Annotated in this window: 47 protein-coding genes and 1 riboswitch (1 of these 48 running past the window's edge); of the genes, 14 read left to right on the top strand and 33 right to left on the bottom strand. The window is 72.8% G+C overall.

Features of this window, described 5'->3' with window-relative positions:
* Both ABZX65_RS30535 and ABZX65_RS30530 read right to left on the bottom strand, forming a co-directional pair.
* Positions 1-959 carry the 5' portion of a GNAT family N-acetyltransferase gene (locus tag ABZX65_RS30535; RefSeq protein ID WP_355347165.1) on the bottom strand. 58 nt of this gene lie to the left of the window's left edge, so only the first 959 of its 1,017 coding nucleotides appear in the window; the start codon lies at positions 957-959; its stop codon lies off the left edge, out of view.
* A 97-nt stretch (positions 960-1,056) separates the two neighbouring features.
* Complete coding sequence (locus ABZX65_RS30530; RefSeq protein WP_355347162.1) at positions 1,057-1,701, bottom strand: uridine kinase; 645 nt, start codon at positions 1,699-1,701, stop codon at positions 1,057-1,059.
* 246 nt (positions 1,702-1,947) lie between these two features.
* On the opposite strand from ABZX65_RS30530, the gene ABZX65_RS30525 reads away from it, so the two are divergent.
* Together ABZX65_RS30525 and ABZX65_RS30520 are read left to right on the top strand one after the other, a co-directional pair.
* The gene (locus tag ABZX65_RS30525; protein WP_188279792.1) at positions 1,948-2,142 is read left to right on the top strand and encodes a hypothetical protein; all 195 of its coding nucleotides are present in this window, start codon (positions 1,948-1,950) and stop codon (positions 2,140-2,142) included.
* 193 nt (positions 2,143-2,335) lie between these two features.
* Positions 2,336-3,970, top strand: coding sequence for a hypothetical protein (locus ABZX65_RS30520; RefSeq protein ID WP_355347158.1), 1,635 nt, complete (start codon positions 2,336-2,338; stop codon positions 3,968-3,970).
* A gap of 264 nt (positions 3,971-4,234) precedes the next feature.
* Here ABZX65_RS30520 and ABZX65_RS30515 read toward each other — a convergent pair whose 3' ends face one another.
* Positions 4,235-5,746, bottom strand: coding sequence for a PLP-dependent aminotransferase family protein (locus ABZX65_RS30515; RefSeq protein WP_355347155.1), 1,512 nt, complete (start codon positions 5,744-5,746; stop codon positions 4,235-4,237).
* Positions 5,747-5,945: 199 nt separating this feature from the next.
* On the opposite strand from ABZX65_RS30515, the gene ABZX65_RS30510 reads away from it, so the two are divergent.
* Together ABZX65_RS30510 and ABZX65_RS30505 are read left to right on the top strand one after the other, a co-directional pair.
* Entirely contained in the window at positions 5,946-6,641 is a 696-nt protein-coding gene (locus ABZX65_RS30510) for a hypothetical protein (RefSeq protein WP_355347219.1), read from the top strand.
* A gap of 256 nt (positions 6,642-6,897) precedes the next feature.
* On the top strand, positions 6,898-7,272 hold the full coding sequence (locus ABZX65_RS30505; RefSeq protein WP_093713023.1) for an RNA polymerase-binding protein RbpA: 375 nt from the start codon (positions 6,898-6,900) through the stop codon (positions 7,270-7,272).
* 173 nt (positions 7,273-7,445) lie between these two features.
* Here ABZX65_RS30505 and fxsA read toward each other — a convergent pair whose 3' ends face one another.
* The 6 genes from fxsA to ABZX65_RS30475 form a co-directional block, all read right to left on the bottom strand.
* Positions 7,446-8,048, bottom strand: coding sequence for an FxsA family membrane protein (fxsA, locus tag ABZX65_RS30500; RefSeq protein WP_355347151.1), 603 nt, complete (start codon positions 8,046-8,048; stop codon positions 7,446-7,448).
* 152 nt (positions 8,049-8,200) lie between these two features.
* Positions 8,201-8,965 (bottom strand): polyprenol monophosphomannose synthase, encoded by a 765-nt coding sequence (locus ABZX65_RS30495; RefSeq protein WP_355347148.1) that lies wholly within the window; start codon positions 8,963-8,965, stop codon positions 8,201-8,203.
* Positions 8,965-10,578, bottom strand: coding sequence for an apolipoprotein N-acyltransferase (lnt, locus tag ABZX65_RS30490; protein ID WP_355347145.1), 1,614 nt, complete (start codon positions 10,576-10,578; stop codon positions 8,965-8,967). The genes ABZX65_RS30495 and lnt overlap by 1 nt, the downstream gene beginning before the upstream one ends.
* Positions 10,579-11,322: 744 nt before the next feature.
* Complete coding sequence (locus ABZX65_RS30485) at positions 11,323-12,978, bottom strand: amidohydrolase family protein (RefSeq protein ID WP_355347142.1); 1,656 nt, start codon at positions 12,976-12,978, stop codon at positions 11,323-11,325.
* 106 nt (positions 12,979-13,084) lie between these two features.
* Complete coding sequence (locus ABZX65_RS30480; RefSeq protein WP_355347139.1) at positions 13,085-13,525, bottom strand: Lrp/AsnC family transcriptional regulator; 441 nt, start codon at positions 13,523-13,525, stop codon at positions 13,085-13,087.
* Positions 13,526-13,615: 90 nt separating this feature from the next.
* Positions 13,616-14,857, bottom strand: coding sequence for an FAD-binding protein (locus tag ABZX65_RS30475; protein ID WP_355347136.1), 1,242 nt, complete (start codon positions 14,855-14,857; stop codon positions 13,616-13,618).
* A 347-nt stretch (positions 14,858-15,204) separates the two neighbouring features.
* Between ABZX65_RS30475 and ABZX65_RS30470 the strand changes: the two genes are divergently transcribed.
* The gene (locus ABZX65_RS30470) at positions 15,205-15,657 is read left to right on the top strand and encodes a hypothetical protein (RefSeq protein WP_355347133.1); all 453 of its coding nucleotides are present in this window, start codon (positions 15,205-15,207) and stop codon (positions 15,655-15,657) included.
* A gap of 51 nt (positions 15,658-15,708) precedes the next feature.
* On the opposite strand, the gene ABZX65_RS30465 is transcribed toward ABZX65_RS30470, so the two are convergent.
* Positions 15,709-16,920, bottom strand: coding sequence for an acyl-CoA dehydrogenase family protein (locus ABZX65_RS30465; RefSeq protein WP_355347130.1), 1,212 nt, complete (start codon positions 16,918-16,920; stop codon positions 15,709-15,711).
* Between the two features lie 1,097 nt (positions 16,921-18,017).
* Between ABZX65_RS30465 and ABZX65_RS30460 the strand changes: the two genes are divergently transcribed.
* The gene (locus tag ABZX65_RS30460; protein ID WP_355347127.1) at positions 18,018-19,691 is read left to right on the top strand and encodes a protein kinase; all 1,674 of its coding nucleotides are present in this window, start codon (positions 18,018-18,020) and stop codon (positions 19,689-19,691) included.
* A 15-nt stretch (positions 19,692-19,706) separates the two neighbouring features.
* On the opposite strand, the gene ABZX65_RS30455 is transcribed toward ABZX65_RS30460, so the two are convergent.
* The 6 genes from ABZX65_RS30455 to ABZX65_RS30430 form a co-directional block, all read right to left on the bottom strand.
* On the bottom strand, positions 19,707-20,963 hold the full coding sequence (locus ABZX65_RS30455; RefSeq protein WP_355347213.1) for an SLC13 family permease: 1,257 nt from the start codon (positions 20,961-20,963) through the stop codon (positions 19,707-19,709).
* A gap of 152 nt (positions 20,964-21,115) precedes the next feature.
* Positions 21,116-23,305, bottom strand: a complete 2,190-nt coding sequence (locus ABZX65_RS30450; RefSeq protein ID WP_355347124.1) for an EAL domain-containing protein — start codon at positions 23,303-23,305, stop codon at positions 21,116-21,118.
* Positions 23,302-24,117 carry an SAM-dependent methyltransferase gene (locus ABZX65_RS30445; protein ID WP_355347121.1) on the bottom strand — a complete coding sequence of 272 codons (816 nt, stop codon included), beginning with the start codon at positions 24,115-24,117 and terminating at the stop codon, positions 23,302-23,304. Before ABZX65_RS30445 ends, ABZX65_RS30450 begins: the two co-directional genes overlap by 4 nt.
* A 353-nt stretch (positions 24,118-24,470) precedes the next feature.
* Positions 24,471-25,721, bottom strand: a complete 1,251-nt coding sequence (locus tag ABZX65_RS30440) for a carbohydrate-binding protein (protein ID WP_355347117.1) — start codon at positions 25,719-25,721, stop codon at positions 24,471-24,473.
* A gap of 261 nt (positions 25,722-25,982) precedes the next feature.
* Positions 25,983-27,392 (bottom strand): C39 family peptidase, encoded by a 1,410-nt coding sequence (locus tag ABZX65_RS30435; RefSeq protein WP_355347114.1) that lies wholly within the window; start codon positions 27,390-27,392, stop codon positions 25,983-25,985.
* Between the two features lie 147 nt (positions 27,393-27,539).
* Positions 27,540-28,682 carry a Xaa-Pro peptidase family protein gene (locus ABZX65_RS30430; RefSeq protein ID WP_355347111.1) on the bottom strand — a complete coding sequence of 381 codons (1,143 nt, stop codon included), beginning with the start codon at positions 28,680-28,682 and terminating at the stop codon, positions 27,540-27,542.
* A gap of 121 nt (positions 28,683-28,803) precedes the next feature.
* On the opposite strand from ABZX65_RS30430, the gene ABZX65_RS30425 reads away from it, so the two are divergent.
* Entirely contained in the window at positions 28,804-29,403 is a 600-nt protein-coding gene (locus tag ABZX65_RS30425) for a hypothetical protein (protein ID WP_355347108.1), read from the top strand.
* Positions 29,404-29,850: 447 nt separating this feature from the next.
* The gene (locus ABZX65_RS30420; RefSeq protein WP_355347105.1) at positions 29,851-31,743 is read left to right on the top strand and encodes an AAA family ATPase; all 1,893 of its coding nucleotides are present in this window, start codon (positions 29,851-29,853) and stop codon (positions 31,741-31,743) included.
* Between the two features lie 81 nt (positions 31,744-31,824).
* Here ABZX65_RS30420 and ABZX65_RS30415 read toward each other — a convergent pair whose 3' ends face one another.
* The 11 genes from ABZX65_RS30415 to ABZX65_RS30365 all read right to left on the bottom strand — a co-directional run bounded on the left by ABZX65_RS30415 (position 31,825) and on the right by ABZX65_RS30365 (position 42,395).
* Positions 31,825-32,916, bottom strand: a complete 1,092-nt coding sequence (locus ABZX65_RS30415; protein ID WP_355347102.1) for a hemolysin family protein — start codon at positions 32,914-32,916, stop codon at positions 31,825-31,827.
* Entirely contained in the window at positions 32,916-34,247 is a 1,332-nt protein-coding gene (locus ABZX65_RS30410; RefSeq protein ID WP_355347099.1) for a hemolysin family protein, read from the bottom strand. Before ABZX65_RS30410 ends, ABZX65_RS30415 begins: the two co-directional genes overlap by 1 nt.
* A 384-nt stretch (positions 34,248-34,631) precedes the next feature.
* Complete coding sequence (locus ABZX65_RS30405) at positions 34,632-35,129, bottom strand: PH domain-containing protein (RefSeq protein ID WP_355347096.1); 498 nt, start codon at positions 35,127-35,129, stop codon at positions 34,632-34,634.
* Positions 35,126-35,974 carry an ATP phosphoribosyltransferase gene (gene hisG, locus ABZX65_RS30400; RefSeq protein WP_355347093.1) on the bottom strand — a complete coding sequence of 283 codons (849 nt, stop codon included), beginning with the start codon at positions 35,972-35,974 and terminating at the stop codon, positions 35,126-35,128. The genes ABZX65_RS30405 and hisG overlap by 4 nt, the downstream gene beginning before the upstream one ends.
* Positions 35,975-36,104: 130 nt before the next feature.
* Positions 36,105-36,377 (bottom strand): phosphoribosyl-ATP diphosphatase, encoded by a 273-nt coding sequence (locus tag ABZX65_RS30395; protein WP_188279811.1) that lies wholly within the window; start codon positions 36,375-36,377, stop codon positions 36,105-36,107.
* Positions 36,378-36,411: 34 nt separating this feature from the next.
* Complete coding sequence (ribH, locus tag ABZX65_RS30390; protein WP_188279812.1) at positions 36,412-36,897, bottom strand: 6,7-dimethyl-8-ribityllumazine synthase; 486 nt, start codon at positions 36,895-36,897, stop codon at positions 36,412-36,414.
* Positions 36,898-37,100: 203 nt separating this feature from the next.
* Entirely contained in the window at positions 37,101-38,393 is a 1,293-nt protein-coding gene (locus tag ABZX65_RS30385; protein WP_355347088.1) for a bifunctional 3,4-dihydroxy-2-butanone-4-phosphate synthase/GTP cyclohydrolase II, read from the bottom strand.
* The gene (locus tag ABZX65_RS30380; protein WP_188279813.1) at positions 38,390-39,082 is read right to left on the bottom strand and encodes a nicotinamide mononucleotide transporter family protein; all 693 of its coding nucleotides are present in this window, start codon (positions 39,080-39,082) and stop codon (positions 38,390-38,392) included. The genes ABZX65_RS30385 and ABZX65_RS30380 overlap by 4 nt, the downstream gene beginning before the upstream one ends.
* Positions 39,079-39,711, bottom strand: a complete 633-nt coding sequence (locus tag ABZX65_RS30375; RefSeq protein WP_355347085.1) for a riboflavin synthase — start codon at positions 39,709-39,711, stop codon at positions 39,079-39,081. Before ABZX65_RS30375 ends, ABZX65_RS30380 begins: the two co-directional genes overlap by 4 nt.
* Before the next feature lies 1 nt (position 39,712).
* On the bottom strand, positions 39,713-40,840 hold the full coding sequence (gene ribD, locus ABZX65_RS30370; RefSeq protein ID WP_355347082.1) for a bifunctional diaminohydroxyphosphoribosylaminopyrimidine deaminase/5-amino-6-(5-phosphoribosylamino)uracil reductase RibD: 1,128 nt from the start codon (positions 40,838-40,840) through the stop codon (positions 39,713-39,715).
* A 149-nt stretch (positions 40,841-40,989) separates the two neighbouring features.
* Positions 40,990-41,120, bottom strand: a riboswitch (FMN riboswitch).
* Positions 41,121-41,189: 69 nt separating this feature from the next.
* Complete coding sequence (locus ABZX65_RS30365; RefSeq protein ID WP_355347079.1) at positions 41,190-42,395, bottom strand: ROK family transcriptional regulator; 1,206 nt, start codon at positions 42,393-42,395, stop codon at positions 41,190-41,192.
* Positions 42,396-42,579: 184 nt separating this feature from the next.
* On the opposite strand from ABZX65_RS30365, the gene ABZX65_RS30360 reads away from it, so the two are divergent.
* A complete protein-coding gene (locus tag ABZX65_RS30360) occupies positions 42,580-43,809 on the top strand; it encodes an MFS transporter (RefSeq protein WP_355347076.1) in 1,230 nt (409 codons plus the stop codon).
* 378 nt (positions 43,810-44,187) lie between these two features.
* Here the strand turns inward: ABZX65_RS30360 and ABZX65_RS30355 are convergent, their stop codons facing one another.
* Positions 44,188-45,030 carry a helix-turn-helix transcriptional regulator gene (locus ABZX65_RS30355; RefSeq protein ID WP_355347073.1) on the bottom strand — a complete coding sequence of 281 codons (843 nt, stop codon included), beginning with the start codon at positions 45,028-45,030 and terminating at the stop codon, positions 44,188-44,190.
* Between the two features lie 153 nt (positions 45,031-45,183).
* On the opposite strand from ABZX65_RS30355, the gene ABZX65_RS30350 reads away from it, so the two are divergent.
* Positions 45,184-46,047 (top strand): NAD-dependent epimerase/dehydratase family protein, encoded by an 864-nt coding sequence (locus tag ABZX65_RS30350; protein ID WP_355347070.1) that lies wholly within the window; start codon positions 45,184-45,186, stop codon positions 46,045-46,047.
* A gap of 128 nt (positions 46,048-46,175) precedes the next feature.
* Complete coding sequence (locus ABZX65_RS30345; protein ID WP_355347067.1) at positions 46,176-46,850, top strand: DUF5995 family protein; 675 nt, start codon at positions 46,176-46,178, stop codon at positions 46,848-46,850.
* 16 nt (positions 46,851-46,866) lie between these two features.
* Here ABZX65_RS30345 and ABZX65_RS30340 read toward each other — a convergent pair whose 3' ends face one another.
* From ABZX65_RS30340 to ABZX65_RS30320, 5 genes are all read right to left on the bottom strand, one after another.
* Positions 46,867-48,579 (bottom strand): NAD(P)/FAD-dependent oxidoreductase, encoded by a 1,713-nt coding sequence (locus tag ABZX65_RS30340; protein WP_355347064.1) that lies wholly within the window; start codon positions 48,577-48,579, stop codon positions 46,867-46,869.
* 78 nt (positions 48,580-48,657) lie between these two features.
* Positions 48,658-49,458 (bottom strand): carbon-nitrogen hydrolase family protein, encoded by an 801-nt coding sequence (locus ABZX65_RS30335; protein WP_355347061.1) that lies wholly within the window; start codon positions 49,456-49,458, stop codon positions 48,658-48,660.
* 284 nt (positions 49,459-49,742) lie between these two features.
* Complete coding sequence (locus ABZX65_RS30330; RefSeq protein ID WP_355347058.1) at positions 49,743-50,759, bottom strand: PRC and DUF2382 domain-containing protein; 1,017 nt, start codon at positions 50,757-50,759, stop codon at positions 49,743-49,745.
* 132 nt (positions 50,760-50,891) lie between these two features.
* Positions 50,892-51,350, bottom strand: coding sequence for an Lrp/AsnC family transcriptional regulator (locus ABZX65_RS30325; protein ID WP_355347055.1), 459 nt, complete (start codon positions 51,348-51,350; stop codon positions 50,892-50,894).
* Between the two features lie 151 nt (positions 51,351-51,501).
* Positions 51,502-52,941, bottom strand: coding sequence for a GuaB1 family IMP dehydrogenase-related protein (locus ABZX65_RS30320; RefSeq protein ID WP_355347052.1), 1,440 nt, complete (start codon positions 52,939-52,941; stop codon positions 51,502-51,504).
* A 362-nt stretch (positions 52,942-53,303) separates the two neighbouring features.
* Here ABZX65_RS30320 and ABZX65_RS30315 point away from each other — a divergent pair, with 362 nt between their 5' ends.
* The 3 genes from ABZX65_RS30315 to ABZX65_RS30305 all read left to right on the top strand — a co-directional run bounded on the left by ABZX65_RS30315 (position 53,304) and on the right by ABZX65_RS30305 (position 57,225).
* Entirely contained in the window at positions 53,304-54,215 is a 912-nt protein-coding gene (locus ABZX65_RS30315; RefSeq protein ID WP_355347049.1) for a MurR/RpiR family transcriptional regulator, read from the top strand.
* A 255-nt stretch (positions 54,216-54,470) separates the two neighbouring features.
* Complete coding sequence (locus tag ABZX65_RS30310) at positions 54,471-55,925, top strand: hypothetical protein (RefSeq protein ID WP_355347046.1); 1,455 nt, start codon at positions 54,471-54,473, stop codon at positions 55,923-55,925.
* 394 nt (positions 55,926-56,319) lie between these two features.
* Positions 56,320-57,225, top strand: coding sequence for a neutral zinc metallopeptidase (locus tag ABZX65_RS30305; protein WP_355347043.1), 906 nt, complete (start codon positions 56,320-56,322; stop codon positions 57,223-57,225).
* Positions 57,226-57,671: the final 446 nt, after the last annotated feature.

Genomic DNA, 57,671 nt, shown 5'->3' with positions numbered 1-57,671 from the left:
GCGACCGGCCGGAAGCCGACCGCGGGCCAGTGCCCCGCCGCCAGCGGTGAGGCGGAGTGCCAGCGGGCCGACATGTAGCGGTGGCCGTGGTCGTATGCCCAGGCCAGCGCGGTGGCGAGCAGGACGCGGCTGACGCCCTCACCGCGCGCGGAGGGTTCGACGTACGCCTCGGCCAGCTCCACGCAGGACTCGGGGATCACCGGGTCGGGCGTGGCGGGGACCAGCAGCACCATGCCGATCTCCTCGCCCCTGCGGGAGGCGATCCAGGCGGCGCTGCGCGGGTCGCCGAGTGCGTCGGCGTAGTAGACCCGCAGGGCGGCGAGCGCGCGTTCCGGCTGGGGCTGGAACACCGCGGACTCGCGCTGCCTGCGCGAGGACTCGGCGGCCATCCGGCCGATCTGCGGCAGGTCGCCGACGCCCGCGCGCCGGATGCCGAGCCCTTCGACGCCGCGCGGCTGGCGCCCGCGCGCCTTGACCGCCATCAGACCGTGCACCAATTCGCGGCCGAAGCCGAGGTCCGCCCAGGGCAGGGTGGCGGTCTCCCCCGCGGGCACGTCGACGTAGTGGACCAGCCGTCGCTCCGCGACGAGCCGGGCCGCGACGCGGGCGTACAGCGCGCGCAGCACCTCCGACTCGCGTCCGCCGGGCAGCGCGTGACCGCCGTGCGGGACCAGCGCGGAGTGCGGGTGGCTGCGCAGCCCCGCCGGGTCGTCCTGGGTGAGGTCCACCGGGACGGCGGCGAGGTGTCCGATCAGGCCGCCGTCGCCGTCGAGCGCGCGGGCGGCCTCGAGACCCGGAACGCCGATCAGCTTGCCCAGCAGTTCCTCACCGCGCACGGGGCCGTCGGCGAGCCACGAGCGTTGCGACGGCGGGCGGCGGGCGCGCGCGAACCAGCGGTCGTAGCGCTGCACGGCCTGGGGTATGTGCTCGGTGGTCAGCGGCGCGATGGCGACAGTCATGGTGGATGGGGACGCTAGCGGGGTGCGCGGTCCCACGGCAAGGCGAGGCCGGACCGGCGGCGGCCGGGAGGTCAACGGGCTTACGCGCGAGGGTCGTTCAGCCTGTCCAGGCGGGGTGTCGCGGGTCGTCGGCACGTACCAGGACATCGGCGGTCTGTTCCGGCATCGCCTCCCGGTCGTAACGGTCGAATGCGGGCAGCGTCCACCGGTCGGCCTGCGCCGTGCGCCGCTCCAGCGCGGCCGGGGACAGCCGCAGATGGACCGTCAGATCGAACGGCAGCCCCTGCCCGAGGAGCAGCGGCCCGTCGAGTACGAGGACGCCGCCGGGCGGCAGGCGCACGTAGTCGGCGCGCGTGGCGCGGTCGGTGGCGGCGTCCCACAGCGTCGGCAGGACGCGGCCCGAGCCGCCGGTGCCGAGCGGGTCGAGCACTTCGCGGCGCAGCGCGCCGGTGTCCAGCCAGAGCTGGTAGTACGCGTCGGCGTCCTGGTGGCCGTACTCGTAGCGCAGGGACGCGGGCCGCAGGAAGTCGGCGGCGCGCACCCGGAGCGCGCGGCGGCCGAGAGCGGGCAGCGCGGCGGCGACGGCGTCCGCCAGATCGCCGGGGCGGGCGGCGTCCGCGCCGTCCACGGCCACCCGCCACCAGGGCCCCGGCCCGTCCGCGCTCACCCCCGCGGTCGCGTCCGCGATCCGCTCGGCGAGGGTGTCGGCCAGCCGTGACCAGGTGATCGGGGTGAGCTGCACACCGGCCATCCTGCACCGCCGTCACCCGTTCGGGCGACTTCGCTGCGCCAGGAGCGGGGCGGGGGGCGCGGTGGGCACATGCACCGGTCCTGGCGGGCAATGCTCGCGCCGGGCACCGTTCGCCGCCTCCCCCACATGGTGGAAATTCGCTACAAATCACTCATTTGCCACCGTGCGTGATCTATTACTTTTTGTGAGCCTGGAAGAACTCATGGTGACCGTCCCCATCACCCAGGAGAAAGCCCAATGATCCTGTCGATCTCCGGCGTCGTCCTTCTCGGCGTCATCTGCTTCCTGTTCTTCCGCAAGGACGGGCTGAAGGTGTCCCACGGCCTCGTCTGCGCCCTCTTCGGCTTCTACCTCGCGGGCACGGCCATCGCCCCGAGCATCAAGGCGGGCGGCGCGAGCCTGGCCAGCCTGCTGGGCGGGATCAAGGTCTAGGGCCCCGGCCCGGGACCTGGCCGTCGCCGGCGGGCGGCCACTCCAGTACGGGCCCGGCGCGGTCGTCCGCTCCGGGCCCGTGTCCATTCCGGCCGCCGCCCGTCCCCCCCGCCGCACCCTCAGGGCGCCGCCCTTCCCCACGCGGCCCTTCCCGCACCCGAAGCCCGAACCCGAACCACCCATGGAGCACCCCGTGGCCAGGCGTCCCCTTCCCAGCATTCTGACCAGCCGACCCGCGCTCGTCCGCGGGCGCGATCTGGCGCGCAGCGCGGCAGACAGCGCCACCGACGTGCTCCATCCGGTCATCACCATCGCCCGCGGCATGCGCAAGCAGGTGCTGTGGGCGGGCGGCTGGTGGGGCCGCACCCCCAAGGACCGCCGCGGCCCCGCGCTGCTGCTGGCCGCCGCGGGCGTGGTCGTCGTCGTGATGATGCCGTACGGCCCGCTGCTGGCGATCGGCGCGATCATGGCGTCCGCCGCCTGGATGGGCCGCGACCGCACCCCCGCCGCCCCGGCGGGCCCGAGCGAGGCCGAGACCGGCCGGCTCCAGGCGCTGTACGAGGCGCTGGTGCCGTACCTGTCGGACGCCGGGGACCCCGCGCCGCTGTACGCGCACGAGGGAAGCTGGGAGAAGGTGTTCAGCGAGTACGAGTTCCAGGGCGGTCGGCTGGCCCGGCTGCACCTGCGCTACCCGGCGTACTTCACCGACGGCGAGGCCGAGTCGCGCGCCCGGGTGGAGCAGCTTCTGCACGCCAAGGCGGGCCGGGGCCGGGAGTACCGCTTCGACTGGAACGAGGAGGAGAACCACCTCACCCTCACCGCGCTGGCACCGCTGCCGACCGACATCGTCGCGCAGCGCTTCATCACCTCGCCCGGCGAGACGGTCCTCGGCTTCACCGACGCCGGGGCCGTCCAGCGGACGGTGCCGGTGACCGGCGGCGAGGGCACCAGGGACGCCCCGCCGGTCGTCTGGCGCACCGGCCCCCGCTCCACCGAGCCGCACCTGCTGGCGCTCGGCCAGCCCGGCACCGGCACCACCAGCCTGCTGCGGTCCATCGCGCTCCAGGCGCTGGTCCACGGTGACGTGGTGGTCGTGGACGGCAGCGGCACCGGTGAGTACGCGTCGCTGATCGGGCGGCCCGGCGTCCTCGCCGTGGAGGGCGGCCTGTCCGGCGCCTCCGCCACCCTCGAGTGGGCCGCGCACGAGACGGAACGGCGGCTCATCGCCGTCAACCGGGCGCGGCAGAACGGCGATCCGGTCTCCGAGGACGTACGCCGTCCGCTGTGGATCCTGGTGGACCGGCCCACCGCGCTGACCCAGCTCGCCCTCGCCGAGGGGCGGCCCGACCCGCAGACCCTCCTCGACGTCCCGCTGCGGCACGGGCGCGCGGCCAATGTCGCCGTCGCCGTCGCCGACCAGCTCGACGCCACGGAAGCGCTGGCGCCCGTCGTGATCGCCCAGACCCGGGCCCGGGTCGTCCTCGGGCCGCTCGCCCCCGAGCACGTCGAGGCCGTTCTCGGCGCCCCGCAGCGCACCACCCCGGCCGCCGACGTTCCCCCCGGCCGCGGGTACGCCCGGCTCGGCACCGGGCCCGTCCTGCGCCTCCAGGTGCCCTCCACTCCCGACCCCTACGACGACGAGTGCGCCCAGTCGCACCGCGACGCCGTCCTCGGCCTCCTCCCCACCACCTCCGAGGCCGAGGCCGACTCCGACTCCGTCGAGGTCCCCGAGCCCGAGGAGTCCTCTCCCGCCGTCCTCGAACCGGCCCCCGTCGCCCTCCGCAAGGACGCCGTCGTCCGCACCGTCGCCGACCTGGAACTCGGCTAGCCCCCTCTACGCCCCGCCGCGCGAGACGGTGAGCCGCTCTTCTTGGCCGCGCGGCGGCCCGCTGTCCGTACGTCGGGACGTGCCCCGTAGGGGCGCGGGGAACTGCGCGACCAGCCGTCGCGGCGGCGAGCTGTGAGAACCGGCCCCGGCGGGGCAGTCGCTGTCGTGTCCGGGCTGACAGCCCGTCGTGGCTGGGCGCGCAGTTCCCCGCGCCCCTGAAAGAGCGGCGCGCCGCCCCGGCGCAAAGGGGGCCGCAGAGGGGCCCTAGGCCACGAAGAGGCCGGTGGTTTCGCCGTCGGCGGCGCCGCCGGAGCGGACGACGTGGGCGGCTTGGGCAAGCCGGGCGGCAGCCTCAACGGCGGCGGCCCCGCTGACGGTGAAGGGAAGCCGGATGTACGGCTCAAAGGCGCCGTCGACGCCGAAGCGCGGCCCGGACGGCACGCGGACACCGAGCCGTTCACCGGCGACGGCCAGCCGCGAGCCGGACACGTCACCGGTGTGGACCCACATGGTCATACCGCCGCGGGGCACCGCGAAGTCCCAGTCGGGAGTGTGCTCACGCAAGGCGGCGACGAGGTCGTCGCGGCACTCGCGGGCCCGCTCGCGGCGAGCCGCGAGGGCCAGGTCCCAGCCGCCGCCGCGCAGCAGCCAGGCGACGGCGAGCTGGTCGACGACGGGCGAGCCGATGTCGAGGTAGGCGCGGGCCGAGACCAGGCGGCGTACGACGTCCGGGGTGGTGCGGACCCAGCCGATCCGCAGCCCCGCCCAGACCGCCTTGCTGGCGGAGCCCACGGTCATGACGGTGCCGCCGCGGTCGAAGGCGGCCATCGGCCGCACCCCCGACTCCTCACCGTCCAGCACGAGTTCGGCCATCGTCTCGTCGGCCACGACGACGGTGCCCGCCGCGCGCGCGGCCTCGACCAGGTCGCGCCGCTGGTCCTCCCCGATGAGACTGCCGGTCGGGTTGTGGAAGTCCGGCATGACGTACGCCATGCGCGGCGCGGCGTCCCGCAGCACGCGCCGCCAGGCGTCCATGTCCCAGCCGCCGAGCCCCTCGCGCAGCGTGACCGGCACGAGCCGGGAGCCGGTCTCGCGGAAGAGCTCCAGCACATTGGCGTAACTGGGCGACTCGACGGCGACCCGTTCCCCAAAGCCGACCAGCCGCCGGGCCGCCGCCGCGATGGCGCCCATCGCCCCGGTGGTCACCATGATCTGCTCCGGCATGGTGGGCACACCGCGCGCGGTGTAGCGGTCGGCGATGGCCTCGCGCAGCACCGGCAGCCCCGCGGGGAAGTCGCCGTGTGTGGCGGCGTAGGCGGGCAGTTCGGCGAGCGCGCCCTCCATCGCGCGGGTCAGCCACGGCTCGGGCGCGGGCAGCGAGGCGCAGCCGAGGTCGATCACGGACCCGGCGGCGTCCGGCGGCAGCGGCTCCAGGCTGCGCGAGGGCAGCACATGGCCGTCGGGGATCGCCGTCCAGCTTCCGGCGCCGCGCCGCGAGCGGGCGAATCCCTCGGCGCGCAGCGCCTCGTAGGCGGCGGCGACGGTGGTCCGGCTGACGCCGAGCGCGAGAGCCAGTTCCCGTTCCGCGGGCAGCCGCGCGGCGACCTGTACCCGGCCTTCGAGCACCAGCAGCCTGATCCCGTCGGCCAGCCCCCGGTAGGCGGGCAGTTTCCGCCCGTGGCCCGCCGCCGCTCCGGCGCCGCGGCCGCTTCGCGGGCGCGGTTCGAGAAGCCGGGCGAGGTGCGCGGCGCCGACCGTCGCAGTCCACTGGGACACAGAAATCAGTCCACCTTCCACAGATTGGCCGTGGATCCGAAGCACTTACAGGCCACAGAGTGGCATGTGCGCCAACACGTCCGCCAGGGGGGTTCCGTTGTTCTCGTCGTTCCCGCACCCGTCGCTCTCGCCGGTCCCGTACCGCCGCCTCGTCCGTCTCTACGTCGGGCTGGTCCTGTACGGGGCCAGCTCAGCGCTGATGATCCGCGCCGCGCTCGGCCTGGACCCGTGGGACGTCTTCCATCAGGGGCTGTCCCGGCTGACCGGACTGAGCATCGGCGTCGTCTCCATTGTCGTCGGCGCGGCCGTTCTCCTCCTGTGGTGGCCGATCCGGCAGCGCCCCGGCCTCGGCACGGTCTCCAACGTCTTCGTCGTGGGCCTGGCGATGGACGGGACCTGCCGCCTGGTGCCGCACGTGGAGGCCCTGGCCGTACGCGTCCCGCTGCTGGTGGCCGGGGTGGCGCTCAACGGCCTGGCGACCGGCCTCTACATCACCGCCCGTTTCGGCCCCGGTCCGCGCGACGGCCTGATGACCGGCCTGCACCGCAGGACCGGCCGTTCCGTACGGCTGGTGCGTACCGGCATCGAGGTGACCGTGCTGGCCGCCGGTTTCGCGCTGGGCGGCGGCGTGGGGGTCGGTACGGTGCTCTACGCGCTGGCCATCGGCCCGCTCGCACAGTTCTTCCTGCGGGTCTTCGCGGAACCGGAGGGAGCGCCGGGTCCGAGCGTGACCAAGGACGCGAACAGGGACGGGGCCACGGACGCGACCAGCGACGGGGAGGTGAATTCGGATACGAATTCGGGTGCTGACGCGGGCTCGACCCCGGACGTAATGCCCGCTTCTGCGGTGATTCGTCGGGACGCGCCCGAACGCGCTGCGGTCGATCCGATTTAGCCGGAGGCGGTGCGGACCGGTAGTGTACGCGGTTGGCCCAGCAGCTTGACCGTTACTGCACGCAAAAGATATGACGACACCGGGTGACATCTCCGCTCAGATGTGACAAACCGGGCACCGGTGGGTACAAACAGGGGCGACACGACGGGCGACGCATCTCCCTAAACGGGAATCTTCACCGCCGACCGGACGTTGACCGGATGACGACGACAGCGACACCTGTCCTGTGGGCGACCAAGCCCGGGAGGCACGATTCATGAGTGAGCGAGCTCTCCGCGGCACGCGACTCGGGGCCACCAGCTACGAGACCGACCGCGGTATCGATCTGGCCCCGCGCCAGACCGTTGAGTACGCATGCCGGAACGGACATCGATTTGAGATGCCGTTCTCGGTTGAGGCCGAGATTCCGCCGGAGTGGGAGTGCCGCGCCTGCGGCCAGACCGCCCTGCTGGTGGACGGAGAGGGCCCGGAGGAGAAGACGACCAAGCCCGCGCGCACGCACTGGGACATGCTGATGGAGCGGCGCACGCTCGAGGAGCTGGAGGAGGTGCTGGCCGAACGGCTGGCCGTCCTGCGCTCCGGAGCGATGAACATCGCCGTGCATCCGCGCGACAACCGCAAGAGCGCCTGACAGCGCGGGCTCACCCATGGGGGCGCCCCAGGGATCACCTCCCCGGGGACCAAGGCCCCCCGACACTTCCCCGCCGGGGGCGGAGCACCTGCTCCGCCCCCGGCGGGTTTTTGAGTGGCGCGGCGCTGATCCCGAGATCCGCGGGGCGCGGACCGCCGGACCCGCGCGCGTGATCAGTCCCGGTGGTCGACGACCTCGCCCTGGATGACCTTGCCGTCGGGCTTGTGGATCCGGATCTGCTCGTTGGCGTCCCGCGCCTGCTGGAAGAGGTCGCCGACGGAGCCGGGCTCCCCGGCGGCGGGCCGCGCCGCGAGGGCGCGGGCGTTGAGCCGGTCGACGCCCTTGCCGATGAGCCTGCGGGTCGGCGGGAAGAGCAGGAACAGCGCCACGGCGTCGGAGAGGAAGCCGGGGATGATCAGCAGCAGGCCGCCGAGCATCGCCAGTCCGTTGCGCCCCTTGCTCTCGGCGGGCGGGGTCGGGGCCGCGTTCGGGTCCCGCGCGGCCTGCGCCTGGGCGGCCTGCACCTGCGCGGTCAGATTCCGCCACGCGCTGCGCCCGGCCCGCTTGACCGCGCTCGCGCCCAGTATCAGCCCGGCGACGATCAGCAGGAAGACCGTCAGCCCGCTGGTCGCCCCCGCCACCACGATGAGCAGCCAGATCTCCAGCACCGCCCAGGCCGCGACGGCCAGCGGCAGGATGGTGCGGACGCGCGAACGGCGCCGTCGCCGCGGGCCGGGCTGCTGCGGACGGACAGAGGGCGGAGTGCTCATCGTCATAGCTCAAGTGTGCCAAAGATCAGGTAAAGACCGGATCGGTGGACGCTTCCCTCTTCGGGTTCCGCGGGGGATTCCCGCGGACGCCCGTGCGCACGTCCGCGCGTCCCGCCCCCGCATACCCCACGAAGGGGCTCAGGGGGCCGTGAGCGGCCTTACGCCTTGCGGCCGACGATCTTGCCCGCCCGGGAGCCCACGCCCCACGCGGTGACCCGCCACAGCGCCTCGACCACGATGTTGCGGCTCATCTTGCTGTCGCCGCGCTCGCGTTCGACGAAGGTGATCGGCACCTCGACCACGTGGAAGCCGCCCTTGACCGCGCGCCAGGCGAGGTCCACCTGGAAGCAGTAGCCGGCGGAGGCGATCTCGGCCATGCCGAGACCTTCCAGGGTCTCCTTGCGGAAGGCGCGGTAGCCGCCGGTCACGTCACGGATCGGGACGTCCAGCAGGAGCCGGGAGTAGGTGCTGCCGCCGCGCGACAGATACTCGCGGGACTTCGGCCAGTTGACGACCCGTCCGCCCGGGATCCAGCGCGAACCGAGCACCAGGTCCGCGCTCTTGAGCGCGGTCAGCAGCCGGGGCAGTTCCTCCGGCTGGTGGGAGCCGTCCGCGTCCATCTCGACCAGGACGCCGTAGCCGTGGTCGATGCCCCACTGGAAGCCGGCGAGGTACGCCGCGCCCAGGCCCTCCTTGCCCTGCCGGTGCAGGACGTGGACCTGCTCGTCGGCGCCCGCCAGCTCGTCGGCGAGCTTCCCGGTGCCGTCCGGGCTGTTGTCGTCGGCGACGAGGATGTGGGCGTCGGGTACCGACGTGCGCACCCGCTGCACGATCGGCTTGATGTTCTCGGCCTCGTTGTAGGTCGGGATGATGACCAGAACCTTGCCGAGCGGCCCGAAGCTCCGCTGCTCGCCGTCGTTCACTACTGCCCCTTTGCCATGCCCATGCGTGTGCGGTCGCGCCTGCCGAGCGCGAAGGCGACCGCACAGGACAGGAGCCCAACAATAGCGAGTGACCACTCAGGAAACGTACCGACGCGGTCGGCGAGAGTGATCTCGTCGCGCAGCGGGATGTCGGCACTCAGCACCTGCTGGGTGAACTCCGCGCTCTGCTGTTCGATCTTGCCATCAGGAGCGACGATCGCGCTGATTCCGCTGGTCGCGGCGGTGACGATGGCGCGGCCGTGCTCGACGGCGCGCAGCCGGGACATGGCGAGCTGCTGTTCGGGCTGGCCGGTGCGGCCGTAGGTGGCGTTGTTGGTCTGGACGACCAGGGCCCGCGCCCCGGCTTTCACCGTGTCGCGCACGATGCCGTCGTAGGCGACCTCGAAGCAGATCACGTCGCCGAGTTCGGCCGGGCCGATCCGCATCACGCCGGTGCCCTTGCCGGGGTAGAAGTCCCGCGGGATCTGGTTGAGCATCGGGACGACCTTGGTCAGCGCCTTGCGGAAGGGCACGTACTCGCCGAACGGCACCGGGTGCTGCTTGGTGTAGTGGGCGCCGGGGCCGGTGACCGGGTCCCACACGATGCCCTCGTTCTGCACGTGGTCCTCGTCCGGGCCGTCGACCAGGGCGCCGACCAGCACCGGCACACCCACCGCCTTCACGGCCTCGGTGATCTTGTCGTACGCCTCCGGGTACGTGAAGGGGTCCAGGTCGGAGGAGTTCTCCGGCCACAGCACGATGTCGGGCTTGGGCACCTTGCCCGCCTCGATGTCGGCGGCGAGCTTGAGGGTGGCCTGTACGTGGTTGTTGAGGATCTGCATCGGTCGGCCGAGGAAGTGCATGCCGGGCTGCTGCACATTGCCCTGGACGACGGCGACGCGCACGTGGCCGACGGCATTGGTGTGCACCGGCACGAGCAGGCCGGACAGCAGGACGGCCACCGACAGGGCCAGGGCGGTCACGCCCGGCAGGACGGCGGCGCGGCGGGCTTTGTACGCCCGGTACCCGGCCAGGGCCGCCGCGGCCAGCAGCGTGCCGCTGAGCGCCACCGCGAAGGTCACCAGCGGGGCGCCGCCGAGCGCGGCGAGCGGGGTGTACGGGGAGGCGGTGTTGGCGAACGCCAGGCGCCCCCACGGGAAGCCGCCGAACGGCAGCCGGTCGCGTACCAGCTCCTGTGCGACCCACAGGCACGCGGTCCACAGCGGCCAGCCGGGCAGCCGCCGGGCGAGCACGATCAGCGCGGCCATCAGCACGAGGTACGCCGCCTCGACCGCCGACAGCAGCGGTACGGCCAGCCAGATCACCGAGCGCAGCCACACCAGGAGCCACAGGAAGAAGGGGAACGCGAAGGCGAAGCCCAGCCAGGCCGCCTGGCGCACCGTCCTGCCCTCGAGCACCAGTGCCAGGGCCGCCACCGCCACCACCGACAGCGGCCACACCCCGTACGGCGGAAACGCCAGCGCCAGCGCGCAGCCGCTCACCGCGGCCACCGCCGACCTGGGCGCGGCCGCCCGCGCCGCCGCCGCGAACCGCTCGCGGCGCGACGCCTTCCCCTCCGCCCCAACCCCTGGCGCCGCTGACGGCTCCGTCAACGGCTCAACCGCGGTCGCCGCGGAAACGGTGTCGGGTCGCGGGCGCACGTCGCGGCCTTTCTTGCAGGTGAAGTGGTGATGAAGGCGACGGTACCCCGCCCCACCCGCCTGGGGGCACCCCCGGACGAAGTCTGGGGACCCCCAGGCCGCGGAACAGAGAGCGGAAGGGCAGCGGAACGGGCCCAGGCGCCCATCGGGCCGACGCGGGACCCTCCCCCAGACTCCGTCCGGGGGGACCCCCAGACTGCGGGAGGGCAACGGAACGGACCCGGACGCCCTTCGGGCCGACCTGGGACCCTCCCCCAGACTCCGTCCGGGGGGACCCCCAGACTGCGGGAGGGCAACGGAACGGGCCCGGACGCCCTTCGGGCCGACCTGGGACCCGCTGGCTGCGGGTCAGTACCAAGGCCGTTGTCTACTGGGCGTCCGGGCCCTTCCCGGGTCACACCTGCCGACCGGGGCGCGTACGCGTTCCGGCGCCGCTGACGCTGGACCTGGCTGCCAGTGGCGGCGTGCACGTGCGGCGCGGCGCCCCATGGCCCAGCGGCGGTCGACAGAACCGCGGAGGGCCCCCGGTCCGACGTCCTGTGGTGGACTTGGCCGAACCTACTCGCCTCCGACCATCGGCTGTCAACACCCCCTTGACCTGCGGGGTTTCGCCAAATCAGCAGGTCAGTGCGGGGCCCTGCGACACACCGCGACAGGCCGAGGGCACACCGTTCGGCCGCATGTGCCGAGCGATGCTCACCCGTTCGGCCGCTCGAAGACGGTACGGCCGCCGACGACGGTGCGCAGGGCGGACGGAAGCGGGCGTCCGGGGGTGAGATCGGGCAGGCCCGGGGTGCCGGAGCGCGGGTCGGTGGACCAGTTGGCGACGCGTTCGTCGGGGGCCTGGACGACGAGGTCGCCGCTGTCCCAGACGGCGTAGTCGGCGGGGGCGCCGGGGACCAGGACGCCGGTGTCGTCCCGCCCGATGGCGCGCCAGCCGCCACGGGTGTGGGCGTTGAAGGCGGCGCGAGCCGAGACGCGGTGCTCGGGGGTGCGGTGGAAGGCGGCGGCGCGGACGGCGCCCCAGGGGTCGAGCGGGGTGACGGGGCTGTCGGAGCCGAGGACCAGCGGCACCCCGGCACGGGTCATGGCGGCGAAGGGGTTGAGGTCGCGGGCCCGGTCGGCGCCGAGCCGGTCGGCGTACATGCCGTCCTCACCGCCCCAGGCCGCGTCGAAGGCGGGCTGCACGGAGGCCACGAGGCCGAATTCGGCGAAGGCCGCGATGGTGTCGGGGGTCATCAGTTCGGCGTGCTCCACGCGGTGCCGCAGGGCCCTGACGCGTTCCAGGCCGACGGCCGCGGCGGCGGCCCGTACGCCGTCGACGACCGCGCCGATCGCCGCGTCCCCGATGGCGTGGAAACCGGCCTGGAGGCCCGCTTCCGTGCAGAGGGTGAGGTGGCGGGCGATGGTCTCGGCGTCCAGGTAGCTGACGCCGGTGTGCGCCGCGTCGGCGTACGGGGCGTGCAGGCAGGCGGTGTGGGAGCCGATCGAGCCGTCCACGAAGAGGTCGCCGCCCGCGCCGATCGCGCCGAGGTCCCTGACCCGGTCGAGGTCGGCGGGGGTGGACGCGGCCTGCGCCCAGTAGCCGAAGACCCGCGGCCCGGCGTCGGCGGCGGCCAGCGCGAGGAGGCCGGTGAGGTCGTCCTCGGAGGAGATGTCGGGGCCCGCGCACTCGTGCAGCGCGCCGATGCCCTGTTCCGCGGCGTGCAGCAGCGCGGCGCGCTGGGCGGCGGCGCGCTGGGCGGGGGTGACGGCGGTGTACGCGGCGCGGCGTACCGCGTGGTGCGCGTCGCGGGTCAGCGGCGCCTGCGGGTCGAAGCCGGGCTCGTCCCGGACGCCGGGCACCAGGTCGAGCAGCGCGGTGCTGACGGCGGCCGAGTGGACGTCCGTACGGGTCAGGTAGAGGGGTCGTCCGCCGACCGCCTCGTCCAGCTCCGCGCGGGTCGGTGTGCGCCGCTCGGGCCACCGGCTCTCGTCCCAGCCGTGGCCGAGCAGCACGCGGTCGGCGGGCCGCTCGGCGGCGTACGCGGCCGTACGGGTCAGCGCGTCGGCCAGCGACGCGGCGCCGGACAGGTCGAGGCCGGTGAGGGCGAAGCCGGTGGCGGTGGTGTGCACGTGCGCGTCGGTGAAGGCCGGGGTCACCAGCGCCCCTTCGAGCTGGACGACACGGTCCACGCCGTCCGCGAAGGAGTCCGCGGCCCCTTCGGAACCGACCCACGCGACGGTGCCGCCGTCCACGACCATCGCGGTCGCGAAGGGGTCGGCGGGGCTGTAGACGGCGCCGCCGCGGAGCAGGACGGTGCCGGTCGGCGCGGGGGTGGCGGGGGGCTGCGGAGTGGAGGTGCGGTGCATGGGCACAAGTCTCCCCCGGTCGGGGCGCGCGCCGGACTCCGGGGTGGCGCCCCCTGCGCCTGCGCGCCTCCCGTGACGGCGGGTCCGTGGCGGCCGGACTCACGGCTCAGACGCGCGGCGGCCTGGCCTCGTACGCCGTGGACAGGACGACCGTGGTGCGGGTGGAGACGCCCGCGAGGGTGCGGATCCGGGTCAGGAGGTGTTCCAGCTCGATGGGGGCGGAGACCCGCACCTTGAGGATGTAGTTCTCGTCGCCCGCGACGCTGTGGCACGCCTCGATCTCGGGGACCTCGGCGAGGCGGTCCGCGATGTCGTCGGGGGCGCTGGGGTCGAACGGTTTGACGGAGATGAAGGCCGTCAGGGACAGGCCGACCGCCTCGGGGTCGACGATGGCCGCGTAGCCGCGGATCACCCCGCGCTGTTCGAGCCTGCGCACGCGCTGGTGCACCGCCGAGGTGGACAGGCCGGTGGCCTTGCCCAGGTCGGTGTAGCTCATGCGCCCGTCGGCGACGAGAAGTTCCACGATGTGCCGGTCCAACTCCTCCATAGCGGATGACCTTACCCATAGGCACAGCGCCGCGTTACGTATGCATGTGCACGGTTCGGTCACATCCCGGGCCGGGTGTCGCCGTCGCGCTCACGCGGGCAGCAGCCGGTCCAGGTGGGCGTTGCTGAAGGTGCGGCCCGGATCCAGCTCGGCGGCCAGCGCCCGGAAGTCCGCCATACGGGGGTAGCGGGACCTGACCTCGGCGGCGTCGGCGACGTAGACCTTGCCCCAGTGCGGGCGCGGCGCGTACGGCGCGAGGCGCTGTTCGAGGCGGGCGAGGACGGGGAGGACGGCGGCGGTGTCCGGCACCCAGGTGAAGTGGAAGGCGACGCAGTCGTGCCCGTAGGCGGGGCTGAGCCAGAGCCGGTCGGCGGCGACGGTCCGCACTTCGCAGATCTGGAGCAGCGGCGCGATATCGGCGCCGAGCGCGGCGAGGGCGTGGAGCGCGGGCAGGGCGTGTTCGCGGGGCAGCAGGTATTCGGACTGCAACTCGGCGCCGCTGCTAGGGGTGAATCCCGGCCTGAAGTGCGGCAGTCGCTCGTGCCAGGGTCCGGCCACGCCCTGCTGCGCGGTGCAGTTCACCGGGTCGGCGCCGGGGACGGGGTGCATCGGCCCGGTGGCGGGCGCGGCCCAGGGGAATTCGGGCGCGGGCGCGTCGGCGAGCTGCTTGAGCCAGACCTGCCCGAAGCGCGGCGCGCGCCAGTCGGTGAACATGCTGACGCTGTACGCGGCCCCGGTGATCGCGTCGAAGTGCCCGTCCAGGTCGGCCAGTTCGAGCCCGGTGAAGACGTGCTGGCGGAGGGCGAAGTCGGGGACCAGGTCGAGGGTGAGGGCGGTGACGACGCCGAGCGCGCCGAGCGAGACCACGGCGCCGTCGAAGCGGTCGGCGTCCTTGTCCCGGCTGAGCACGGCGACTTCGCCGTCCGCGGTGACGAGTTCGAGGGCGCTGACGGAGGTGCCGAGGCCGCCGTTGGCGTTGCCGGAGCCGTGGGTGCCGGTGGCGACGCTGCCCGCCACCGAAATGTGCGGCAGCGATGCCATGTTGGGCAGCGCGAAGCCGGACTCGTGCAGCCGCTGGGCGAGTTCGGCGTAGCGGACGCCCGCGGCGACGCGGACGGTGGCCGCGGCCCTGTCGATGTCGATCTCCGGTGGCAGGCCGGAGAGTTCGACGAGGGCGCCGTCGGTGTCGGCGATGTCGTTGAAGGAGTGGCCGCTGCCCAGCACCCGCACGCGGCGGCTCGCGGCGACCAGGGAGCGCAGGGCGCCGGTCGACTCCGGGCGGTGCACCCGTTCCGCCGAGAAGGTGATGTTCCCGGCCCAGTTGGTCCGCATCCCACCGTCACGCATTACGCCGCCACCCGTCACGCATCACGTCGCCACGCATTCTGCCGAGCCGCTTCCACCGGTCGGCGGGGCCCTGCCCGGCCACGCCCGCTCGCACCTTATCCGGCACTCCCGCAAGATGCCGCGCGGGGGCACGAGGGGTGCGCGGAGGCATGGTGAGGGCGCATGGACCGGGCAAAAGGCGGGATGTGACGAAGGCCACACCCCATGCATCCCTATGAGGTCGATGGCGTGATTACCCGCGTAGCGCGGCGGGAAGTGCTCGCTATGGCCGCGGGATTGACGCCGGGCCGGCCCGATGGAGGGCACATCCGTCCGATGGGGGAGACGCGAATATGCGTAACCATGTGCGCCACAACCGCAGTGAGCGGACCCAGCCGGCGCCCGAGGAGGGGCACGAACGCGAATTCGCGCTCGCGCTGCTGCCGGGACTGCCGGACGCCGACGACACGGATGACTCGTTCGAGGACGATCTCGACCTGGTCCGGGTGGACTGCCCGGAGTGCGCGCGGCCGATCGCGGTCTTCGCCGACGAGGACCGGCTTCCGGAGCACGCCCTGTGCCCCACGCCGTGGAACCCCTTCGGCCTCACCGTCTGCTCCGGCTCGGGCCGCCCCGTCGAGGAGGCCCGCCCCCTCGTCGGCTCCCTGCCCGGCGAGGTCCACGACCTCGACCTCGGCACCCTCCTGGTCCTGCCCGACACCCTGGACTGGCGCACCCAGCCCTTCTCGCACGTGGGCGGCCCCGGCTCGCGCCCCTTCCGGGTACCGGCGCCCCGCGCGGCCTGATCCGGCGCCCCGACCGGGGCGCCGGGGTACCGCCCGCCGCCGGGCGACCGCTCAGCTCCGCGACTCGGGGCCCGCCACGTGGCGCGCGATCACCATGCGCTGGATCTGGTTGGTGCCCTCGACGATCTGCAACACCTTGGCCTCGCGCATGTACCGCTCCACGGGGAAGTCGGCCGTGTAGCCGTAGCCGCCCAGGAGCTGGACGGCGTCCGTCGTCACCTGCATCGCCGCGTCGGTGCAGAAGAGCTTGGCCATGGCGGCCTGCCGGGAGAAGTCGAGACCGGCGTCGCGGGTCCTGGCCGCGGCCAGGTACAGGGCGCGGCCCGCCTCGATCTTGGTGGCCATGTCGGCGATCATGAAGCGCAGCCCCTGGAAGTCGGCCAGGGGCCGGGCGAATTGGCGCCGCTCCTTGACGTACGCGAGACCGGCGTCCAGCGCGGCCTGGGCGAGGCCGACGGCGCAGGCGGCGATGCCGAGCCGCCCGGCGTCCAGCGCGGCCAGCGCGATGGCGAACCCCTGGCCCTCCTCGCCGATGCGGCGGCTGTCGGGGACGGTCACGCCGTCGAAGTGCACCTGCGCGGTGGGCGAGCCGTTCATGCCCATCTTCCGCTCGGGCGCGGCGGCGCTCAGGCCCGGCGCGTCGCCCGGCACCAGATACGCGGAGATGCCGCGCGCGCCGTCGCCGCCGCTGCGGGCCAGGACGGTGTAGAAGTCGGCGACCCCGCCGTGGGTGATCCACGCCTTGGTGCCGTCGATCGTCCAGTTCCCGGCGTCGCCGTCCGCGCCGCCCCCGTCCGCGCCGCCGCCGGTACGTACGGCGCGCGTCCGCAGGCTGGCCGCGTCGGAGCCCGCGGCGGGCTCGGAGAGGCAGTAGGCACCGAGGAGGCTGCCGCCCAGCATGGCGGGCAGGTGCTCGGCGCGCTGTTCCTTGGCGCCGAAGTGCGCGAGCGCGTGGCAGGCGAGGGTGTGGACGCTGACGCCGAGGCCGATGGTGAGGCGGGCCGCGGCCAGTTCCTCCAGCACCTGGAGATAGACCTCGTACGGCTGACCCCCGCCGCCGTGCTCCTCCGCGTACGGCAGGCCGAGCAGTCCGGTCTCCCCGATCAGCGCGAAGGTCTCACGCGGGAAGTGGCCCGCGTCCTCCTCCGCGGCGGCCGCGGGCGCGATCTCCCGCTGGGCCAGGTCCCGGGTGAGCGCGAGCAGATCCCGCGCCTCCTCGGTGGGCAGGTGGCGGACAACCGGCTGCGGGCCGTGCTGCGACATCGCGGCACGCTCCTCCCTGTCGGGGGCGTCGGCGGCACGCCCTGGGTGTGGCGGCGCCGTCGGTGGGCAGTGCCCATGAACCGATGGTCCCCTGCCGGGTCGCGGCACGCGGTGATCAGCGGTTCTGGCGCGTTGGAGTATGCCTGATCGGACGCGCCACGTCACGGGCGCGAGTGTGTCGTGTCTTTCCCGCCCGCCCACCCGTGCGGGTGTTTTTTCGTCTGCGGGTGCCGCTTGTGCCTGGTCGGTGCCGGGCCGGGGCACCTCCTCGAAATGCGGCTACCTGGCCTTGCTCATTCGGCACCGTCCCTGTCACCGCATTTCTGCGGGGGCACCCCGCCCCGTCCCCTCCTCGCCCGTCGGCGTCCGCCTGCCGGTGGGGGTTACCGGGAGGGGGTGGGTGGGGGCTCGGCCCCTGCGCCCCCCAACCCGCCCGCGTAGGCGGGAGGGGGATGGATGGGCTCGGGCACGTCGGCGTCCGACGGTCCACTGTGGCTAAGGAAAGTCCCAAAGACCGGTGACGACACCCGGCCGTTCCTCCACCGTGGAATCGACGGAGAGCGCCCCCTCAGGGCGGAAGACACCCGGGGCACCCTCACAATCTTGGACCCCCACCCCGGCCCCCCACGGACACGCGGACGCCGACATACCCGAGCCCACCCACCCCTTCTCGTCCGCCCCGGCTGGACGGTCGGTCGCGCAGGGGGCCGAGCCCCCACCCACCCCGTCCCATCCGCCCCAGGCGGACCGTCGGACGCCGACGTACCCGAGCCCACCCACCCCCTCCCGGCCACCCCCACCGGACAGGCGGACGCCGACGTACCGGGAGGGGACGGGCCGGGGTGCCCCCGCAGAAATGCGGTGACAGGGACGGTGCCGAATGAGCAAGGCCAGGTAGCCGCATTTCGAGGAGGTGCCCCGGACCGGCACCGACCAGGCACAAGCGGCACCCGCAGACGAAAAAACACCCGCACGGGTGGGCGGGTGGGCGGGAAAAGAAGCAAGACACGACTGGAGTGACAGGTGAGTACGGCGACGGAGGCGGATGAGTACGATCACGCTCCCACGGGGCCGCGAGCGGCCCTACGCTGCTGCCCATGGAGAGCTTGGACGCCACGGATCCGCGCACAGTCGGCGGATACCCGCTGTTCGCGCGGCTCGGCGCGGGCGGCATGGGACAGGTCTATCTGGCGCGCACCCCCGCCGGGAGGGCACTGGCGCTGAAGACCGTACGGTCCGAGTTCGGACTCGACCCCGGCTTCGGGGAGCGGTTCGCGCGGGAGATCCGCCACGCGGACCGCGTGCGTTCGCCGTGGACGGTGGCGGTGGTGGACTACAGCCCGCCCGGCACCCGCCCCCCGTGGCTGGCGACCGAGTACGTGGCGGCGCCCTCACTGGCCGAGTGGGTCTCGGCGCACGGCCCGCTGCCGGAACCGGCCCTGGCGTCGCTGGCCGCCGAACTCTGCGAGGCGCTGCGGTCGGTGCACGCGGTGGGTCTCGCGCACCGCGACGTGAAGCCGTCGAACGTACTGCTCGGCCCTGACCGGCCGCTGCTGATCGACTTCGGCATCGCGCGGGCCGCGGAGGACTCCCGGCACACCAGGACCGGCGGGGTGATCGGCTCCCCCGGCTATATGGCGCCCGAGCAGGCGACCGCGGGCGCGTCCGCCGAGCCCGGCGACCTGTTCGCGCTGGCGGCCGTACTGGTCTACGCGGGGACCGGGCACGGCCCGTTCAACCGGCCGGGCGAGGAGCCGTCGACGCCCGCGCTGATGTACCGGATCGTGCATGAGGACGGCGACCTCACCGGGCTGCCCGACGCGGTGGCGCCGCTGGTCCACGCGTGCCTCGCCAAGGAACCAGCCGACCGGCCGACCGCCGAGGAGGCGCTGGCGCTGCTGCGGGAGGCGGGGCACCGTACGGGCGTGTGGCACGAGGTCCCGCCGCCCGGCCTCACCGACGAGCTGCGCGGCCGAGAAGCGCGGGTCCGCACGCTGCTGGCGGACCCGACGGCCGCCGTGGGGCCGTCGCCCTACTCCCCCACGGCGCCGCTGACCGCGCCCGGCCGCGGCCCCGGCTCCGGAGGCCAGACCCCCGCTCCCCCGCACGCCGCGTACGCGCCGCCGCGTACGCCGTCGCCCCTGCCGGGCCCCGTCCGGCCCACCGGGCCGTACTCGGGGCCGCAGCCCGCACCGTGGGGTGCCGCGCGCCGCGCGCCGGGGATGGGCCGCGGTGCCCGCGTCGGACTGGTCGTCGCGGGCGTGCTGGCCCTGTGCGTGGTGGTCGGCGTGATCCTCGACCAGCAGCGCGGCTCCGGCGACGACAACAACGGGAATCCCGGCCCGAGCACGAGCACCCACACCTCCGCGCCCGCCGACGCGCTGCCCGCTTCGTGGGTCGGCACCTGGGTCGGTACGGGGCCCGGCAATCCGAGCGGCAGCGGCGGCCAGCCGCGCAGCGACCGGTTCACCGTCACGCTCACCCTGCACGCGGGGGCGCGCGGCGAGGCCGTCGGCCAGGACGTCAGCAACATCCCCGAGGCGGGCACGGGGGCGGAGCGGGGCTGTACGGAGGCGCTGTCGCTGGCGCAGGTCCGGGGGAACACCATGACCTTGCGGGTCACCGCCGCCGAGCCCACGGACCCCGACTCGTCGCTGACCTGTCTGACAGGGCATGAGTACTCCGTCTCCATGACGGACGCGCGCACCCTGCGGATCGAGGCGGGGCCGCAGGCCGAGGGCGCCCCGAGCACGCTCACCAAGCGGAGCTGACGGGGAAGGCGCCGGTCAGGTTCCGGTGAGCCGCAGGCCCGCCCAGAGCGCGACCGTGGAGGCGATGAGCGTCGGCGGCACCGTGAGCAGCCCGAGCCGGGTGAAGGTGCGCAGGTCGGAGTCGGTGCCGTGGTCGCGCAGCACGCGCCGCCACAGCAGGGTGGCGAGCGAGCCCGCGTAGGTGAGGTTGGGGCCGAGGTTGACGCCGATGAGCACGGCGAGCACCGGGCCGGGGCCGCCCGCGGCGGCCAGCGGGAGCAGTGCGAGCACGGCGGGCAGGTTGTTGATCAGATTGGCCAGGACGGCGGCGAACGCGGCGGTCCCGAGCAGCGCGAGCAGGCCGCTGCCGTGCGGCAGCACCCGGTCGGCGGCGTCGGACAGCCCGTTGTCGACCACGGCCTTCACCACGACGCCGAGGGCGAGCACGAACAGGCAGAACAGCGGCCCGGCCGCCGCGACCAGGCCGCGGACCGTCGCCCGGCGGCGGCGCAGCGCCCGTACGCCCAGGACCAGCGCGCCCGCGAGCGCCGCCCAGGCGGGGTTGAGGCCGCCGAGCGAGGTGACCGCGAAGCCGGCCAGGGTCAGGCCGAGGACGACCAGCGTGAACACCGGTACGGCCGGCGGCTCGCCCTGCTCCGGCGGGTGCTCGCGGACGGCGAGGTCGGCGGCGAAGTAGCGGCGGAAGACGGCGTATTCGATGCCGACGGACAGCAGCCACGGCAGGGTCATCAGGAGCGCGAAGCGGGTGAAGGACACGCCGGCGGCCGTGAAGGCCAGCAGATTGGTGAGGTTGGAGACCGGCAGGAGCAGGGAGGCGGAGTTGGCCAGGTGCGCGGTCGCGTACAGGTGCGGGCGCGCCTTGGCACCCGCCCGCGCGGCCGTCGCGATGATCACCGGGGTGAGCAGGACGACGGTCGCGTCCAGGCTGAGCACCGCCGTGACCAGCGCGGCCACGACGAACACCCCGGCCAGCAGCCGCTTGGGCTCGCCCCGGCAGGCCCGCGCGACCGCGTCGCCCGCCGCTGTGAACAGACCGTCGTCGGCGCACAGTTCCGCCAGGACGAGCACGGCCGCCAGGAAGCCGACGACCGGCAGCAGTTCCCTGGTCTCGTGCCAGGCGGCGGACGGCGTCACCGCCCCGATGCCGATGAGCAGTCCCGCGGCGGGCACCGCGGCCACCGCCTCGGGCCAGCCGCGCGGGCGCAGGACGGCGAAGCCGAGGACCAGCAGGAGAGCGAGGGCGGAGATCGTCTCCGCGACGGCGGTGTTCAGGGGGCTCTCCTCGGACGGACCACGGGCTCGCGTACCGCCTGATTCCACCACGTGGGCCGCGCGGCTCCGCCCCGACGCCCGCCCGACGCACTCAAGTGCGTCGTTTCTCACGGCCCCGCGCGCTGGCGGAGCCGTGACGGCGGACCGGGCGGCTAGCTGGCGTCGGCCAGCGACAGGGTGTGGAGCCGTTCCGGCGGGCCGGGGCGGGCGTAGTACCAGCCCTGGCCGGTGTCGCAGCCGAGGGCGCGCAGATGGTCGGCCTGGGTGCGGGTCTCGACGCCTTCGACGGTGACGGTCAGGTTGAGGGCGTGGGCGAGGGAGACGATGCCGCCGACGATCTTGAGGTCGACGGGGTCGGCGGCGTGGCCGCGCATGCCGCGGGTGAAGGAGCGGTCGAGCTTGAGGACGCTGACGGGGAGCCAGCGCAGGGAGGACAGGTTGGAGTAGCCGGTGCCGAAGTCGTCGAGGGCGATGGAGACGCCGAGGTCGACTATCTGCCGCAGGGGCTTGAGGGTGTCCTCGTCGGCGCCGATCAGAGCGCTCTCTGTGACCTCGAGGCAGAGCGAGGCGGGGTCGAGGCCGGTGTCCTCCAGGACGCGGGAGACCTCCTGGACCAGCTCGGGGTGGTGCAGCTGGATCGGTGAGAGGTTGACGTTGACCCGTGGCGGCGGACCGCCGCCGATGTGCTCGCTCTGCCAGGCGTACGCCTGGCGGGCGGCCCGCTCCAGGACCCAGCGGCCGAGGCCGACGATGTGTCCCGTGCTCTCGGCGAGCGGGATGAACTGGTCGGGCCCGAGTATGCCGTGGGTGGGGTGGCACCAGCGCACCAGCGCTTCGGCGCCGTGCACGGCGCCGTCGTCGAGGCCGACGAGGGGCTGGTACTCGATGAAGAACTCGTCGTGTTCCAGGGCGCTCGGGAGCTGGTTGGTCAGGCCGTGCCGGGTGATGGCGCGGGCGTCGGCGACCGGGTCGGCGACCTCGTACCGGTTGCCGCCCTGTTCCTTGGCGCGGTACATCGTGATGTCGGCGCTGCGCAGGACGTCGGCGGCGATCCGGGACTCGACGGGGCCGTGGACGATGCCGATGCTGCCGTGGACGGGCAGTTCGCGGCCGTCGAGCAGGACGGGGGCGGACAGCGCGTCCAGGATGCGTTCGGCGAGCGCGGTGACGGCGGCGAGGCTCGGCGGGTCGGTGTAGAGGGCGACGAATTCGTCGCCGCCGATCCTGGCGACGAGCTGGTCGGGCGAGGTGACGCAGGACTGGAGGCGTTCGGCGACGGCGACGAGGAGCTGGTCGCCCACCGCGTGGCCGAGGCTGTCGTTGACGGCCTTGAACCCGTCGAGGTCGAGGTAGCAGACGCCGATCCGGCTGGTGCCGTTGGCGGGGTCGGCGTCGAGCGCGGCGTCGAGGCGTTCGAAGAACAGGGCGCGGTTGGGCAGTCCGGTGAGCGCGTCGTGGGTCGCCTGGTGGCGCAGTCGGCGCAGCAGTCCGCGCCGTTCCGTGACGTCCTCGACGAGCGCGAGCTGGTACTGCGGGCGGCCGGTGGCGTCGCGCAGCAGGGACGCCCGGACGTTGGCCCACAAGATGGTGCCGTCGACCCGCTGGTAGGCGCGCTCGACGTCGTACGTGTCGCGTTCGCCGCGTACCAGCTCGCCGTTGAGCCGGCGGGTGCCGGTGCCGGTGCCGTCGTCCTTGTGGACCCACTCGGTGACATTGCGGCGCATGGTCAGGGATTCGCTGCCGAACATCCGGGTCATCGCGTCGTTGACCTCAAGGACTTCCCCGTCGAGGTCGGCGATGCCGATGCCGAGGGCGGCGCCCTCGAAGACGGCGCGGAAGCGGGCCTCGCTGGCGGCCAGGGCGCCTTCGGCGTCGCGCTGGGCGTCCAGGGCGGCGCGGATGATGGACTCCTGCTCGCGCAGGGTGCGTTCGCGCAGGGCCCGCGAGAAGCCGACGGCGACCGCGTGCTGGAGGCGTGAGCAGCGGGCCCGGCAGTCGTCGGTGTCGAGGCCGGGGCCCGGCGGGCAGTACAGGACGAGGTAGGCGTCGATGACGCCGAGGATGCTGGGCAGCGCCTCGGGGTCGGTGCAGTGCGCGGCGACCAGGGCGGTGCCGACCTCGGCGGCCGGGCGGGGGTCGAACGGGCGGCCCCTGAGGGTGTCGCTCAGCACACGGGTGAGCGGCACCAGGTGGTCCTCGAACTCGGCGCGGGTCATCGAGGTGACCGTCACCGGGTAGATGGCGCGTGCCCAAATGGCGGCGAATCTGCGCAGATTGTCGCCGGGGCGTGCGTCGGGCGCGTGCGCGCCCTCGTTTCCGGCCGCGGCCGGGAGCGCGGTCACGCTTTCAGCCCCACACCGGCGAGACCGTGGAGTACGGCGGGGTCGTCGTCGTCGCTGAGCGGGGCCTCGGGGCGCCAGTGCGGCAGCGGGACGACGCCGGGCTCGACGAGTTCGAAGCCGGCGAAGAAGCGTTCCACCTCTTCTTTGGTGCGCATGATCAGCGGGGTGGCGGTGCGCTGGTAGACGGCCTGGACACCGCGCTGTCCGGAGGGGACGGGGCCGAACTGGAGGGTGGCGTGGGTGACGACCAGGACGCTGCCGGGGGCCAGCGCGTCGCGCAGCGCGGCGACGACCTCGTTGGGATGGTCGGCGTCGGACAGGAAGTGCAGGACGGCGACGAGCAGCAGCCCCATGGGGCGGTCGAAGTCCAGCAGCCGCTTGGTCTCGGGGTTGTCCAGCACCGAGCCGGGGTCGCGGAGGTCGGCGGCGGCGATGGTCGCCTTGTCGTTGTCCTCCAGGACGGCGCGGCTGTGGGCGACGGCGACCGGGTCGTTGTCGACGTACACCACGTGGGCGTCGGGGTTGGCCCGCTGCACCACCTCGTGCACATTGCCGAAGGTGGGGATGCCGGAGCCGATGTCGAGGAACTGGTCGATGCCGCGGTCCATCGCGAAGCGCACGGCGCGGTGCATGACCGCCCGGTTGGCCTGGCCGATCTTGGGCGCCCCCGGCATGGCCCGCATGGCCAGCCGCGCCGCCTCCCGGTCCACCTCGAAGTTGTGCGAGCCACCGAGGAAGTAGTCGTAGATCCGGGACACGCTGGGCACCGTCAGGTCGATGCCCTGCGGGGCCCAGGAAGGACGGTCGGTCACGGTTGCTGTCTCCAGGTCATCGGGCTCAACGGGCGCGTCGCACACGGTGGTTCGGCCGACGGGCGCGCACCTGTCTACCCTGTGAGGCTACTGATCACGTGTTCGGAGTGAAACACGCGACCGGAGATCCAGGGTCCGTTTTTGGTCAACAACCACCAGCATGTGCATATGCGAAAACGCGCAGATGCGGACTCGCGCACACACCAGCGCGGGTCCGCTGCCGGTGATGGCCGCGGACCCGCGATAGATTTTCGGACAGCATCAGACCAGTTCAGACCAGTTCGACCGACAGCGGTTCGGCGGCCCGTGCGGTCGCCGCCCCGGAACGTCGGACGGTCGCGGTCGGCGGCCGGTCAGCAGGTGCCCTCGTCCTGCCACACGCCCCACTCACCGGTGGTGCCGGGCTCCTCGTTGGTGGTCCACCACTTGGCCTTCCACTTGTGCCCGTTGTGCGCCACCTCGTTGCCGCCGACGTAGACGGCGGAGGCGGCCCACTGGGCGACCGTGCAGGTGCCGCCGCCGGGCGGGGTGGTCGGCGGTGTGGTCGGCGGCGTCGTGGGCGGGTTGGTGGGAGGCGTGGCGCCCGCGAACTTCACCGAGTACTTGGCGAAGTCCCAGGAGTTCTGCGCCACGCTGCTGCACGTGCCCGAGGTGCTGCCGTTGTTGTCCGGCGGGCTGCACTGGCGGTCGCGGTTGAGCGACCAGAAGGTGAAGCGGCCCATGCCGTGGCTGGTCGCGTAGTCCAGCACGGTCTGGAAGTCGGCCTGGTAGAAGAACTCGCCGGTGTCGCTGCGGCCGTTCATGCCGGAGAAGCCCTCGTGGGCGTACGCGGTGGCGGTGTCCCAGCCGAAGGTGGTCTTCAGCAGGCCGTTGAAGGCGGTGAGCGCGCTGGTCTGCGACGCCGCCCCGTTGAAGCCGCCGTCGAAGGGCATGATCGAGAAGTTGTTGGGGGTGAAGCCCTGCGACTTGGCCTCGTTGAGCATCTGCTGGCCGAACCAGCCGGTGCCCGCCGCGGTGCCCGCCGTGGTCACCGAGATGAACAGGCCGGGGTTGTTCTGCTGGAGGATCTTGGCCGCGCCGATCTCGCGCGCGACGGCCGCGGTGTTCTCGTACTCCGGCTCCTCCAGGTCGAAGTCCATCGCCTTGAGCTGGTACTTGGTGATGACCTGCTGGTACGCGGCGGCCGTGGACGCGGCGTCGGAACACGCCTGGCCGAGCTTGGTGCCGCCGTAGCCGCCGATGGAGACGGACACGTCTCCGCCCTTGGCCCGGATCGCGGAGATCACGTTCGCCACCGCGGTGTCGGAGGACACCGCACTGGTCCCGTCCCATGTGGGGCTGCACCCACCGCCGTTGGGGGCGAGGATGAAGGCGAGCTGGAACGCCTTCAGGCCGGTCGCGTCCATGATGGCGGTCGCGCTCGGCGGGTTGTTGTCGTTGGGCATCAGATACGGGGCGGCGGCGTACCAGTTGTTGGTCAGGGCGTTCGTCGAGACCGTGGCTCCGCTGGCCTGACTTGGGCCGAGAGCGGCAACGGTACCGAGCCCGGCCACGGCCAGGGCGACGGCGGCCACGCCCGAGCCGATTGCTTTGAGACGGTTCACGTCTAGCCTCCTGTGGGGGAACGTGGCAGACAGAATCCTGCGGTGACGCGAACCCGTCAATAGTTGGTCCAGACCTTTGGACTAAACCACGAATTGGTCTCTACCACTTCGAGTCCAATTCCCCACGTGCGACGGCCTGTCCACCCCCGCACGCACCCCGCACGCACCCGGCCCCGCCCCTCGCGTACGAGGAGCGGGGCCGGGCCGGAAACGGCCGGTCGGCCGGTCGGCCGGTCGGACAGACGACCGGACGGACGGATGTCAGACGATGCCGACCGCCGCCAGCGCGCGGCGCTGGCCGGGGCTCGGCTGCGCCGGGAAGTAGACGTAGGCGACACCGCCGGTGCCGCCGCTGACGCCGCCGGTGGCGTTGATCCGCTTGGTCCTGAGCCAGATGGTTTCGAACTGGGCGCGCTTATAGATGTTGCGCACCGCGTCGTCGCTGGAACTGGCCGGGTCGTTGGCGACGACGTCGCCGTCCGCGGTGAAGCCCGCGATGCACATCAGATGGCCCGAGGTGCCGTATCCCGCACCGTCCAGTTCGGTGGCGAGGAAGGACTGCGAGGTGATGACAGGGATACCGGCCTTGATCAGCCGCTCGATGTCGTCGAGCGAGCGCAGCCGGGTGATGACGCCCTGGAGGTCCTTGTACGTGGCCGCGTAGGCCGCGTTGAAGGGCCAGTTGCCGCAGCCCTCGTACTGGTAGTCGTACGTGTAGCGGGCGCCCTGGTCGACCTGGGGGTCGGCGTAGGCGGGGTTCACCCAGGCCAGGTCGGCGGCCGTGGGGCCGCGTCCCCAGTACTCGATGACCATCGTCGAGGAGGTCGGGCTGCACCAGGCCTCGCCGCCGTTGTCGTACTCCGGGTACTCGCCCTTGTGGATGTTCTGCGAGTAGCGCGGCACCGGGAGTTCGACGCCCTTGGCCACGCCCGGCACCGACGCCGGGACGGTGAAGCGGTCCGGGATGTTGGACGCCATCGCGCCGAGCCGCCACACGGTGGGCGTGGCGCGGCTGCCGGGCTTGCGGAAGAGCGTCAGCCGCAGCCGGTACGAGGCCAGCAGCGGCCCGGCGGCGGTGTCGTCGATGGAGAAGGTGTCGGTCCAGATGCTGCTCTTGCCGTCGGTCTGGTCGTCCACCGAGGTGCGGCGGATGTCCTCGGGGCCGTCGCCCGCGGTCCACCGGCCCATGACGTACGCCGGGGTCGCGGTGCCGTCGGTGTAGGTGCCGAGCAGTTCGATCTGGATCCAGGTGCCCGCGGGGGTGTGCGCGTTCCAGGACGCGATCAGCTCGCTCGCGGGGTGCGGCACCCGGCGGACCGGCGAGGTCCAGGTGGCCGACTCCCATGTCGCGGTGGTGCCGGTGTGCGGGTCGGTGTAGTCGAGCGTGCCGGTGGCGCGGCCGATGACCACGCCGGGCCGGCGGCCCGGCAGCGGCAGCGTGCCGCGGTGGGTGCCGAACAGCCAGTCGGGCAGCGAGGTCCAGCCGTGGTAGTCGACGGGGGCGGCGTCGGGCGTGCCGCCGCCTGCCTGGTGTCGCGCGGCGTCGGGAACGGCCGCGCCGGAGGCGGTGGCCGGGGCGGCGGAGGCGGACTGCGCGGACGCGGTCGCGGTGGCCGCGGCCGCCGCGAGCGCGGCGGTCAGTACGGCACGCCGGGGCGCGGGTCTGGTCATGGCGGTGTTCCCCTCGATGTGATCGGGAATTCCTGCCCGCTCCTACGAGTGCATGACAGGTGGCCCCAACTATCGTCGTTCACCGGCCGTTTCCACCAGGGTTTCCGGCCGCGCGCCGGGAACAATATTGGACTGGACCACTGGCGCTCAACAGGGAAGAACCACCAGGTCACGCCCTGTCAGATTGAGCCGCTCGCCACCGCTTTCCGTACAGACGGCAATATCCTCGATGCGGGCGCCGAAGGTGTCGGGCAGATAGATGCCCGGTTCCACGGAGAACGCCATTCCCGGCTCGAGGGGGCGTTTGCTGCCCGCCACGATGTACGGCTCCTCGTGGGTGTCCAGGCCGATGCCGTGTCCTGTGCGGTGGATGAAGTGCTCGCCGTAGCCCGCGTCGGTGATGATGTCCCGGCCGACGGCGTCCAGTTCCTCCGCGGTGACACCGGGCCGGACCGCCGCGGTCTGCGCGGTCTGGGCGCGCAGCAGCACGTCGTACAGCTCGCGGAAGGCGGCGGGCGGCTCTCCCACGGCGTAGGTGCGGGTGGAGTCCGAGCAGTAACCCTCCGCGGTGGTGCCGCCGATGTCGATCACCACCGGGTCGCCCGCCCTGATCACGCGGTCGGACACCTCGTGGTGCGGGCTCGCGCCGTTCGGCCCCGAGCCGACGATCACGAAGTCGACCCGCTCGTGGCCCGCCTCGATGATGGCGTCCGCGATGTCCTTGGCGACCTCGCGCTCGGTGCGGCCGGGCACCAGCCACTCGCCGATCCTGCGGTGCACCCGGTCGATCGCCGCGCCCGCGCGGCGCAGCGCCGCGATCTCCGCCGGGGTCTTGCGCATCCGCAGCTCCGCCAGCACGTCACCGGCGAGGACGGCCTCGGCGTCCGGGAGCGCGGCCCGGAAGGCGAGCAGCTTCTCCGCCCACATGTGGTTGTCGACGGCGAAGCGGGCCACCGCGGCGGGCAGCCGCCGGGCGATCAGCGCGTACGCGTCGTCGGTCTCGTCGAAGCCGACGATCTCGATGCCGAGCCCGCCGGCGGGCGACGCCTGCGCGGCGGGCTTCTCCAGCCGCGGCACCACCAGGAAGGGCTCGCCCTCCACCGGCACCACCAGGCACGTCAGCCGCTCCAGCGGCAGCGCCTGATACCCGGTGAGGTAGCGCAGGTCCGCGCCGGGCGCCACCAGCAGGGCCTGGACGCCCGCCGTTTCGGCCTCGGCACGCGCCCTCGCCAGGCGCTCGGAGGTGTACAGCACGGATGCGGCTGCGCCGCCGCTCTCGGAGTGGGTCACCTTCGCACCGTACCGGGGCGCCCCCGGCGGCGCGTGCAGCGGTGGCGGGTCAGCGGCCCCGAGCCCCCGGCCACGCGACGGCGCGCGGGCCGCCGGGCGGGGCCCGCCGTAAGGTCGGGGGGTGAACGGACTGACGGTACGGGAGCTGGGGCGGCTGCTCGACGGGGCGGAGCCGTCCTGCGGGCGGACGCGGCTGATCGCCGTGGACGGGCACGCGGGCTCGGGCAAGAGCACGCTGGCCGGGCGGCTGGCGGCGGAGCTGGGCGGCGCACCCGTCGTCCATCTGGACGACCTGGCCACGCACGAGGAGCCGTTCGAGTGGACCGGCCGCCTGGTCGAACAGGTGCTGACGCCGCTGAGCGAGGGAAGGGCCGCCCGGCATCAGGTGTACGACTGGACGGCGCGCCGTTTCGCGGGCGAGCGGGAGATCCCGGCCGCGCCCGTCGTGCTGCTGGACGGCGTCGGCAGCGGGCGGCAAGCGCTGCGCCCGTATCTGGCGTTGCTGCTGTGGCTGGAGGTACCGCCGGCGACCGCGCGGCAGCGCGGACTGCTGCGCGACGGACCGGAACTGGCGCATTTTTGGACCGGCTGGACTCGCGCGGAGGACGCGCATTTCGCCGCCGATCCGTCCCGCCCCTTCGCCGACCTTCTGGTGCGCCAGACCGACGACGCCGACGGCTGCCGGGCCGTCCCGAACCCCGCCCGCGATCACCGGGAGTGACGGCTCGGCGGCAGCCCGCCGCCACTCCCCCGCCGCCGGGCACACGTCCGTCAACACCGCTTGACCGGCCGGGTATCCAGCACTTACGTTTTCAACAAGCGGCCGGAGACGGCCGTTGACAAGACGCGGAGCCCCCGGTTGTTCCCCCGTGACCGGGGGCTCTGCCCTGTCTCCGGGCCGGAATCGGCCCGTCGAGAGCCGGTTTTTCTCACTCACGGTCACCGCCCGACGGCCGTACGTCGGGGCCGAGTTCCCCGCGCTCGCGCGGATTCCCGCTGTCCCCCAGGTCACGGCACCCTACGGCCCGCGGGACATCGCGGGTACGATGCGAAAAGGGCGGACCGGCAGCCGGGGGTGGACTGTCGCCTGTCCCAACTCCCGCCCGGTGCGCACGGGTTGGGACAGCGGGCGACAGTGCGGCGCGGGGGAACGATTGGTGGGGACTTGATGGACTTCGGCACCGAGCGTCCGGGCGCCCCGGCCGATCTCGCCTGGCTGCGCGGCGTCGACGCGTACACGATGGGCGCCTACGTCCAGGCCGAGGAGGAGTTCAGGACCGCGGTCCGGATCGACCCCGGCATGGCGGACGCCTGGCTCGGGCTGCACGCGCTGCGCGCCGACACCGCCACCGCGCTGCTCCAGATGTACCGGCACCGCGACCGCTTCGGCGAGCAGCGAGCCGCCCACCGCAGGACCCTCAACTCCTGGTACTGGCTGGGCTGGTGGGTGCAGCCGGTGCTGGAGACCAGCCGCGACCTGCTGCTGGCGCACGCCTCGCACTGGCTGGACGGCCGCCATGTCGCCGAGCTGGACCGGGCCCTGGCGGACTGCCCGCCGGTCGACACCGATCCGCAGGTCCGCTTCCTGCACGCCTGCCGCGCCTATCTCGTCAAGGACTGGGAGCGGCTGGTCCGGCACACCGAGCCGCTGCTGGGCGATCCCGTACTCGGCATCGAGGCCGGGCTGTTCGGCGGCATGGCCAGGGTCAGGCTGGAGATGTGCGGCCAGGCCGAGCCGCTGCTGGCCGCCGCCTTGATGCGCTGCCGCAGCGAGCAGCCGCAGCGCAAGGAGCTGCGCTACTGGCTGGCCCGCGCGTACGAGGGCACCGGGCGTACGGCGGCGGCCGTGCCGCTCTACCGGGCGGTGCACCGCGTCGACCCCGCCTTCATGGACACCTCCGCCCGGCTGGCCGCGATCCACGAGACCGACGACGGCCTCGACGAGGGCGTGGGGCTGGCGGCCGTGTCGCTGGCCGGGACCGGGCAGGCGATGCCGGAGGGCGGCGCCGACATGGAGTCCGCGCTGCTGGCCGACCCCGGCGAGGGCCGCGGTCCGGGACCGGAGCCCGACGAGTCGCTGCTGTCCGCGGGCCCGCTGGACGACGACGTACGCGACCGGTCCGCCGCCCCGCTCGGCGGGTCGCTGCCGGTGCAGGTCCCGATGGGCGGCTCCGACCCGGTGCTGCTCACCCAGGCGCTGGCGGAACTGGACAGGATGGTCGGTCTGGAGCCGGTCAAGCGCCAGGTCAAGGCGCTGTCCGCGCAGTTGCGGATGGCCCGGCTGCGGGCCGGGCAGGGCCTGCCGGTGCAGCCGCCGAAACGGCACTTCGTCTTCTCCGGGCCCTCCGGCACCGGCAAGACCACCGTCGCCCGCATCCTCGGCCGGGTCTTCTACGCGCTCGGACTGCTCGGCGGCGACCACCTGGTGGAGGCCCAACGCTCCGATCTGGTCGGCGAATTCCTCGGCCAGACCGCGGTGAAGGCCAATGAGCTGATCGACTCCGCGCTCGGCGGCGTGCTCTTCGTGGACGAGGCGTACGCGCTGTCCAACTCCGGCTACAGCAAGGGCGACGCGTACGGCGACGAGGCGCTTCAGGTGCTGCTCAAGCGCGCCGAGGACAACCGCGACCGGCTCGTGGTCATCCTCGCGGGTTACCCCGAGGGGATGGACCGGCTGCTGGCCGCCAACCCCGGACTCAGCTCCCGCTTCACCACCCGCGTCGACTTCCCCAGCTACCGGCCGCTGGAACTCACCCGGATCGGTGAAGTCCTCGCCGCGGAGAACGGCGACCGCTGGGACGAGGAGGCGCTGGAGGAGCTGAAGGCCATCGCGGGGCACGTGGTGGACCAGGGCTGGATCGACGAGTTGGGCAACGGACGGCTGCTGCGCACCCTGTACGAGAAGAGCTGCGCCTACCGGGACCTGCGGCTGTCCGAGTACCCGGCCTCACCGAGCCGCGACGAATTGTCCACCGTGCGCCTGCCCGATCTCATGCAGGCGTACGGCGAAGTCCTCTCCGGGCGCGGGCCCGGAGCGACCCCGACCGACCCGGTCGAGTAGTACCGGGCCGCCGGGACGAGATCCGGAAGGGGCGTGCGGACCGCGTCTTCAGCGGCTTCGCACGCCCCTTCCGGGCACTGCCTACCGGACCAGTTCGCCGGAATCCTCCGCGGCGTGCGGGACGGGCACCTCCCGGGCGGGGGAAGGCGCGCGGTGGGCGGGGTCCTTCACCTCGCCGACGAGCATTTCGAGGACGTCCTCCAGCGCGACCAGGCCGAGGACCCGCCCCGAGGCGTCGGCGACGGCGGCCAGGTGCGAGGCGGCGCGCCGCATCGCGGTGAGCGCGTCGTCCAGCGGCAGGTCGGCCCGCAGGGTGGTGATCGGCCGCCAGAGCCGCTGCGGCACGGGCCGGTCGAGGTCGTCCACGTCGAGGACGTCCTTGACGTGGAGGTAGCCGAGGAAGTCCGCGCCCGCGCCCGCGATCGGGAACCGCGAGTACCCGGTGCGCACCGTCAGCTCCTCGACCTGCCGCGGGGTGGCGGCCGGGTCGAGGGTGATCAACTCCGCCGGGGTGAGCAGCACTTCGGTGACCGGGCGGGTGCCCAGCTCCAGCGCGTCCTCCAGGCGTTCCTGCTCGTCGATGTCGAGCAGCCCGGCCTGCCGGGCGTCCTCGACCAGCACGGTCAGCTGCGCGCTGGTGAACACGGAGTCGACCTCGTCCTTGGGCTCCACGCCGAAGGCCCGCAGGATCAGCCGGGAGCAGGTGCCGAGCACCGAGATCACCGGGCGGAACACCCTGGCGAAGCCGACCAGACCCGGGCTCAGCCACAGCGCGGTCTTCTCCGGCGCGGCCATCGCCAGGTTCTTCGGCACCATCTCGCCGATCACCAGGTGCAGGAAGACCACGACGGCCAGTGCCAGGACGTATCCGATCGGGTGCACGAAGTCCTCGGGGACGCGCACCGCCTCGAAGATCGGTTCCAGCAGGTGCGCGACGGTCGGTTCCGCGACCGCGCCGAGGGTCAACGAGCAGACGGTGATGCCGAACTGGGCGGCGGCCATCATCTGCGGGAGGTGTTCGAGGCCGTACAGCACGGTACGGGCCCTGCGCTGTTCGGCGGCGAGCGGTTCGATCTGGCTGCGGCGGACCGAGACCAGGGCGAATTCCGCGCCGACGAAGAAGCCGTTGCCGAGCACCAGCAGGACGGCGAACAGGAGTTGGAGAGCGCTCATCACGAGGTCGCCTCCCCCGCCACGCGATCCGTACGCACGATCCGTACGCGTTCGGCCCGGTGGTGGGTGACCTCGCGGACCAGCAGCCGCCAGCCGGGCAGTTCGGCCTCGTCGCCCGGTTCGGGGATCCGGGTGAGCAGGTCGGCGACGAGGCCGGCGACCGTCTCGTAGGGTCCCTCGGGGGCGAGCAGGCCGATTCTGGCCAGGGTGTCGATCCGGCAGCTTCCGTCGGCGTCCCAGGCGGGACCGTCGGCCTCGGCGGCCGGGACCTGCGCCAGTTCGGGCAGGTCGGCGGCGTCGTGCTCGTCGCGCACCTCGCCGACCAGTTCCTCGACGATGTCCTCCAGCGTGACGACCCCGGCGGTGCCGCCGTACTCGTCGACGACCACGGCGATCGGCTGCTGGCTGCGCAGCAGCTCCAGGAGCTGCTGGCCCGGCAGGGTCTCCGGGACGAGCAGCGGGGCGACCGCGATGGTCCCCGCGGGGACGCGGTCGCGCCGCTCGGCGGGGACGGCGAGGGCGTCCTTGAGGTGGACCATGCCGATAATGTCGTCCAGCCGCTCCCGGTAGACCGGGAAGCGGGACAGGCCGGTGGCCCTGGTCAGATTGAGCACGTCGGCGGCGGTGGCGGTGTCCTCCAGCGCGCTGACCCGGACGCGGGGCGTCATCACGTTCTCCGCGATGAGGTCGCCGAGCGACAGGGTGCGCACGAAGAGGTCGGCGGTGTCCTGCTCCAGCGTCCCGGCGAGCGCCGAGTGCCGGGCCAGGGAGACCAGTTCCGTGGGGGTGCGGGCGGACGCCAGCTCGTCGGCGGGCTCGACGCCGACCAGCCGCACCAGCCGGTTGGCGGCGGTGTTCAGCACCTCGATGACGGGCCGGAAGACCCGCGAGAAGGCGCGCTGCGGTCCGGCCACCACACGGGCGACGGCCAGCGGGCGGGAGACCGCCCAGTTCTTGGGGACGAGTTCGCCGATCACCATCTGGACGGCGGAGGCGACCATCATGCCGACGACGACGGCGACGCCGGGGGCGGCGCCGTCCGGGACGCCGGCCGAGGTCAGCGGGCCGGTCAGGAGGTCGGCGAGTGCGGGTTCCGCCAGCATGCCGACGACCAGCGAGGTGATGGTGATGCCGAGCTGGGTGCCGGAGAGCTGGAAGGAGAGTTTGCGCAGGGCGGCCACGACACTGCGGGCCCGGCGGTCACCGGCCGCGGCGGCGCGTTCGGCCGCGGGGCGCTCCACGGTCACCAGGCCGAATTCGGCGGCGACGAAGAAGCCGTTGGCAAGGATCAGGACGAGGGCTGCCGCGAGCAGCAGCAGTGAGGTGCTCATGAGGCCGCCGCTCCGGATTCCCGGGAGGGAGGGGCGGCGCAGGTACTACCGGACGGTTCGTCCATCGGGGTGTGAGTGTCACTCCTTGGTTGGTCGGGGCCCCGCGGGCGGTGCTCCAGGGGTGCGGGGCAAGCGCGGTGGGCGCCGTTCGTCCCCCAGAGTAGCCATTGGTGCCGCGCCCGCGAAGGACGGCGGGGGCCGGGTTCACGGAAGGGTTCGCGGACGGGTTCGCGGACGGGTTCGCGGACGGGTTCGCGGACGGGTTCGCGGAAAGGTCACGGACGGGTTCGCGGAAAGGTCACGGACGGATCGCGGGCCGCTTCGCGGCCCGGTCCGTGGACGGAGCGCCCGCGGACGCGTGGCGCGGCGCGCACCGCCGCGCGCTCAGTGGCCGGCGGACGTCGTGCCCTGCGCCTCGCCCAGCGTCTCCACCAGCGAGCGCAGCAGCCTGGCGTCGTGCAGCGCCTGCTCCTTGGCGATACCGGGCTGGATGCCCATCACGGGCAACGTCGTGCCGTCGGCGAGGTCGAGGTGGACCCAGGCGTCGCCCGGCCGCAGATTGACCCGCACCACCTCGGCCCACGCCAGCCGCCGCTTCACCGTGAGATTCACCACGGTCACGCCGTCGGCCGTCACCGTCACCTTGGGGCGGCTGAGCAGCGCGAGCACCGCGGCGATCAGCACGCCCATCATGATCACGGTGATCCGGTCGCCGGTGCTCCAGGGCCCGGCGCCGTCGTGCGGCATCATCAGCGCGACGACGGTGAGCGCCACCACCAGCGCGGCGCCCAGGGACAGCAGCACCACGCGGGTGACGACGGGGCGGAAGGTACGCGGCAGCCCGTCGAGCGCCGCCCGCGTACGGTCCTCGGCGCCGGTCACAGCCGCGCGGCGTGGATGCCGGTGGTCAGGATCGCGCGGGCACCCAGGTCGTACAGCTCGTCCATGATCCGCTGGGCGTCGCTGGTCGGGACCATGGCGCGGACCGCGACCCAGCCCTCGTGGTGCAGCGGGGAGACGGTCGGCGACTCCAGGCCCGGGGTGAGGGCGACGGCCTTCTCGACCTGCTCGACGCGGATGTCGTAGTCCATCATCACGTAGCGCCTGGCGACCAGGACGCCCTGGAGGCGGCGCAGGAACTGCCGGACCTTGGGCTCGTCCGGGTCGGCCCCGGTGCGCCGGATCACCACGGCCTCGGACTCCATGATGGGTTCGCCGAAGGCTTCGAGCCCGGCGTTCCGCAGCGAGGTGCCGGTCTCCACCACGTCGGCGATGGCGTGCGCGACACCGAGCTGGATGGCGGTCTCGACGGCGCCGTCGAGGTGGACGACGGACGCCTCGATGCCGTTGTCCGCGAGGTGCTTCTCGACGACGACCTCGTACGAGGTCGCCACCGTCTTGCCGTTGAGGTCCTGGACGGTGTCGGCGGTGCCGGGCTCGGCGGCGTAGCGGAAGGTGGAGCGGGCGAAGCCGAGCTGGAGGATCTCCTCGGCGACCGCGCCGGAGTCCAGCAGCAGGTCCCGGCCGGTGATGCCGATGTCGAGGCGGCCGGTGCTGACGTAGATCGCGATGTCGCGCGGGCGCAGGTAGAAGAACTCCACCTCGTTGTCCCGGTCGACCAGCACGAGCTCCTTGGACTCCTTGCGCTGCCGGTAACCGGCCTCATGGAGCATGGCCGCCGCGGGTCCGGACAATGAGCCCTTGTTGGGGACGGCGATGCGCAGCATGAGGACGGTTTCCTTCTCTGAAGAGAGTCTCGGCTCGTGGGCAGGGCTGTGGAGAGGTACGGGTGACAGCGGTACGGGTGGCAGGGGTGGTGGCCGGCTGTCTCTGAGCGCGTACGGGTCGCGTACGCGCTCAGAGATGGGCGTAGACGTCGTCGAGGGAGATACCCCGGGCGACCATCATCACCTGAACGTGGTACAGCAGTTGGGAGATTTCCTCGGCGGTGGCGTCGGCGCCCTCGTACTCGGCGGCCATCCACACCTCGGCGGCCTCTTCGACCACCTTCTTGCCGATCGCGTGCACGCCCTTGCCCACCAGCTCGGCGGTGCGGGACGTGCTGGGGTCGCCGGTGGCGGCCTTGTGCCGCAACTCGGTGAAGAGCTGCTCGAATGTCTTGTTGGCCATGGTGGGCCCTAGCCTACGGGGAACCGCCGCCTGCTCAGCGCCAGGGTTCGGAGACCGAGCGCAGGATGGTGGCCGTGGCGACGGCCGCGGTGACCGCTTCGTGCCCCTTGTCCTCATTCGAGCCCGGCAGTCCGGCGCGGTCGAGCGCCTGCTCCTCGGTGTCGCAGGTGAGGACGCCGAAGCCGACGGGCACACCGCTGTCCACGGCGACCTGGGTCAGCCCGGCGGTGACGCCGTGGGAGACGTACTCGAAGTGCGGGGTGCCGCCGCGGATGATGACGCCGAGCGCCACGATCGCGTCGTAGCCGCGGCCGGCCAGCACCTTGGCGACCACGGGCAGTTCGAAGCTGCCGGGCACGCGCAGCAGCGTCGGCTCGTCGATGCCGAGGTCGTGCAGGGCGCGCATCGCCCCGTCGACCAGGCCGTCCATCACCTGGGTGTGCCACTGCGCCGCGATCACGGCCACACGCAGGTCGCCGCAGTTCTTCACGGTCAGCTCGGGGGCGCCCTTACCGCTCACTTCTCTCCTCGGTGCTCGATGTGCTGTCGTGCCGGTTGTATCAAGCTGATCGCCCGTATCAAGGCCATCAGGTGTCTCATGGCAATCGTCCGTATCAGGACGTGGTCAGGATGTGGTCAGGACATGCTCAGGACGTGCTCGGAACGTCGTCGGGACGCGCTCGGGACGCGCTTCGGACGCGCGGTCCCGCCGGCCCGGCCGGGCTACTGGTTGGCGCAGGTGGTGCTCTGGCCCGCGTCGAGCCACGGCAGGTCGTGACCCATCCGGTCCCGCTTGGTCCGCAGATAGCGCAGATTGTGCTCCCCGGCGGCGACCGGCATGGGTTCCCTGCCGAGGACGTCGAGGCCGTGCCGGACCAACGCGCCGGTCTTGGCGGGGTTGTTGGTCATCAGCCGCAGCGAGCCGACCCCGAGGTCGGTGAGGATCTGCGCGGCGGCGCCGTAGTCGCGGGCGTCGGCGGGCAGGCCGAGTTCGAGGTTGGCGTCCAGGGTGTCCCGGCCGCGCTCCTGGAGTTCGTACGCGCGCAGCTTGGACATCAGGCCGATGCCCCGGCCCTCGTGGCCGCGCAGGTACAGCACCACGCCCCGGCCCTCCTCGGCGACCTTGCGCAGCGCGGTCTGGAGCTGCGGGCCGCAGTCGCAGCGCTGCGAGCCGAAGACGTCACCGGTCAGGCACTCGGAGTGCACCCGGACCAGGACGTCGGTGCCGTCGCCGATGTCGCCCGCGACCAGCGCGATGTGCTCGACGCCGTCGGTGGTGGAGCGGTAGCCGAAGGCACGGAAGTCGCCGAAGGCGGTGGGCAGCGTCGTCTCGGCCTCGCGGCGGACGGTGGGCTCCGACGAGCGGCGGTACGCGATCAGGTCCTCGATGGAGATGATCGACAGGCCGTGCTTGCGGGCGAAGGGCACCAGTTCGGGCAGCCGGGCCATCGTGCCGTCCTCGCGGGCGATCTCCACGATGGCGGCGGCCGGGTGCAGTCCGGCGAGCCGGGCCAGGTCCACGCCCGCCTCGGTGTGGCCGTTGCGGACCAGGACGCCGCCGGGCCTGGCGCGCAGCGGGAAGACGTGTCCCGGCCGGACGAAGTCGGTGGCCCGCGAGGCGGGGTCGGCCAGCAGCCGTATCGTGGCGGCCCGGTCGGCGGCCGAGATGCCGGTGGTGACGCCGTGCTCGGCGCTCGCGTCGACCGTGACGGTGAAGGCGGTGCGCATCGACTCGGTGTTGGCGTCGACCATCTGCGGCAGGTCGAGCCGGTCGAGGTCGGGGGCCTCCAGCGGTACGCAGATCAGCCCGCGGCACTCGGTCATCATGAAGGCGACGATCTCGGGCGTGACCTTCTGCGCGGCCACGATGAGGTCGCCCTCGTTCTCCCGGTCCTCGTCGTCCACCACCACGACCGGGCGGCCCGCGGCGATGTCGGCGATGGCCTGTTCGACCGGGTCGAGCACCAGGTCACCGTCCTCGTACCAGTCGTTGTGCAGTGCGGTCACGGCGTTCATGCCGTCACTCCCTCCGGAACGGTGTTCTGCGAGGTGGAGTCGGAAGCGGCTGCGTCGGAAGCGGTGGTGGCCGCGGCGGCCCTGGTCTGCTGCCACCAGGCGTACATCCCGACGATCACCAGGAAGAAGTAGATGATGTAGACCAGGCCCGAGAACGGCAGCCCGCTGTGGAAGTTGAGCGGTACGCCGACGGCGTCGACCGCCAGCCAGGCGAACCAGAACTCGACCCAGCCGCGCGCCTGGGCGACCATCGCCGCCAGCGTCCCGACGAAGATGTACGCGTCGGGCCACGGGTTCCAGGACAGCGACGGGTAGGCGAGGAAGAGCGAGGCGACGGCCACGGTGCCGAGCCCGGTGGCGACGACGAGCACCGCGCGCTCGCGCCAGGTGGCGAAGCGGACCGCGAGCCGTCCGCTGCCGTCCCGGCCGCGCCGCCACTGGTACCAGCCCCACACGGCGACGGTGATCACCACGAACTGCTTGCCGACGCCGCCGCCGAGGTGCGCGGCCCAGAAGGCGGCCACCAGCACGGCACCGGAGAGCAGTTGGACCGGCCAGGTGAGCATCGCGCGCCGCCAGCCCAGCGCCAGCGCGCCGAGACCGAGCAGATTGCCGATCATGTCCGACCACATCACGTGCTGGTCGAAGGCGGTGAACGCCTCGCTGTTCAGCCAGTGCAGGGCGCTCACTTCACGGCCTCCGGTTCCGGATCCTGCCCGGTGACGGCCGCGCGCTCGCCCAGCATCCGCTCGACGTACTTGGCGATGACGTCCACTTCGAGGTTGACCGGGTCGCCGGGCTGCTTGAGGCCGAGCGTGGTCAGCGCGAGGGTGGTCGGGATGAGGCTGACGGTGAAGAAGTCGGCGCCCGCCTCCACCACGGTCAGGCTGATGCCGTCGACGGTGATGGAGCCCTTCTCGACCACATAGCGGGACAGGTCGTCGGGGAGCGAGATCTTGACGATCTCCCAGTGCTCGGCGGGCTTGCGCTCGACGACCTCGCCGGTGCCGTCCACATGGCCCTGGACGAGGTGGCCGCCGAGCCGCCCGCCCAGTGCCATCGGGCGCTCCAGGTTGACCCGCGAGCCGGGGCCGAGCGCGCCGAGGCTGGAACGGTTCAGCGTCTCGGCCATCACGTCGGCGGTGAAGTCGTCCTCGCCGAAGTCGACCACGGTCAGGCAGACGCCGTTGACGGCGATGGAGTCGCCGTGTTTGGCGCCTTCGGTCACGACGGGTCCGCGGACCCGGAAGCGGCTGGCGTCGCCCAGGTCCTCGACGCCGGTGATCTCACCCAGTTCTTCGACGATTCCGGTGAACACTTCAGCGCTCCTGAGGAGAGTGGGAGGAGTGGGACACGGCCGGTACGGCCGTGACGCGCACGTCGGGCCCGAGGCGGGCGACATCGGTCACGTCGAGCCGCAACGTCTGCGCGATGGTGGTGATTCCTGCGTCGCCGAGCGCGTTGGGCCCGGCGCCGAGCAGCGCGGGCGCCAGGTACGCGGTGACCGCGTCGACGGCTCCGGCGGCGACGAACGCCCCGGCCAGTGTCGGCCCGCCCTCCAGCAGTACCGAGCGCACCCCGCGCATGTGCAGTGCGGCCAGGAGCGCGGCCACGTCGACGCCGCCGCCCTCCGTACCGTCCTCGGTCCTGGCGTACGGCAGGCGTACGGTGTCGACGCCCGGCAGGTGGGAGGTGTCGGCGTCCTCGCCGACGGCGATGAGGGTCGGCGCCGCGTCGTCCAGCACGCGGGCGTCGGCGGTGGTACGGGCCCGGGTGTCGACCACGACGCGCAGCGGCTGAGTCACCCCGTCGATACCGCGTACGGCCAGATGGGGGTCGTCGGCCCGCAGGGTGCCGGAGCCGACCACGACGGCGTCGGACTCCGCGCGCAGCCGGTGCACGTCGGCGCGGGACTCGGCGGAGCTGATCCAGCGGCTCGAACCGTCGGCCGCGGCGATCCGGCCGTCGAGGGTGGCGGCGTACTTCCAGCGCACGTACGGGCGGCCGAGGCGGACCGAGGTGAGCCAGGCGACGTTGACCGCCTCCGCCTCGTCCCGCAGGAGTCCGCTCTCGACCTCGACGCCCGCCGCGCGCAGGGTGGCGGCGCCGCCGGAGGCCGACGGGTTGGGGTCGGCGACCGCGTAGACCACGCGGACGATCCCGGCCTCAATGAGCGCCTGGGCGCAGGGGCCGGTACGGCCGGTGTGGTTACAGGGTTCGAGCGTGACCAGGGCGGTGCCGCCCCTGGCCCGCTCACCGGCCGCGAACAGCGCGTGCACTTCCGCGTGCGGGCCGCCGGCCCGCTGGTGCCAGCCCTCGCCGACCCGGGCGCCCTCGGCGTCGAGGATCACGCAGCCGACGACCGGGTTGGGGGCGGTGTCTCCGAGCGCGCGGGCCGACAGCGCGACAGCGCGTCGCATCGCGTCGGTTTCCGTGGCGGTGGCCACCGGGTCCTCCTGCCTCTTCGGGCACGGACTCCGGGGCGTTGGGATGCTGAGCGGGGAAACCGAACCATCGCGTACGCCGGTGACGGCCGCGGACCGCTCGCGCTGTGCGCGCGGGGCCGCTGACGGCGGCGTACCCGAGTGAACGCCCGCCGCGCACTGCCTCCCATCCGGACTTTCACCGTCGGTCCAGGAATTTCACCTGGTCAACCGGCCGCTGGCTGCGGACGGGTCGCGGACTGTAACCGCCGGTTCGGAATTACACCGACCCCGGAGTGCGCAAACGTCACTGGTACGGCACCAGTGTGCCACGCACACCCCCGCGGCCTCCAGGGCGTCCGTGTGCCCTGCCTCACACCGCGGGGGCGAACAGCTCCTCCTGGGCCGCGTCGGTGGCGGTGACCACGGCCCCGCGCAGGACGGCGCCGCCGTGCACGGCGCTGGCCCGTACGACAGTCGGCAGCGGCGAGATGCGTCCGAGGCACTCGGCGACGCGTTCGGCCAGGGCGGCCCCTCCGGCCTGGGCGACCTCACCGGCGAGGACGACCCGTCCGGGGTCGAGCACGGCGCAGATGGCGGCGGCCCCGACGGCGATCCGCGTGGACAGCTCGGCGAGGAAGCCTTCGGTGGCGGCGCCTCCGGCGAGCGCGGCGGTGACGGCCGCCGCAGCCCCCTCGGCCTCGTCGGCGCCCCCGACGGGGATTCCGTGCTCGCGGGCGAGCGCGCAGACGGCGCGGCTGCCGACCAGCCCGTGGTAGCCGTTGTCGCAGTCGGTGGCGGTCGGCAGTTCGGGGGTGCCGAGCAGCGGGAGGAAGCCGACCTCGCCGGCTCCGCCCGACGCGCCGCGGCGCAGTTTGCCGTCGAGGACGACGGCGGCGCCGACTCCCCCGCCGATCCAGAGCAGGACGAAGGTGTCGTCGTTCCGCGCGGCTCCCACGCGCTGTTCCGCGACGGCGGCGAGGTTGACCTCGTTCTCCAGCAGCACGGGCACGCCGAGCCGGGAGCGGATCTCGTCGACCAGGTCCGCGTGCCAGGAGCGCAGCGCGTTGGCGGCGCGCAGCCGTCCGGTCTCCGGGTCGACGAGGCCGGGCGCGCCGCAGGCGACGGTGTGGAGTTCGGTGGCGCCCGCGGTGCGGATGGCGCGGCGCAGCAGGGCCACGCCCTCGGCCACGGTCCCGGCCGGGTCGGCCCCGTCCGGGACGTGCAGGTCGGCGCGGGCGACGGTGCGGCCGAGGAGGTCGGCGATCTCCACGCCGATGCTCTCGACGCGGATGTCGAGTCCGGCGACGTACGCCCGGTCGGCGACGATGCCGTACACCCGCGCGTTGGGCCCGCGTCTGTCCTCGCCCGCCTCGCCGACCACCTCGATCAGTCCGGAGTCCTGGAGCCGCTCGACGAGGTCGGCGACGCTCGGCCGGGACATTCCGGTGAGTTCCTTCAACTGCCCCGCGGTGAGCGGGCCTTCCTGCTGGAGGAGGCGCAGGGCGAGGCGGTCGTTGATGGCGCGGGCGGTGCGCGGTGACGCGTTGCGGCCCGGAAGCGCGCGGGTGACGGTCATGCGGGGATCCTTCCAGACCGGGGCGGTGGGCCCGTACGCCGTACGGCTTCCCGGAGCGGGTGCCCTACGGGAGCGCGGACTGATCGAGCCCGTGAACCCGTTGAGCCGTCGGCCCGGCAACCCGGTCTCCTGGCAGCCGATGACCCCTTAACTTTCAGGGAGCCTTCCTGATAGTTTACGCCGCATGAAAACCGCCGCCGCCGACGACAAGACGGCTCCGTCCCGGATCCGCCGGGCCCATATGGCCATCGCCATCGCGTTCGCCGTCCACGGCGCGGCGAGCGGCACCTTCGCCACCCGTATCCCGTGGATCAAGGACCATCTGTCCCTGAGCCCCGGCGCTCTCGGTCTGGCGCTGGCCTGTCCCGCGATCGGCTCGTCGCTGATGATGCCGCTGGCGGGGCGGCTGATGCACCGTCTCGGCTCCCGTACCGCGCTGCGCGTCCTGCTCGGGATGTGGACGGCCGTACTGGCGCTGCCCGCGGTCATGCCGGGCCTGCCGTGGCTGTGCCTGGCGCTGCTCGCCTTCGGGGCCAGCGCGGGCATGGCGGATGTCGTCATGAACGCGATCGGCATCGAGGTGGAGCACCGCAAGGGCAAGTCGATCATGTCGGGGCTGCACGGCATGTGGAGCGTCGGCACCCTGGTGGGCGCGGCGATCGGCGTGCCCGCGGCGCACGCGGGGCTCGACGGCAGGATTCATCTGGGCGCGATGGCCGCGGCGCTGCTGGTGGCGAGTTATCTGATCTGCGCCGGGGTGCCCGACATCCGGCCGGACGCGGAGGAGGCCGCGCCGCCGCGCTTCGCCCTGCCGCCGCGCACGGCGCTCGTGATCGGCGCGATCGGCTTCTGCGGGGTGTTCGCGGAGGGCGGCAGCTCCGACTGGTGCGCGGTCTACCTGCGCGATGTCGCCGGGGCCTCACCCGGCATCGCGGCGGTCGCGTACACCGCGTTCTCCTGCACGATGGCGGTCACCCGGCTCTTCGGCGACTTCGCGGTACGGCGGCTGGGCGCGGTACGGACGCTGCGGTCGGGCGGGGTGCTCGCCACCCTCGGCGGTCTGCTGGTGGTGCTCTCGCACTCGCCGCTGCCCGCCATCGCGGGCTTCGCGCTGCTCGGCATCGGGATATCCGTGGTCGTGCCGCTGTGCTTCGCCGCCGCCGGGCGCAGCGGCCCCAATCCGAGCCAGGCCATCGCGGGCGTCGCCACCGTCACGTACACCTCGGGCCTGGTCGCCCCGGCCGCGATCGGCGGTATCGCCGGGGCCACCTCGCTGACGGTCTCCTTCACGCTGGTGACCGTCCTCACCCTCGGCCTGGTGGTGGGTGCGGGCGTCGTCCGCCCGGCCGCGGGCAAAACGGTCACCGGCTCCTCCCCCGCGCCCGCGCCGGGGGTCGCCGCCGCGGCCGACTGATCCGGTAGGGGGACGGCCGGGCGAGGCCGTACGGTCCCGCTCGGCCGTCCCCTTAAGGCGAACACGTCGACGGGGCACTCGGCACGCGGGGTGGCGGCACGGTCCGGAAGATCCGGGAAGCCCCTGGGAATCCCGGGGAATCGAAGGTCCGGCGGGCACGCACGGGGGATTCGTGCCCGCCGGACCGTGTCTTCACGTTAGCGGCCCTTCACTCACTGTTGGGCATACCCGGGGGCAAATCATGCCGCGGGAATACGCCATGGCACAGGCGCGCCTCCATACCCCTTACGTAGGCGCCATCGCCCGTACGTACGAAGGGAGTTGGGCCGTGACAGTCACATTCCGCGGCGCGCCGGGGACGACGGTCCGGGGACCGTTTCAGCCGACGGCCAGGTCCTGGAGGCCGACCACCTTGAGCAGCCGCAGCCGCTCGTACGCGGCGCTGCCGGGGCGCGCGGTGTAGACGATCAGCCGCTGGTCGTGCTCGGGGCTGAGCAGCACCTCGCAGTCCAACTCCAGCTCCCCGACGACCGGATGGCGGAAGCGCTTGGTGTCCGAGCGGCGCACCGCGACCTCGTGGTCGTCCCACATCCGGGCGAACTGCGGGCTCTGCGCCCGCAGTTCGGCGACGAGCGCGGCCGGGCGCGGGTCGTCGGGGCGGGCCGCGAGCACGGCGCGCAGATTCGCCACATGGTGACGGGCCAGCGTCTCGTGGTCCTCCTCGGGGAACAGCGCGCGGGCGGAGGGGTCGGTGAACATCCGCCGTACGACATTGCGCAGCGCGGGCGGCCGCGCCGACACGTCGCCGAGCAGGGCCGCGGCCATCGCGTTCTGCGCGAGGACGTCGCCGAAGTCGCTCACCACCTGCGCGGGCGTGTCGTGCAGCCGGTCGAGGACCAGCAGCAGCCCCGGCCTGACGTGCCCGCTGCCGCCCGCCTCGCGCGGCGGCTCCTCCCCCGACAGGTGGAACAGGTGGTCCCGCTCGTCCGCGGTCAGCCGCAGCGCGCGGGCCAGCGCGGTGAGCATCTGGCGCGAGGGGCGCGGGCCGCGGGACTGTTCGAGCCGCGTGTAGTAGTCCGCCGACATCCCGGCGAGCTGGGCGACCTCCTCGCGGCGCAGCCCCGGCGTACGGCGCCTGACCCCCTCGGCCAGGCCCACGTCGGCGGGGGCGAGGCGGGTGCGGCAGCGGCGCAGGAAGTCGGCGAGCTCGGGTCGGTTCACCCTTCCAGCATGCGTCCGCGCGGCGCGGCTATCCAGGGAGTGCCACTCCCCGGATAGAGAGGTCTCTGCCGCCCGCGCTCCGGGCCGCGCAGGGTGGGAGACAGCGGCGGAACACCGGGTCCCGCCGCAGGTCCGCACCACGAGGAGCACCCCATGAAGATCCTGGTCACCGGCGCGACGGGACAGGTCGGACGCCGGTTCGTACCCCGCCTGCTGCAACGGGCGGGGACCGCCGACACCGTACGCGTCCTGGTACGCGACGAGGCGCGCGCCGAGCCCTTCACCCGACTCGGCGCGGAGGCGGTGGTCGGCGAGCTGCGTGACGCCGACGACGTCCGCGAGGCCGTGTCGGGCGTCGACGCCGTGCTCAACATCGCCGCCGCCTTCCGCGGTGTCCCCGACGAGGAGGCGTGGGCCGTCAACCGCGACGCCGCGCTCGACCTCGGCCGCGCCGCCGCCGACGCGGGCGTAGGCCGTTTCGTGCAGGTCAGCACCACCTTGGTGTACGGCGCGGGCCGTGGCCGACCGGCCGTCGAGGACGACGAGACGCTGCCCGGCGCCTCCCTGTGGGGCGCCTATCCCGCCGCCAAGCGCGAGGCCGAGGTCGGGCTGCTCGCCCTCGGCCGCGACAGCGGGGTCGACGTGCGCGTCGGGCGGCTCTCCTTCGTCTACGGCGAGGGCGATCCGCACCTGCCGCAGGCGCTGCGGTGGGCCCAGGACTGGCCCGCCCACCGCCGGATGTCCATGGTCCACCACGCCGATGTCGCCCAGGGCCTCCTGCGCGTCCTGTACGCCCCCGGTGTGGCCGGGCGGATCTACAACATCACCGACGACGCGCCGGTCACCGCCCTCGACATCCACTGGATCAACGGGGCCGAGGTGCCTGCCGGTATGGCCGACCGCCCCCTCGCCGACCCCTGGGAGGGCATCTCCTCCCCTCTTCGCATCCACCACGAGCTGGGCTTCCGCCCCCTCCACCCCACCGTCTGGTCCGCCGCCGCGGCGGGCGCCCTCTAAACGGCGCGTCCGGCGCCGCACCCGCACAGGCGCGCCCGCCGGCGAACTCTGATCCGCACGGGTGGTGCGGGCGGTGAAACCGGTCGCGCCGCGGGCGCGGGGGTGGAGCGGGCCGGGAGGGTGGGGGGATGCGGACGACGGACGAGGATGTCGCCTCGGTGGTGGGGCGGATGCGGCGGGTGGGGGGCCGCCGCGACGGACTGGGCGTGTTCAACGCCGTGTACGTGGAGGTGACACGCGCGGTGGGGCGGCAGTTGGCCGCGAACGGTTTCGAGGACGCCGAGACGGCGGCCCGGTTGGCGGTGCGGTTCGCGAACCGCTACCTCAAGGCCGTCGAGGACGACGCCGGGGGAAGGCAAGCGCCGGCGTCCTGGCGGCCCCTGCTCCGTATGCGCGCCCACCGCGACATCCACCCGCTCCAGTTCGCGCTGGCGGGCGTCAACGCCCATGTCGGCCACGACCTTCCCCTGGCGGTGGTCGACACCTGCCGCGCCACCGGCTGTGAACCCCCCGCCCTGGCCGCCGACTTCGACCGCGTCGGCGAGATCCTGACCGCCGTCGAGGAGCGCGTGCGCGAAGAGCTGATGCCCGGCCCCGACCTGCTCGAACTCGCCGATCCGCTGACCCACGTCGTGGGTTCGTGGAGCCTGGACCGGGCGCGGGACGCGGCCTGGGCGGCGGCCCGGCTGCTGTGGGCGCTGCGCGACCGGCCGGACGCGTACGAGGAGTGCGTGCGCCGCCTGGACGCGGGCGTCGGCCTGATCGGCCGCTGCCTGCTCACGCCGGTGGGCCGTCGCAGCTGACGTACCGGTCCCGTGCTCAGTCCTCCGGCAGCAGCACCGGCGCGATCTCGTCGTAGCGGTCGCCGGGGCCGGGATTCAGCGGGTCGGTCGCGCCGCCGAGGTGCCGCATGACGCCCCACACCGCGTTGAGCGCGGTCTGCACGGCGCCCTCGGCCCAGCCCGCGGTCCAGGAGATGTCGTCGCCCGCGAGGAAGATGCCGCGCTTGTCGGCGGGCAGCCGGTCCTGCATGAAGTGGGTGAACAGCCGCCGCTGGTACCGGTAGTGGCCGGGCAGGTTGGCCTTGAACGCGCCCATGAAGTACGGCTCGTTCTCCCAGGAGACCGTCACCGGATTGCCGATGATGTGCCTCCTGATGTCGACGCCCGGGTAGATCTCGCCGAGCGACTTCAGCATGACCTCCATGCGCTCGTGGGCGCTGAGCGGCAGCCACTTGAGGCTGTCGTCGCACCAGGTGTACGACAGGCAGATCGCGGCGGGCCGGTCGGGTCCGTCGTCCAGCAGGTACGTGCCGCGGGTCATCCGGTCGGTGAGCGTCATCGACATCAGGTCGCGGCCGGTGCGCGGGTCCTTGTCCAGCCAGAACGGCCGGTCCACCGGCACGAAGAGCTTGCTGGACTCCATGTAGTGGGTGCGCTCCATCGCCGTCCAGTGGTCGATCGGGAAGAGCGAGTCGTCGCAGGCGATCTTGGACAGCAGCAGCCAGCTCTGCGCGGTGAAGACGGCGGCGCGGTACGTACGGATGTCCCCCGACGCGTCGGTGACGGTGATTCGGTTGCCCGCGGTGCGGTGCAGCCCGGTCACGGCCGGGCGCGGCCGGCCGTCGCGGGCGGCGTGCAGCGAGCGCAGCGAGGTGCCCTTCGGCCAGTGCACGGCCTTGTCGGGCTCGCGTTCCCACAGTCGCAGCGGGAGCTGCTGCGAGCCGCCGACGATCCCGCGGTGGTCGTCGTCCGCGCCGGTGTAGACGACCCGCAGGATCTCCAGGATCGAGTTGGGGAAGTCGGTGTCCCAGCCGCCGGTGCCGAAGCCGACCTGCCCGAAGATCTCCCGGTGCCGGAAGGACGCGAAGGCCGGGGAGTCGCACAGGAAGCCGTAGAAGGTCTGGTTGTCCAGCTTCTCGACCAGCGCCGACCAGATCTCCCGGATCACGGGGATGTCCCGCTCGCGCAGGGCCCGTTGCATCGCGGAGAAGTCGGCGCCGTCCTCCAGGCACGCGTTCCAGGCGTGCATCACCTGGTGGTAGACCTCGGGCAGGTCGTCCACCGAGGTGGCGTAGTGCGACTCGCCCTTGAGGTCCACGACGGTCGAAGGCGTGCCGGGCGCGAGCGGGTTGGGGAACGGCTTGGTCTCCAGGCCCACCAGGTCCACGTAGTGCTGGAAGGCGGTGGACGAGGGCGGGAAGCGCATCGCGCCCAACTCCGCGGTGAGGCCGGGGTCGCAGCCGTCGAAGCCGACCGTGCGCAGCCGCCCGCCGATCTGGTCCGCCTCGTAGACGACGGGCTTGAGGCCCATCTTCATCAGTTCGTACGCGGTGACGATGCCGGACAGGCCGCCGCCGATCACCGCGACCTCCGTGCCGTGCTCGGTGGGCGGCACCGCGCCGAGGCCCGCCGGGTGCGCCAGGAAGTCGTCGTAGGCGTAGGGGAAGTCAGGACCGAACATGGTGACGGGCGGCTGCTCCTGGGCTTCGGCGTGCTGCTCGTCGTGGACCGCGGTGGGCACGGACGTCATGGGGCGGCTCTCCTGGCTGAACTGGCGTGCGGGAAAAGGGGGGTTACGGGCGCTCGCGGGACACTCCGGCGCGCGGGCTCAGCCGAGCGCGCGGTACAACTCCGGGCGGCGGTCGGCCAGATACGGCGTCTCCGCGCGGGCGGCGTCGATCAGCGCCGGGTCCACATCGGCGAAGACCAGTTCCTCGCCGGTCCCGGCCCGCGCGCGCACCGCGCCGTCCGGTCCGACGAGGCAGCTCAGCCCCGCGAAGTGGTAATCGCCCTCGGCCCCGCAGCGGTTGGCGTACGCCAGGTGCAGCTGGCTCTCGTATGCGCGGGCCGGGACGAGGGTGTGCGGCACGAATTCGTACGGCCGCATCAACGCGGTCGGCACGACGAGGAGTTGGGTGCCGCCGAGCGCGTGCGCCCGTACCGCCTCGGGGAATTCCACGTCGTAGCAGATCAGCAGCCCGATCCGTACGCCGTCGACGTCGGCCTGTACGACGGGTGTGTCACCGGCGGTGAAGGCGGACCGCTCGAAGTCTCCGAACAGGTGCGTCTTGCGGTAGTTGGCGAGCGGGGCGCCGTCCGGGCCGATCAGCCGCGCCGCGTTGTGCACGGCCGTACCGTCCCGCTCGGGGTAGCCGTAGACGATGGCGATCCCGTACCGGGCGGCGATCTCCGCCACCCGCCGCGCCGACGGTCCGTCGGCCTCCTCGGCCAGCGCCGCGAGGCGGTCGCCGACCGCGTAGCCGGTCAGCGACAGCTCGGCCGTCACCAGCAGCCGCGCTCCCCCCTCGGCGGCCCGTCGAGCCGCCTCCTCGAATCCGGCGAGCGCCGCGTCCACCGACTCGGGTACGCCGCCCGGCCCCTGATACAGCGCAGCGCGCAACGGTGCCATGAGTCTCTTTCGCCTGTTCAGAGGGGGTGTACGGGACTCCTTCGACAGTACGGTTCCGTGCGCGGCGGCGGCAAGACGCGATCATTGCGGCTGCTGCCGCTGTTCGTTGCGTCTTCTCCGGCACTACCGGCGATTCGTTGCGCCGGGTCCCGGCTAACGGGCTCGCGCGGCGTGTCCTGGGGGCACGTCCTGGGGGCACGGAAGCGGGCCCCCACCCCGGGATTCAGGGGTGGGGGCCCGCTCGCGTGGTGCGGTGAGGCCGTTCGACCGGCCGTCAGGTCGGTTCAGCTACCGAAGCGGCGGTCCTTGCGGCCCTGCTCACCCTCGTAGCCGCTGGTCTCCTCGGTGGTCGCGGGGCTCGTGTCGGTCTCGATCCGCTCCTTGCGGACCCGGCCGTGCACGGTCTTCTGCTCGACGTGCTCGTCGACGCGCATGCGAACGCGCTCCTTCGGCACGACCTCGGTCTCGATGATCGCCTTGTCCTCGTGGAGGGTGACGACCTGTTCGGCCTCGCTGATGTCGCCCGTACGGCCCGCGGCGGTCTTCGGGTCGATGGGCTCACGGACGAGGTGGACCTCTTCGTGCCGGATCGGCACCGTCTGCTCGACTTCCTCGACGTCCACGACCTTGTGGAGCCGCGCCTGGCCGATGGTCTCCCGCTCGACCCGGACGTGCATCTCCTCCTCGGAGCGGATCATGGTCTCGCTCTCGGGGTCGAGACCGTCCGCGGCGAGGCGCTGCGGTGCGCCCGAGGCCATGGCGGGCGTGTCCTTGCCGGTGGAGGCGACCGGTGCGCCCGCGCGGGCCGCGGCGGTCTTGTCGGTGCTCGGCGCTCCGGTGTCCGCGGTCCGCGCGTGACGGCCCGCGGCGGTGCCGGCGGCCACTCCGGCGGCACCGGCCGTACCGGCGGCGGCTCCGGCCTTCGCGTCGCCGGTCCCGGCGCCCTGCCCGTTCGCGGCGCGGCCCACGGACCCGCCGGACCTGGCTTCCATGCCGTAGTAGCGGTAGAGGTTCTGCTCCTCCGACGCCGAGAGGTGTCCGCCCGAGTCCACGTCCACATTGGGCGCGCCCTTGACCTGGTCCTTCTCGTACGGAACCTCAAGATGGTCCTCGACCAGGCGGGCGGCACGCGTCGGCACGAATGTCTCGTTGTTGCCGAAGAAACCGGTCTTCACCGCGACCCACTCGACTTCGCCCGTGGCGTCGTCCAGGTACAGGTGGGCGGCTTCGCCGATCTTCTTCCCCTGAGCGTCATGCACCGCATGGCCCATGACCTTGGGAATCTGCTCACGCGTGATCATGTCGCCTCCTTCGTGCTGCCGGGGCCGATCTGGCCTCAGTACCCGTTGTACCCCGATCGGGTGACTTCAGCCACAATTCGCATGATTTGCGACATTACCCAACTTATGCCTCGGCAGGCGCACTCCGCGCCCTCACTCCGGGGCACCTCCGCCGTAGCGGCGCAGCAGCGGGGAGAGGATCAGCACGGATTTGGTGCGGGTCACGAACGGCTCCCCCGCGATCTTCTCCAGCACCTGCTCGAAGTGCCGTACGTCGGAGGCGAAGACCTGGACCACGGCGTCCGCCTCACCGGTGACGGTGGAGGCGGACGCGACTTCCGGGTAGCGGGCGAGGCCGCGCCTGATGTCGCCCGGCGAGGTGTTGTGGCGGCAGTACAGCTCCACCAGCGCCTCGGTCTGCCAGCCGAGCGCGGCGGGGTCGACCCGTACGGTGAAACCGGTGATCGCGCCCGCCGCCAGCAGCCGGTCCACCCGGCGTTTGACGGCGGGCGCCGACAGGCCCACTTGGGCGCCGATGTCCGCGTAGGACCGCCGGGCGTCCTCGGCCAGGGCGTGCACGATGCGTTCGTCGAGATCGTTGAGCGGCTTCACAGCTCGCAGGATAGAGACATCTCCGACGACTCGGGACCAAGGCCCCCTGGCGACACCGGGACGGGCACCGGCGCGGGCACGGGCACCGGCGAGGGCACCGGTACCGGCGCGGGCACGGGCACCGGCGAAGGCACCGGCGCCCGACCGCGCGTCAGTTCCAGCTCGCGTGCAGCGGCTTGCCCTCCGCGTAGCCCGCCGCGCTCTGGATGCCGACGATCGCCTTCTCCGCGAACTCGTCGAGCGAGGCGGCCCCGGCGTACGTGCAGGAGCTGCGCACCCCGGCGATGACCGAGTCGATCAGGTCCTCGACGCCCGGCCGGGCCGGGTCGAGGAACATCCGCGAGGTGGAGATGCCCTCCTCGAACAGCGCCTTGCGCGCCCGGTCGTACGCCGACTCCTCGCTCGTACGGTTGCGGACCGCGCGCGCCGAGGCCATGCCGAAGGACTCCTTGTACAGCCGCCCGTCGGCGGCCTGCTGGAGGTCGCCCGGCGACTCGTACGTACCGGCGAACCAGGAGCCGATCATCACGTTGGACGCGCCCGCCGCCAGCGCCATGGCGACATCGCGCGGGTGCCGGACGCCGCCGTCGGCCCAGACGTGCTTGCCGTGCTTGCGCGCCTCCGCGGCGCACTCCATGACGGCGGAGAACTGCGGGCGGCCGACGCCGGTCATCATGCGGGTGGTGCACATGGCGCCGGGTCCGACGCCGACCTTGATGATGTCGGCGCCCGCCTCGATCAGGTCGCGGACGCCCTCGGCGGCCACGATGTTGCCCGCCACGATCGGCACCCGCGGGTCGAGCGCGCGCACGGCACGAACCGCCGCGAGCATCGACTCCTGGTGGCCGTGCGCGGTGTCGACGACCAGGGTGTCCACCCCGGCGTCCAGGAGCTGCTTGGCCTTGCCCGCCACGTCGCCGTTGATGCCCACGGCCGCGGCGATCCGCAGCCGCCCGTTCGCGTCGACGGCGGGCTCGTACAGCGTGGCGCGCAGCGCGGCCTTGCGGGTCAGGATGCCGACGAGCAGGCCCTGGGCGTCCACGGCCGGCGCCAGCTTGCGGTGCGCGTCCTCCAGCCGGTTGAACGCCTCGCGCGGGTCGATGTCCGCGTCGAGCAGCAGCAGGTCCCTGGACATGACCTCGGAGAGCTGCGTGAAGCGGTCCACGCCGCTGAGGTCGGACTCGGTGACGACGCCGACCGGCCGCCCGTCCTCGACCACCACACCCGCGCCGTGCGCCCGCTTGGGCAGCAGGGACAGCGCGTCGGCGACGGTCTGGGAGGGGGCGAGCGTGATCGGGGTGTCCAGCACCAGATGGCGCTGCTTGACGTAGGCCACGACATCGGCGACCACGTCGTGGGGGATGTCCTGCGGGATGACGACGAGGCCGCCGCGCCTGGCCACGGTCTCGGCCATCCGGCGGCCCGCGATGGCCGTCATATTGGCCACGACCAGGGGGATGGTGGTGCCCGTCCCGTCAGGGGACCTGAGGTCCACACCCTGGCGGGAACCGACCGCGCTGCGGCTCGGCACCATGAAGACGTCGTCGTACGTCAGGTCGTACGGCGGCCGAATATCGTTGAGGAATTTCACGCTGTTGCTCCCACCTGCGGCTTTGCCTTGCAGGCGAGCCGAAGTCAGCACGGAACCAGCACGGTGGCGCTGGTCAGTACCTCGTCCATCACACGCTTCAGCTTGTCGTCCGAGCCCGGGGTCAGGTGACCATAGATGTCCGCGGTTATCTGAATTGTAGAGTGCCCCGACCAGCGGGAGACCTCCAGGAGGGACACCCCGTCGGGGCCGCCGCGCATGGACCTGGCGGAGGAGGTCCGCGGCGTACCGGAGCGAGCAGGCTGAATCTGTCAGTCTGCGTGGTTGATACACGGTGAATGACATAATCGCATGGCATCATGGCCTTTCGGACGGCCGGCAGGTGTGAGCGATCGGGGACCCGTATGGAGGCCAAGGGCTACGGCCACGCGGGAGCGCGCATTGATGTCACAGCGCTGATCCGAGCCGAGCTGCCGCACCTGACGGGCTCACTGCGGAAAGTGGCCGAGCTGGTGCTCGCCGACCCCAACTCCGTGATCGGCTGCTCGGCCGCCGAGCTGGGGCGGCGCACCGGCACGTCCCAGCCGACGGTGACGCGGTTCTGCCGTGCGGTGGGCCTGGAGTCGTACCAGCATCTGCTGATCGAACTGGTCCGTGAGAGCGCGCGCGGCGACGAGCCCGCCTGGGGCACCTCGGAGATCGGGCCGGACATCTCCCCCGACGACGACTTGCGGCGGGTGGTCACCGTCGTCGGCCAGGCAGATCTCGGCGCGGTGCAGCGGACGTTGGACACCATCGACCTGGCGTCGCTTGAGCGCGCGGCCCAGGCGGTCGCCCGAGCGCGGCGGATCGACGTGTACGGCGTCGGCGGCAGCGGTGCGGTGGCGGTGGAGACCGAGCTGCGGCTCTTCGGGATCGGATGCGCGGTGCGCGGGTGGAACGAGGTGCACGCCGCCACGACGTCGGCGGCCCTGCTCACCCCGGCCGATGTCGCCATCGGCATCTCTCACTCCGGATCGACCCGGGAGACGATCGAGCCGTTCGAACTCGCCCGCGCGCGGGGCGCCACCACAGTGGCGATCACCGCCGACCACAGGTCACCGCTGGCGCGGGCCGCTGAGGTCCGGCTGATCTCCGCAACCGCCGAGACCTCCTTCCGCGCCGGCAGCATCGGAGCCCGGCACTCGGTGCTGGTGCTGATCGACTGCTTGTACGTGCGCGTGGCGCAGCTGTCGTACGGCCGGGCCAGCGCGTCCATGGCGCTCACCGGGCACATCCCGGGCGACCACATGGTGAAGGGGCGCCGCGGGCGCTGAGTTTCAGCGCCCTGAGTTCAGTGCGCCCGAGTTTCAGTGCGCCGAGTTCAGTGCGCCGAGTCCGTCTGCCGATACCGGGGCGCGGGCGCGGCGGTGCACGCCGCGTCCTGCATGATTCATTCATCATTTCTGCGCATCGTGGTTGATTGAACCACCACCGTCTGCCAGCATGTGTGCGTCCACCACGGTCGCCGGTGCACCGTTGGGACCTTCAGCCCCCTCCCCGTTCCCGCGTTCCAACGATCGGAGTAGGCCATGCCAGAACAGAGCTCCTCCCTCTCCAGCGCTTCACAGCCGATGCACCGCCGGACGCTGCTACAGGCCGCGGGCCTGGGCGCCGGCGTCCTGGCCGCGGGCGGACTGGCCGCCAACCGGGCGGCGGCCGCACCGGGGCCCGGCGATCCGACCGCCGGGGCGCTGAGTTCGGTGGATTCCGGAGACGGCACGCACGCCGCCGACGCGGCGGACTCTTCCGCCGCGAGCGTGGACCTTCCGCTCACCGGAGGGCCGGACTTCCCGATCGGGCTGTTCTGGCCGCCGCACCCGTACGAGACCACGCTCGACCGCTACCAGGAGATCAAGGACGCCGGGTTCACCTTCCTGATCACCGGCAACTACCAATTCGATCCGCAAAGCGGCGGCTACGCCTTGCAGATGGCCGACCAGGTGGGCCTGAAGGTGCTGATCTCGGGCGACCCCCGGATCCAGGCGATCGCGCAGTACCTGTCGGTCACCGATGACCGGAGCGTGCCGTCCTCGCTCACCACCGCTGACGCGACGTCATGGGTGCGTGCGGCACTGGCCAGTTACGCGAACCACCCCTCGCTCGCCGGGTTCAACGTCTTCGACGAACCGGCCCAGTCCAGATTCCCCACGGTCGGGGCGCTCACCGGCATCGTGCGTGACGTCGCACCGGGGCTGCTGCCGTACTCCAACCTCGTGCCGGGTAACGGCCCGGACTACGCGGCCTTCGTGCAGGCGTACATCGACACCGTCAAGCCGCCGCTGATCTCCTTCGACCGGTACCCGATCCTCACCGACGGCATAGACCTCAACTACTTCGACAACTGGGCGATCTACCGCGAGGCGTCGCTGAAGTCCGGTCTGCCGGCGTGGACGTTCATCCAGTCGGTCGGCTACAACAACCACCGGGTGCCCACCGCCTCGCAGTTGGCCTGGCAGACCAACATCAGCCTGGCGTACGGCTGCAAGGGCATCCAGTACTTCACCTACTGGACGCCGGACCCCGCCCGTGGCGAGGGTTTCACCAAGGCGCTGATCACCGCCGACGGCAAGCAGACCCCGCTGTACGGCGCGGCCCGCAGGCTGAACCGCACCTGGCTCCAGCCGGTCGGCCGCCAACTCAAGCCGCTCCGCTCGGAGTCGGTCCAACACGCCAACGACGACCCGCTGCCCCCGAGCGCGGTGGCCTTCACCCCAGGCGACCACCTGACCTCGGCCACCGGGGACGCCGCCGTCATCGGTCTCTTCAGGAACACGCAGGACGACGGCACCCGCTACCTGCTCGTGGCCAACCGCAATCCCGACGCCCCCGCCTCGGTGCGGCTCGGCGTCAACCAGGCGCACGTCGGAAGCGTGGCGACCTTCGAGCCGGCCACCGGCCGCTACCGCGGAGCGGCCCAGCACGGCACGCTGAAGGTCCACCTCAAAGCGGGCGCGGCGGCGCTCTACCGCCTGTCGCCGCGCTGAGTCCGCAGGCTGAGCGACACTGGGCGGCCCCGGCCCGCCCGCACACCATGTGCGGGCGGGCCGAGCCATGCGGGGGAACGGCCGTCGGCGACGGACGCCTCGCCGTAACGGGTCGTCCCGTACCTCGGCGCCTCGATCACGGGCCGGTACCCGCCCGACCGTTCCGATATGAGAGCCGCGTGGGACACCCGCCCCGCCGACTGAGCCGCGGCGTCCCCCCGTACGGTCAACTCTCCTGGGTCGGTGATCCAGGTGACTGTCCGCCGGGAGAGCTTCCGGCGGACGGCGACCCCTCGGAACACGGTCCGGGCACAACCAGATGAGGTCTGTTCGGCTGGGTAGACGCCCCCGGTGAGACACGGCGTACCGGCGTGTTGTGAGGGAGAGTCAGCTGATGCAGTTCGACGACGATGCCGCCCTGGACACCTCCGAGGTGCAGGACAACCGAGGCGGCGCACGGGGCGGGATTCCCGGTGGCGGAAAGACCGTGGGCGGTGGGGTGGTAGGGCTGCTGGTCGTGATCGCCTCTGTGGTGTTCGGGGTGGACCCCGGTCTGCTCAGCTCGGGCGGCACCTCTGACAGCGCCGCGCGATCCGGCGGCTCCCAGGGCGTCGCGCCCGGCGATCTCGCGGCGAACTGCCGGACCGGGGCGGACGCCAACAAGAAGGACGACTGCCGGATCGTGGCCGTGGTCGACAGCGTCCAGGCATTCTGGAAGCAGACGGAGACAGCCGCAGGAAAGTCCTACACCCAGGCGCCGACCCTGCTGTTCACCGACAGGGTCAACACCGGCTGCGGCGAGGCGACGTCGGAGGTCGGCCCCTTCTACTGCTCCGCCGACGACAAGGTCTACCTCGACCTCGGGTTCTTCGACGAGCTCACAGGCAAGTTCGGTGCCAAGGGAGGCCCGTTCGCCGAGGCATACGTCATCGCGCACGAATACGGACACCACATTCAGGACCTCAGCGGCACCATCTCGCACGGCAGCGGCCAGGGCGAGAACAGCGGCTCGGTGAAACTCGAACTCCAAGCCGACTGCTACGCCGGAGTGTGGGCCCACCACGCCACGACCACCCCGGACCCCGCGAGCGGAAAGCCGCTGATCACCGACCTGACGCAGGCCGACATCACTGTGGGCCTGGACGCGGCGGCCGCTGTCGGCGACGACCGTATCCAGCAGAAGTACCAGGGCAAGGTCACGCCGGACACCTGGACCCACGGCTCATCGGCGCAGCGCCAGCAGTGGTTCACCAAGGGCTACACCTCCGGAGCCGTCTCGGCCTGCGACACCTTCGCCTGAGAGGTCAGCTCGTCCGGCCCCGTCCGCGGTGAGCGCGGACGGGACATGCCGAACACCCGATACCGCGCGCGGACAAGACCGTGCGCGGCGCGGAATGAGCGCCGCGTTCCTGAACGCTGAATGTCAATGATGTCAATGCCGCTGAATGCCACTGCCCCTGAATGCCAGTGCCGGGGTCGCCCCGGCCCGGTCGCGGGCACTGGAGCGCTGCCCGCTGGAGGTGGAACCGCTGGTGATGCGGGCGGCGCCCCAGCATTGTCATCCTGTCCCGGAATATCCGGGGTACCCGTCATCGGAGAACGTTGTCGCAATACGACTGAGCGGTGGGGGCCCCCCCCGGGGGGGGCCCCCCCCCCCGGGGGGGGGGAGTGGGGGGGGAACCGCCGGGCCCAACGCCCCCCCCGGCCCCCCCCAAAGGGGGGCGGGGAACCAAAAACACCCCCCCC

This window comes from Streptomyces sp. NPDC003300, assembly GCF_040610915.1.
Lineage (GTDB): Bacteria > Actinomycetota > Actinomycetes > Streptomycetales > Streptomycetaceae > Actinacidiphila.
Note: the sequence above shows the minus strand (reverse complement) of the source record. Positions and strands in the feature narration are given on the sequence as shown.

Coding starts and splice junctions, on each gene's coding strand:
- ABZX65_RS30525 (WP_188279792.1), top strand. CDS start 1,948: ATGATCCTGTCGATCTCCGGCGTCGTCCTTCTCGGCGTCATCTGCTTC.
- ABZX65_RS30350 (WP_355347070.1), top strand. CDS start 45,184: ATGAAGATCCTGGTCACCGGCGCGACGGGACAGGTCGGACGCCGGTTC.
- ABZX65_RS30510 (WP_355347219.1), top strand. CDS start 5,946: ATGATCCGCGCCGCGCTCGGCCTGGACCCGTGGGACGTCTTCCATCAG.
- ABZX65_RS30470 (WP_355347133.1), top strand. CDS start 15,205: ATGCGTAACCATGTGCGCCACAACCGCAGTGAGCGGACCCAGCCGGCG.
- ABZX65_RS30485 (WP_355347142.1), bottom strand. CDS start 12,978: ATGCACCGCACCTCCACTCCGCAGCCCCCCGCCACCCCCGCGCCGACC.
- ABZX65_RS30410 (WP_355347099.1), bottom strand. CDS start 34,247: ATGAGCACCTCACTGCTGCTGCTCGCGGCAGCCCTCGTCCTGATCCTT.
- hisG (WP_355347093.1), bottom strand. CDS start 35,974: ATGCTGCGCATCGCCGTCCCCAACAAGGGCTCATTGTCCGGACCCGCG.
- ABZX65_RS30415 (WP_355347102.1), bottom strand. CDS start 32,916: ATGAGCGCTCTCCAACTCCTGTTCGCCGTCCTGCTGGTGCTCGGCAAC.
- ABZX65_RS30460 (WP_355347127.1), top strand. CDS start 18,018: ATGGAGAGCTTGGACGCCACGGATCCGCGCACAGTCGGCGGATACCCG.
- ABZX65_RS30365 (WP_355347079.1), bottom strand. CDS start 42,395: ATGACCGTCACCCGCGCGCTTCCGGGCCGCAACGCGTCACCGCGCACC.
- ABZX65_RS30465 (WP_355347130.1), bottom strand. CDS start 16,920: ATGTCGCAGCACGGCCCGCAGCCGGTTGTCCGCCACCTGCCCACCGAG.
- ABZX65_RS30340 (WP_355347064.1), bottom strand. CDS start 48,579: ATGACGTCCGTGCCCACCGCGGTCCACGACGAGCAGCACGCCGAAGCC.
- ABZX65_RS30330 (WP_355347058.1), bottom strand. CDS start 50,759: ATGATCACGCGTGAGCAGATTCCCAAGGTCATGGGCCATGCGGTGCAT.
- ABZX65_RS30505 (WP_093713023.1), top strand. CDS start 6,898: ATGAGTGAGCGAGCTCTCCGCGGCACGCGACTCGGGGCCACCAGCTAC.
- ABZX65_RS30360 (WP_355347076.1), top strand. CDS start 42,580: ATGAAAACCGCCGCCGCCGACGACAAGACGGCTCCGTCCCGGATCCGC.
- ABZX65_RS30420 (WP_355347105.1), top strand. CDS start 29,851: ATGGACTTCGGCACCGAGCGTCCGGGCGCCCCGGCCGATCTCGCCTGG.
- ABZX65_RS30385 (WP_355347088.1), bottom strand. CDS start 38,393: ATGAACGCCGTGACCGCACTGCACAACGACTGGTACGAGGACGGTGAC.
- fxsA (WP_355347151.1), bottom strand. CDS start 8,048: ATGACGATGAGCACTCCGCCCTCTGTCCGTCCGCAGCAGCCCGGCCCG.
- ABZX65_RS30315 (WP_355347049.1), top strand. CDS start 53,304: ATGGAGGCCAAGGGCTACGGCCACGCGGGAGCGCGCATTGATGTCACA.
- ABZX65_RS30395 (WP_188279811.1), bottom strand. CDS start 36,377: ATGGCCAACAAGACATTCGAGCAGCTCTTCACCGAGTTGCGGCACAAG.
- ABZX65_RS30335 (WP_355347061.1), bottom strand. CDS start 49,458: ATGGCACCGTTGCGCGCTGCGCTGTATCAGGGGCCGGGCGGCGTACCC.
- ABZX65_RS30305 (WP_355347043.1), top strand. CDS start 56,320: ATGCAGTTCGACGACGATGCCGCCCTGGACACCTCCGAGGTGCAGGAC.
- ABZX65_RS30475 (WP_355347136.1), bottom strand. CDS start 14,857: ATGCGGACCAACTGGGCCGGGAACATCACCTTCTCGGCGGAACGGGTG.
- ABZX65_RS30480 (WP_355347139.1), bottom strand. CDS start 13,525: ATGGAGGAGTTGGACCGGCACATCGTGGAACTTCTCGTCGCCGACGGG.
- ABZX65_RS30435 (WP_355347114.1), bottom strand. CDS start 27,392: ATGACCAGACCCGCGCCCCGGCGTGCCGTACTGACCGCCGCGCTCGCG.
- ABZX65_RS30345 (WP_355347067.1), top strand. CDS start 46,176: ATGCGGACGACGGACGAGGATGTCGCCTCGGTGGTGGGGCGGATGCGG.
- ABZX65_RS30310 (WP_355347046.1), top strand. CDS start 54,471: ATGCCAGAACAGAGCTCCTCCCTCTCCAGCGCTTCACAGCCGATGCAC.